General features: G+C 42.5%; 59 protein-coding genes and 2 pseudogenes (1 of these 61 only partly in view). 57 read left to right on the forward strand and 4 right to left on the reverse strand.

What is annotated here, in order from left to right:
* The first annotated feature begins 7 nt into the window (after positions 1-7).
* From BM126_RS09760 to BM126_RS09770, 3 genes are all read left to right on the forward strand, one after another.
* Positions 8-586, forward strand: coding sequence for an adaptor protein MecA (locus BM126_RS09760; protein ID WP_090989313.1), 579 nt, complete (start codon positions 8-10; stop codon positions 584-586).
* 650 nt (positions 587-1,236) lie between these two features.
* Positions 1,237-2,514: a Glu/Leu/Phe/Val family dehydrogenase gene (locus tag BM126_RS09765; protein WP_090989314.1), complete on the forward strand. Its 1,278-nt coding sequence runs from the start codon at positions 1,237-1,239 to the stop codon at positions 2,512-2,514.
* Between the two features lie 170 nt (positions 2,515-2,684).
* The gene (locus BM126_RS09770; protein ID WP_090989315.1) at positions 2,685-3,659 is read left to right on the forward strand and encodes a YpdA family putative bacillithiol disulfide reductase; all 975 of its coding nucleotides are present in this window, start codon (positions 2,685-2,687) and stop codon (positions 3,657-3,659) included.
* A 51-nt stretch (positions 3,660-3,710) separates the two neighbouring features.
* On the opposite strand, the gene BM126_RS09775 is transcribed toward BM126_RS09770, so the two are convergent.
* Positions 3,711-4,685, reverse strand: a complete 975-nt coding sequence (locus BM126_RS09775; protein ID WP_090989316.1) for an asparaginase — start codon at positions 4,683-4,685, stop codon at positions 3,711-3,713.
* Between the two features lie 109 nt (positions 4,686-4,794).
* On the opposite strand from BM126_RS09775, the gene prsW reads away from it, so the two are divergent.
* The 8 genes from prsW (at position 4,795) to rpsA (ending at position 11,974) form a co-directional block, all read left to right on the forward strand.
* Positions 4,795-5,460 carry a glutamic-type intramembrane protease PrsW gene (gene prsW, locus BM126_RS09780; protein WP_090989317.1) on the forward strand — a complete coding sequence of 222 codons (666 nt, stop codon included), beginning with the start codon at positions 4,795-4,797 and terminating at the stop codon, positions 5,458-5,460.
* A gap of 350 nt (positions 5,461-5,810) precedes the next feature.
* Positions 5,811-6,596, forward strand: a complete 786-nt coding sequence (gene sleB / locus BM126_RS09785) for a spore cortex-lytic enzyme (RefSeq protein ID WP_256213042.1) — start codon at positions 5,811-5,813, stop codon at positions 6,594-6,596.
* 53 nt (positions 6,597-6,649) lie between these two features.
* Entirely contained in the window at positions 6,650-8,002 is a 1,353-nt protein-coding gene (ypeB, locus tag BM126_RS09790) for a germination protein YpeB (protein WP_090989319.1), read from the forward strand.
* A gap of 185 nt (positions 8,003-8,187) precedes the next feature.
* A complete protein-coding gene (locus BM126_RS09795; protein ID WP_090989320.1) occupies positions 8,188-8,847 on the forward strand; it encodes a flagellar brake protein in 660 nt (219 codons plus the stop codon).
* An 88-nt stretch (positions 8,848-8,935) separates the two neighbouring features.
* On the forward strand, positions 8,936-9,118 hold the full coding sequence (locus BM126_RS21900) for a DUF5359 family protein (RefSeq protein WP_141770053.1): 183 nt from the start codon (positions 8,936-8,938) through the stop codon (positions 9,116-9,118).
* A gap of 260 nt (positions 9,119-9,378) precedes the next feature.
* Positions 9,379-10,053: a (d)CMP kinase gene (cmk, locus tag BM126_RS09810; RefSeq protein ID WP_090989323.1), complete on the forward strand. Its 675-nt coding sequence runs from the start codon at positions 9,379-9,381 to the stop codon at positions 10,051-10,053.
* Positions 10,054-10,055: 2 nt separating this feature from the next.
* Positions 10,056-10,637: a lysophospholipid acyltransferase family protein gene (locus tag BM126_RS09815; RefSeq protein WP_090989324.1), complete on the forward strand. Its 582-nt coding sequence runs from the start codon at positions 10,056-10,058 to the stop codon at positions 10,635-10,637.
* A 200-nt stretch (positions 10,638-10,837) separates the two neighbouring features.
* On the forward strand, positions 10,838-11,974 hold the full coding sequence (gene rpsA / locus BM126_RS09820; RefSeq protein ID WP_090989325.1) for a 30S ribosomal protein S1: 1,137 nt from the start codon (positions 10,838-10,840) through the stop codon (positions 11,972-11,974).
* Positions 11,975-12,131: 157 nt separating this feature from the next.
* Here rpsA and BM126_RS09825 read toward each other — a convergent pair whose 3' ends face one another.
* Positions 12,132-12,266 (reverse strand): YpzI family protein, encoded by a 135-nt coding sequence (locus tag BM126_RS09825; protein WP_090989326.1) that lies wholly within the window; start codon positions 12,264-12,266, stop codon positions 12,132-12,134.
* Between the two features lie 131 nt (positions 12,267-12,397).
* On the opposite strand from BM126_RS09825, the gene BM126_RS09830 reads away from it, so the two are divergent.
* The 28 genes and pseudogenes from BM126_RS09830 to BM126_RS09965 form a co-directional block, all read left to right on the forward strand.
* The gene (locus tag BM126_RS09830; protein ID WP_090989327.1) at positions 12,398-13,000 is read left to right on the forward strand and encodes a YphA family membrane protein; all 603 of its coding nucleotides are present in this window, start codon (positions 12,398-12,400) and stop codon (positions 12,998-13,000) included.
* Between the two features lie 413 nt (positions 13,001-13,413).
* Positions 13,414-14,724: a ribosome biogenesis GTPase Der gene (der, locus tag BM126_RS09835; RefSeq protein ID WP_071351170.1), complete on the forward strand. Its 1,311-nt coding sequence runs from the start codon at positions 13,414-13,416 to the stop codon at positions 14,722-14,724.
* Positions 14,725-14,741: 17 nt separating this feature from the next.
* Positions 14,742-15,794 carry an NAD(P)H-dependent glycerol-3-phosphate dehydrogenase gene (locus BM126_RS09840; protein WP_090989328.1) on the forward strand — a complete coding sequence of 351 codons (1,053 nt, stop codon included), beginning with the start codon at positions 14,742-14,744 and terminating at the stop codon, positions 15,792-15,794.
* A 303-nt stretch (positions 15,795-16,097) separates the two neighbouring features.
* The gene (locus tag BM126_RS09845; RefSeq protein ID WP_071351172.1) at positions 16,098-16,295 is read left to right on the forward strand and encodes a DUF2768 domain-containing protein; all 198 of its coding nucleotides are present in this window, start codon (positions 16,098-16,100) and stop codon (positions 16,293-16,295) included.
* 13 nt (positions 16,296-16,308) lie between these two features.
* Positions 16,309-17,031 (forward strand): hypothetical protein, encoded by a 723-nt coding sequence (locus tag BM126_RS09850; protein WP_090989329.1) that lies wholly within the window; start codon positions 16,309-16,311, stop codon positions 17,029-17,031.
* Between the two features lie 371 nt (positions 17,032-17,402).
* Positions 17,403-18,881, forward strand: coding sequence for a stage IV sporulation protein A (gene spoIVA, locus BM126_RS09855; protein WP_090989330.1), 1,479 nt, complete (start codon positions 17,403-17,405; stop codon positions 18,879-18,881).
* A 601-nt stretch (positions 18,882-19,482) separates the two neighbouring features.
* Positions 19,483-19,755, forward strand: a complete 273-nt coding sequence (locus BM126_RS09860; RefSeq protein WP_071351175.1) for an HU family DNA-binding protein — start codon at positions 19,483-19,485, stop codon at positions 19,753-19,755.
* 236 nt (positions 19,756-19,991) lie between these two features.
* Entirely contained in the window at positions 19,992-20,558 is a 567-nt protein-coding gene (gene folE, locus BM126_RS09865) for a GTP cyclohydrolase I FolE (protein WP_071351176.1), read from the forward strand.
* A 47-nt stretch (positions 20,559-20,605) separates the two neighbouring features.
* The gene (gene mtrB, locus BM126_RS09870; protein WP_083392109.1) at positions 20,606-20,836 is read left to right on the forward strand and encodes a trp RNA-binding attenuation protein MtrB; all 231 of its coding nucleotides are present in this window, start codon (positions 20,606-20,608) and stop codon (positions 20,834-20,836) included.
* A gap of 228 nt (positions 20,837-21,064) precedes the next feature.
* Positions 21,065-21,889, forward strand: coding sequence for a heptaprenyl diphosphate synthase component 1 (locus BM126_RS09875; protein WP_090989332.1), 825 nt, complete (start codon positions 21,065-21,067; stop codon positions 21,887-21,889).
* 5 nt (positions 21,890-21,894) lie between these two features.
* Entirely contained in the window at positions 21,895-22,602 is a 708-nt protein-coding gene (locus tag BM126_RS09880) for a demethylmenaquinone methyltransferase (RefSeq protein WP_090989333.1), read from the forward strand.
* Between the two features lie 33 nt (positions 22,603-22,635).
* Entirely contained in the window at positions 22,636-23,598 is a 963-nt protein-coding gene (gene hepT / locus BM126_RS09885) for a heptaprenyl diphosphate synthase component II (protein ID WP_090989334.1), read from the forward strand.
* A 94-nt stretch (positions 23,599-23,692) separates the two neighbouring features.
* The gene (ndk, locus tag BM126_RS09890) at positions 23,693-24,139 is read left to right on the forward strand and encodes a nucleoside-diphosphate kinase (RefSeq protein ID WP_090989335.1); all 447 of its coding nucleotides are present in this window, start codon (positions 23,693-23,695) and stop codon (positions 24,137-24,139) included.
* A gap of 343 nt (positions 24,140-24,482) precedes the next feature.
* Entirely contained in the window at positions 24,483-25,256 is a 774-nt protein-coding gene (locus BM126_RS09895; RefSeq protein ID WP_090989336.1) for a CheR family methyltransferase, read from the forward strand.
* 442 nt (positions 25,257-25,698) lie between these two features.
* The gene (gene aroC, locus BM126_RS09900; RefSeq protein WP_090989337.1) at positions 25,699-26,871 is read left to right on the forward strand and encodes a chorismate synthase; all 1,173 of its coding nucleotides are present in this window, start codon (positions 25,699-25,701) and stop codon (positions 26,869-26,871) included.
* A gap of 3 nt (positions 26,872-26,874) precedes the next feature.
* Positions 26,875-27,963, forward strand: coding sequence for a 3-dehydroquinate synthase (gene aroB, locus BM126_RS09905; RefSeq protein ID WP_090989338.1), 1,089 nt, complete (start codon positions 26,875-26,877; stop codon positions 27,961-27,963).
* Between the two features lie 17 nt (positions 27,964-27,980).
* On the forward strand, positions 27,981-28,346 hold the full coding sequence (gene aroH / locus BM126_RS09910; protein ID WP_090989339.1) for a chorismate mutase: 366 nt from the start codon (positions 27,981-27,983) through the stop codon (positions 28,344-28,346).
* 177 nt (positions 28,347-28,523) lie between these two features.
* The gene (gene hisC / locus BM126_RS09915; protein ID WP_090989340.1) at positions 28,524-29,642 is read left to right on the forward strand and encodes a histidinol-phosphate transaminase; all 1,119 of its coding nucleotides are present in this window, start codon (positions 28,524-28,526) and stop codon (positions 29,640-29,642) included.
* A gap of 141 nt (positions 29,643-29,783) precedes the next feature.
* Positions 29,784-30,887, forward strand: coding sequence for a prephenate dehydrogenase (locus tag BM126_RS09920; protein WP_090989423.1), 1,104 nt, complete (start codon positions 29,784-29,786; stop codon positions 30,885-30,887).
* 21 nt (positions 30,888-30,908) lie between these two features.
* Positions 30,909-32,198 carry a 3-phosphoshikimate 1-carboxyvinyltransferase gene (aroA, locus tag BM126_RS09925; RefSeq protein ID WP_256213043.1) on the forward strand — a complete coding sequence of 430 codons (1,290 nt, stop codon included), beginning with the start codon at positions 30,909-30,911 and terminating at the stop codon, positions 32,196-32,198.
* Positions 32,199-32,216: 18 nt separating this feature from the next.
* Entirely contained in the window at positions 32,217-32,432 is a 216-nt protein-coding gene (locus BM126_RS22310; protein WP_090989342.1) for a hypothetical protein, read from the forward strand.
* 198 nt (positions 32,433-32,630) lie between these two features.
* Entirely contained in the window at positions 32,631-33,902 is a 1,272-nt protein-coding gene (locus BM126_RS09935) for a tetratricopeptide repeat protein (protein WP_090989343.1), read from the forward strand.
* Between the two features lie 44 nt (positions 33,903-33,946).
* On the forward strand, positions 33,947-34,492 hold the full coding sequence (locus BM126_RS09940) for a ReoY family proteolytic degradation factor (RefSeq protein WP_090989424.1): 546 nt from the start codon (positions 33,947-33,949) through the stop codon (positions 34,490-34,492).
* 379 nt (positions 34,493-34,871) lie between these two features.
* Complete coding sequence (locus BM126_RS09945) at positions 34,872-35,363, forward strand: YpiF family protein (RefSeq protein WP_177201382.1); 492 nt, start codon at positions 34,872-34,874, stop codon at positions 35,361-35,363.
* 159 nt (positions 35,364-35,522) lie between these two features.
* Positions 35,523-36,020, forward strand: a complete 498-nt coding sequence (locus tag BM126_RS09950) for a ubiquinol-cytochrome c reductase iron-sulfur subunit (protein WP_071351191.1) — start codon at positions 35,523-35,525, stop codon at positions 36,018-36,020.
* Between the two features lie 14 nt (positions 36,021-36,034).
* Entirely contained in the window at positions 36,035-36,709 is a 675-nt protein-coding gene (gene qcrB, locus BM126_RS09955) for a menaquinol-cytochrome c reductase cytochrome b subunit (RefSeq protein ID WP_071351192.1), read from the forward strand.
* A gap of 54 nt (positions 36,710-36,763) precedes the next feature.
* Positions 36,764-37,528 (forward strand): menaquinol-cytochrome c reductase cytochrome b/c subunit, encoded by a 765-nt coding sequence (locus BM126_RS09960; RefSeq protein WP_090989345.1) that lies wholly within the window; start codon positions 36,764-36,766, stop codon positions 37,526-37,528.
* A 127-nt stretch (positions 37,529-37,655) separates the two neighbouring features.
* Positions 37,656-38,383 (forward strand): annotated as a pseudogene (locus BM126_RS09965) (IS1595 family transposase); the annotation flags it as partial.
* Here the strand turns inward: BM126_RS09965 and BM126_RS09970 are convergent.
* Positions 38,380-38,959 (reverse strand): annotated as a pseudogene (locus BM126_RS09970) (DUF6434 domain-containing protein). The pseudogenes BM126_RS09965 and BM126_RS09970 overlap by 4 nt on opposite strands.
* A 482-nt stretch (positions 38,960-39,441) precedes the next feature.
* Here BM126_RS09970 and BM126_RS09975 point away from each other — a divergent pair.
* From BM126_RS09975 to BM126_RS09985, 3 genes are all read left to right on the forward strand, one after another.
* Positions 39,442-40,035: a lipoprotein heptaprenylglyceryl N-acetyltransferase LhaT gene (locus BM126_RS09975; protein ID WP_090989346.1), complete on the forward strand. Its 594-nt coding sequence runs from the start codon at positions 39,442-39,444 to the stop codon at positions 40,033-40,035.
* 74 nt (positions 40,036-40,109) lie between these two features.
* The gene (gene ypjB, locus BM126_RS09980; RefSeq protein ID WP_090989347.1) at positions 40,110-40,895 is read left to right on the forward strand and encodes a sporulation protein YpjB; all 786 of its coding nucleotides are present in this window, start codon (positions 40,110-40,112) and stop codon (positions 40,893-40,895) included.
* Positions 40,896-40,952: 57 nt separating this feature from the next.
* A complete protein-coding gene (locus tag BM126_RS09985) occupies positions 40,953-41,630 on the forward strand; it encodes a zinc metallopeptidase (protein WP_071351196.1) in 678 nt (225 codons plus the stop codon).
* A gap of 55 nt (positions 41,631-41,685) precedes the next feature.
* Here the strand turns inward: BM126_RS09985 and BM126_RS09990 are convergent, their stop codons facing one another.
* Positions 41,686-42,558: a YitT family protein gene (locus BM126_RS09990; protein WP_090989348.1), complete on the reverse strand. Its 873-nt coding sequence runs from the start codon at positions 42,556-42,558 to the stop codon at positions 41,686-41,688.
* 176 nt (positions 42,559-42,734) lie between these two features.
* Here BM126_RS09990 and BM126_RS09995 point away from each other — a divergent pair, with 176 nt between their 5' ends.
* The 15 genes from BM126_RS09995 to asnS form a co-directional block, all read left to right on the forward strand.
* Positions 42,735-43,145, forward strand: coding sequence for a nucleotide pyrophosphohydrolase (locus tag BM126_RS09995; RefSeq protein ID WP_090989349.1), 411 nt, complete (start codon positions 42,735-42,737; stop codon positions 43,143-43,145).
* On the forward strand, positions 43,132-43,932 hold the full coding sequence (dapB, locus tag BM126_RS10000) for a 4-hydroxy-tetrahydrodipicolinate reductase (RefSeq protein WP_090989350.1): 801 nt from the start codon (positions 43,132-43,134) through the stop codon (positions 43,930-43,932). Before BM126_RS09995 ends, dapB begins: the two co-directional genes overlap by 14 nt.
* A 12-nt stretch (positions 43,933-43,944) precedes the next feature.
* Positions 43,945-44,343: a methylglyoxal synthase gene (locus BM126_RS10005; protein ID WP_090989351.1), complete on the forward strand. Its 399-nt coding sequence runs from the start codon at positions 43,945-43,947 to the stop codon at positions 44,341-44,343.
* A complete protein-coding gene (bshB1, locus tag BM126_RS10010; RefSeq protein WP_090989352.1) occupies positions 44,336-45,034 on the forward strand; it encodes a bacillithiol biosynthesis deacetylase BshB1 in 699 nt (232 codons plus the stop codon). Before BM126_RS10005 ends, bshB1 begins: the two co-directional genes overlap by 8 nt.
* Positions 45,035-45,169: 135 nt before the next feature.
* On the forward strand, positions 45,170-46,330 hold the full coding sequence (gene bshA, locus BM126_RS10015) for an N-acetyl-alpha-D-glucosaminyl L-malate synthase BshA (RefSeq protein WP_090989353.1): 1,161 nt from the start codon (positions 45,170-45,172) through the stop codon (positions 46,328-46,330).
* Positions 46,323-47,513: a CCA tRNA nucleotidyltransferase gene (locus BM126_RS10020; RefSeq protein WP_090989354.1), complete on the forward strand. Its 1,191-nt coding sequence runs from the start codon at positions 46,323-46,325 to the stop codon at positions 47,511-47,513. The genes bshA and BM126_RS10020 overlap by 8 nt, the downstream gene beginning before the upstream one ends.
* The gene (locus tag BM126_RS10025; RefSeq protein ID WP_071351204.1) at positions 47,498-48,478 is read left to right on the forward strand and encodes a biotin--[acetyl-CoA-carboxylase] ligase; all 981 of its coding nucleotides are present in this window, start codon (positions 47,498-47,500) and stop codon (positions 48,476-48,478) included. Before BM126_RS10020 ends, BM126_RS10025 begins: the two co-directional genes overlap by 16 nt.
* Positions 48,479-48,846: 368 nt before the next feature.
* Positions 48,847-49,683: a 3-methyl-2-oxobutanoate hydroxymethyltransferase gene (panB, locus tag BM126_RS10030; RefSeq protein WP_090989355.1), complete on the forward strand. Its 837-nt coding sequence runs from the start codon at positions 48,847-48,849 to the stop codon at positions 49,681-49,683.
* Between the two features lie 2 nt (positions 49,684-49,685).
* Positions 49,686-50,531, forward strand: coding sequence for a pantoate--beta-alanine ligase (gene panC, locus BM126_RS10035; RefSeq protein WP_090989356.1), 846 nt, complete (start codon positions 49,686-49,688; stop codon positions 50,529-50,531).
* A gap of 27 nt (positions 50,532-50,558) precedes the next feature.
* Complete coding sequence (gene panD / locus BM126_RS10040) at positions 50,559-50,945, forward strand: aspartate 1-decarboxylase (RefSeq protein WP_090989357.1); 387 nt, start codon at positions 50,559-50,561, stop codon at positions 50,943-50,945.
* A 719-nt stretch (positions 50,946-51,664) separates the two neighbouring features.
* Positions 51,665-54,442, forward strand: coding sequence for an ATP-dependent DNA helicase DinG (gene dinG / locus BM126_RS10045; RefSeq protein ID WP_090989358.1), 2,778 nt, complete (start codon positions 51,665-51,667; stop codon positions 54,440-54,442).
* 137 nt (positions 54,443-54,579) lie between these two features.
* Entirely contained in the window at positions 54,580-54,750 is a 171-nt protein-coding gene (locus BM126_RS10050) for a YpmA family protein (RefSeq protein WP_071351210.1), read from the forward strand.
* Positions 54,751-54,765: 15 nt separating this feature from the next.
* Positions 54,766-55,242 carry a cell wall elongation regulator TseB-like domain-containing protein gene (locus tag BM126_RS10055; protein ID WP_090989359.1) on the forward strand — a complete coding sequence of 159 codons (477 nt, stop codon included), beginning with the start codon at positions 54,766-54,768 and terminating at the stop codon, positions 55,240-55,242.
* A 17-nt stretch (positions 55,243-55,259) separates the two neighbouring features.
* A complete protein-coding gene (locus BM126_RS10060; RefSeq protein WP_090989360.1) occupies positions 55,260-56,450 on the forward strand; it encodes a pyridoxal phosphate-dependent aminotransferase in 1,191 nt (396 codons plus the stop codon).
* Between the two features lie 176 nt (positions 56,451-56,626).
* Positions 56,627-57,671, forward strand: partial view of an asparagine--tRNA ligase gene (asnS, locus tag BM126_RS10065; protein WP_090989361.1) — the 5' portion only. Its footprint extends 248 nt past the window's final position; the window shows 1,045 of its 1,293 coding nt (coding positions 1-1,045); it begins with the start codon at positions 56,627-56,629; the stop codon falls past the right edge of the window.

The following is a 57,671-nucleotide window of genomic DNA, read 5'->3' on the forward strand; positions in this document are numbered from 1 at the left end:
TTTTTTTATGAAGCTTGAGCGATTGACCAACAATAAAATAAAAATATTTTTAACCTTAGATGATCTTATCGACAGAGGCATAACGAAAGAAGATATAAAAGGGAATTCGCTGAAGGTCCACAAGCTTTTTCAGGATATGGTAGAAGAAGCATGTGATGAATTAAGTTTTAAAATGACAGGATCCATTGCGATTGAGATCTTCACCCTCCAGGCTCAGGGGCTGGTTATTATCGTCACGAAGGACGAAGAAGAGCTTTTGTCAGATGAAGATGAGTTTTTGGACCTTCAGGTTAAGGTAGGGGAGCATCCGCACATTTTATACAGGTTCGAAGATTTTGAGGATGTCATACAATTGTCGCATTCGCTTAAGTTCAATGGGATAGTCAAAAGCTCGCTGTTTAGCCTTGAAGGCCATTACTATATGTGGATAGAAGATGTCGGCGAAGATTTATTCAATTTGGCCATTTCCCTTGCAGCTGAATATGGCTCAGTTTCTACTCTGACACTTTATAGGCTCCAGGAGTATGGGACTTGCATTATTTCAGGTAATGCTATTTCCGTTATGACGGAGCATTTTAAAATGTGACTCTTAGAGTACCGCTGCTTTTTGTCCAAATGCAGAGTTGCTGTTAAGCATTTGTCTTCCTCTGCCCGGAAAAATTCGTGCGTTAATCTTCAAGAACGGGCAAGGGATACTAGTGCAGTATTCAGAGCTGTGTGCAAGCCCTATAGGGTAAATAAAGCCTTATTCAAAAGGAAACTCCATATATTCTGGAGTTCCCTTTATTTATTTTAGGGTATTTTCCTATTTTTACGATCAGGTTGTTTGGAGCGTAAGTGCTGGACTTCAACAGGTAAGGGGGGACAAGTGAGACCTGCAGGCGGAGAGGGGAAAATCACCGCTCAGGACGAGGAAATCAGCTGCCTTGTTTCATGGCAGTAAAGTGTTCAAATACAGCTATTGGCACTGTTAGGTGGGCGTGTAGCAGGCTGATCATGCGAAATCGAACGATTAAATTATATTACTATAATTTTAAAGCTGGATTTGTACTCTTTTTCTTTTTAAATATGATCGAAAACACCATGAGTTGGCAGCGTTTACAAAATCATGTGAAAAAATTGGACAATTGCTTTTTTTATCCTTTGCAGAAGGTTGGTTAAGGTGTATACTATGTCATGGAAGGTGAGCCAAAGCCTGAAAATAGCCTATTAAACGAGACTTTAGGAGGTAAGCAGATGGTAGCCGAAAAAGGTACTGACCATACTAACGAAGAAGAAAAACATGATGTGCTGAAGTCTACTCAGACTGTAATACATAAAGCATTGGAGAAGCTCGGATATCCCGAGGAAGTGTATGAGCTTTTGAAAGAACCTTTACGTTTGCTCACTGTTAAAATTCCGGTAAGAATGGATGATGGATCTGTAAAGATCTTTACAGGTTACCGTGCACAGCATAATGATGCAGTGGGTCCTACAAAGGGAGGAATCCGTTTCCATCCGGATGTAACGGAACGTGAAGTAAAAGCGCTTTCTATCTGGATGAGCTTGAAATGCGGCATTGCTGATCTTCCTTATGGCGGCGGAAAAGGCGGCATCGTCTGCGATCCGCGCAATATGTCCTTCCGTGAGCTTGAAAAGCTGAGCCGCGGCTATGTGCGGGCAATCAGCCAAATCGTCGGGCCGACTAAAGATATTCCAGCCCCGGATGTTTTTACTAACTCCCAGATCATGGCATGGATGATGGATGAATACAGCAGGATTGATGAATTTAACTCACCTGGCTTCATTACCGGTAAGCCTCTTGTGCTTGGCGGTTCACATGGCCGTGAGTCCGCTACAGCCAAAGGGGTGACAATTGTCATTAATGAGGCTGCGAAAAAGCGCGGCATAGATATTAAGGGCGCCCGTGTAGTTGTACAGGGATTCGGCAATGCAGGAAGCTTCCTTGCCAAATTCATGCACGACGCAGGCGCGAAGGTAGTCGGCATTTCTGATGCTTACGGCGCCTTATACGATCCTAATGGCCTTGATATTGATTATCTATTAGATCGCCGGGACAGCTTTGGTACGGTTACGAAGCTATTTAAAAATACCATTTCCAACAAGGAATTGCTGGAATTGGATTGTGAGATCCTGGTGCCTGCGGCCATTGAAAATCAGATCACTGAAGAAAATGCCCACAATATACAGGCTAAAATCGTTGTCGAGGCTGCAAACGGCCCTACAACAATAGAAGCCACACAAATCCTGACTGAGCGGGGAGTGCTGCTTGTGCCGGATGTGCTTGCTTCTTCAGGCGGTGTAATTGTTTCTTACTTTGAGTGGGTCCAGAATAATCAAGGCTACTACTGGTCAGAAGAAGAAGTTGAAGAAAGACTGGAAAAAATACTTCTAAAATCGTTTAATAATATTTATGAAACAGCTCAGACCCGGCGTGTGGATATGAGGCTTGCAGCTTACATGGTCGGCGCAAGAAAAATGGCAGAAGCATCCCGTTTCCGCGGGTGGATTTGATAAAATAAGCCTTCTGCATTGAAACTGATTGAAAAATCTCCTATCATTATCTTGATGGGGGATTTTTTTTTACGCTAAAAAAGATCTCTGGATGAGCAGGAAGAGAAATTGAAATATAGTTTTTCTGCAATAAAAACCGGCTATAAAATCCGGCTGGAGGAGTATAGAACATGAACATAGAAGATGTAATTATAATTGGCGGCGGGCCCTGCGGACTTGCAGCGGCAATCGCTCTTGAAGATGCCGGGATAAAGGCACTTGTCATAGAGAAAGGCAATATTGTCAATGCCATATATAACTATCCGACACATCAGACTTTTTTTAGCTCAAGCGAAAAACTTGAAATTGGAGATATCGCTTTCATTACAGAAAACCGCAAGCCGGTAAGAAACCAGGCCCTCGCTTATTATAGGGAGGTTGTAAAAAGAAAAAATCTCCGCATCCATTCTTTTGAACATGCTGAAAGCATTAAAAAACAAAACAACGGTACTTTCCTTGTGCAAACCTCGAAGCAGCAGTACCAGGCAAATAAAATTGTTGTGGCAACAGGCTACTACGATAACCCTAATTATATGTGCATTCCCGGTGAGGATTTACCGAAGGTCCATCATTACTTCAAAGAAGGGCACCCGTTTTTTAATCAAGATGTATTGGTGATTGGCGGAAAAAATTCAAGTATCGATGCTGCCTTGGAATTGGTTAAAGCAGGTGCACGGGTAACGGTTATATACAGGGGACTGGAATATTCCCCAAGCATCAAGCCGTGGATACTGCCGGAATTCGAAGCGCTCGTCCGAAACGGAACAATTAACATGGAATTTGGGTCGGTAGTAGATGAAATCACGGAAAACACAGTGAGTTATCATACTGGCGATGTTAAAAAAACACTAAAGAATGACACCGTTTTTGCAATGACAGGCTATCATCCTGATCATTCTTTCTTAATGAGCATGGGAATCGGCATTGATAAAGAAACAGGCAAGCCAGTCCATAACCCTGAAACGATGGAAACGGATGCGGAAGGCATATATATTGCAGGAGTTATAGCTGCAGGAAATAATGCCAATGAAATTTTCATCGAAAACGGACGCTTTCATGGAGGGCTCATTGCGAAAGATATTTCAATGAAAACTGAAGGACTATAATGAAAAAGGCTCATCCTGCATATGCATAGGATGAGCCTTTTTTTCTGTCAGCTATAAGGAAAAAATGTCACTGATGGCATCCTGGGAGCTTTCAGAATGGAGGGCAATCAGCAGTTTTATCCGCGCTTTTTGCCCGTTAAGTCCATTAGAGAAGATTACACCCATTTCTTTCAGGTGTTTTCCGCCGCCCTGGTAGCCGTAGATATCCTGTGCAATGCCATTAAAACATCGGGAAACAGCGACAATAGGGATATCTGATTCGATAAGGGACTTTATGCCTTCAATTGTTCCGGGCGGCATATTGCCCTGTCCAAGGGCTTCTATCACAAGACCGTCTATCTTCATTTCTTTCAGTGCATAAAAGAGGAGTGAATCCATGCCGGAATGGGCCTTGACCAATGCAACCCGCTTATGGATTGAATCAATGGGATAATGCTCCTTGCCTGTAGGCTGATGGTGGAAAGAAACACCCCGCTTTGTAACGATTCCGATTGGGCCGAATTGCGGGCTTTGAAACGTTGAAATATTGCTTGTGTGAGTTTTTGTCACGTTTTTCGCGGAATGAATTTCATCATTCAATACCACAAGCACACCCTTGCTTGCAGCCTCTTCACAGGTAGCTACTTTTATGGATGAAATAAAATTATACAATCCATCAGACCCTATTTCGTTGCTTGAGCGCATAGCGCCAGTCACAACAACGGGGATGCTGGCATTTAAAGTCAGATCAAGAAAATAAGCGGTCTCTTCAAGTGTGTCCGTGCCATGTGTAATGACAATGCCATCTATGTGCTGCGCGCTTAAAGCATGATCGATTCTCATTTTTATGTTCAGCATTTCTTTTGCCGTGATATGTGGTGATGGCAGATTAAAAGGTTCATCAATAATTAAATGGGCCATTTCCGATAAAGCCCCGGAATGCAATTTCATCGGGTTTTCTTCAGAGGGATTTACCGCTCCTGTTCTAGCATCCTCCGTCATGGAAATGGTTCCGCCTGTATGTATCACTAAAATATTTTTTTTCAACGCAGTTACCTCCGTGTTTTGATGGATCTCTGAAGGGATGAACCCTTTCGTTTTCTTTTTCCTTAATACATGATACGATTAAATAAAAAGAATGAAAAGAGGTCAGCCTATGCTGGTCATATTATCAGCGGGCATTGCACCTGGTTTGGCTCTGCTCAGCTACTTTTACTTAAAGGACCATTATGATACCGAACCATTATCTGTTGTGATAAAGGCTTTTATATTTGGCGCTTGTTTAGTGTTCCCGATTATGTTTCTTCAATATGTCCTGCAGGCGGAGAATATTGCAGGCACTGATTTTGGACATGCCTTTTTGTCTGCTTCTCTTTTGGAAGAAACCTTTAAATGGCTCATACTCATTTATATGATTTACCCGCATGTTGCTTTTGACGAACCGTATGACGGTATTGTTTACGGTGCATCTGTCTCCTTGGGTTTTGCTACGATGGAAAACATTCTGTATTTAGTAGGAAACGGTGTGGAACACGCATTTACAAGGGCCATATTGCCAGTTTCCAGCCATGCTCTTTTTGGCGTGATCATGGGCTATTATATCGGCAAAGGGAAATTTGCCAAATCGAAAAAGAGGGCATATGTACTGCTTGCACTGGCTATTCCGTTTTTATTGCACGGCATCTACGATTATATACTTTTGGCCCAAAAATCCTGGGGATATTGGATTCTTCCATTTATGGCATTCCTATGGTGGCTCGGCCTGAAAAAAGTCAAGACGGCAAGACTTCTTTCAGATTTCCATGCAAGCGGATCACTATAAAAAAGACAAACTTACAGAGGTTTGTCTTTTTTTTTTGCTCTTTTCTTTAGGCTCTTTTCTTAAAGATTATGTTAATGAGTTCTAGGGTGTAATTCCACTGTTAACTAGGGATTAGAGCGAAAGGTGCAAACCTCTTGAAGAATCAGCGGAAAGCGAGCATCCTGGAGAGGAAATCAGCTCCCTGTTCCATATCAGCAAGGTTTACGAAAACAGCCTTGTTATACAGAGAATAAAATCTTTCATTAAGAGGAAAATAGGTTTACATCCATATATGAAAAGAGGGAGTGTATTTGATGAAAGGGGTTTCGTCAATATGGAGGGTCTTGTTCCTGTCCTGCTGTATAGTTTGCATGCTTTCAGCACATCAAACAAAGACAAGTGCCTTTTCCGGCCAGGTCATTCAAAAAGGTGCGGTTGGTGATGATGTTATAGAGCTCCAGGCGCGTCTTCAGAATATCGGTTATTTTAAAGGGAAGATTGATGGTGTATACGGGTGGGGCACATATTGGGCGCTCAGGAATTTCCAGAAGGATTTCGGTTTGCCGATTGACGGGCTTGCTGGTACAACCACAAAAAATAAGCTGGCAAAGGCATCGAATTTTGATCGTGCGTTTGTCCATGGGCAGATAGCAAAAGGAAATGATTTTACTTACTATGCCGGAGTGGATATCGATAAACAAATTAAGCCTAAAAAAGGCGCTGCCAAGCCTGCGAACCCACCAGCGAAAAATAGTCCGGCAAAAACAAGTACAGCTTCGGCTGCAAATTTGCCTGCGGGATATTCGCAAAATGATATAAAGCTTCTAGCCAATGCAGTATACGGTGAATCCAGGGGTGAACCGTACATCGGGCAGGTTGCAGTAGCAGCAGTTATTTTAAACAGAGTGGAAAGCACGTCGTTCCCTAACTCCATTTCAGGGGTCATATTTGAACCTGGGGCCTTTACAGCCGTCTCGGACGGGCAAATTTGGCTTACACCAAATGACCGAGCAAGGGAAGCTGTAATAGATGCCATAAACGGCTGGGACCCTACAGGGAATGCACAATACTATTTTAATCCTGAAACAGCGACGAGCAAATGGATATGGTCCAGGCCCCAAATTAAAAAAATCGGAAAGCATATTTTCTGCAAATAAAAAAGCTTTCCCGGCAAGTATCTTAATTACAGCTAAGCAATGAGGTGAAAGTGATGATCAAAAATATAGGGATTGCGGTCCTCGCTGCAGCATTGATCGGGGTGTCTGTGTGGGGATATAAGGAACATAAAGAAAAAAACGCTGTATTAATACATGCAGAAAATACATACCAGCGGGCATTCCATGATTTGGCCTATCAGGTAGATACCCTGCATGATAAAATCGGCAACACACTTGCAATGAATTCAAGAAAGTCTTTAAGCCCGGCGCTTACCGATGTATGGAGGCTCACTTCCGAGGCGCAAAATGATGTTGGGCAGCTTCCCCTTTCTTTGATGGCATTTAATAAAACTGAAGAATTCCTTTCGAAAATAGGAGATTTCAGCTATCAGACCTCTGTGAGAGACCTTGAAAAAGAGCCTCTTAATGACAAAGAATATGCAAATCTTAAAACACTATATACACAGGCTGGAGAAATACAGGATGAACTGAGAAAAACACAATACCTGGTGCTGAAAAACCATCTGAAATGGATGGATGTTGAAACTGCGCTGGCTTCAGGAGAAGCAAAGTCCGATAATACCATTCTTGACGGCTTAAAAATTGTCGAAAAAAAAGTATCAGTCTACAGCGAGTCTGACACACAAAATCCTACCAATGTCAGCATGGAAAAGCAAAACGAAAATTACAGCAACTTAAAGGGGAAGGAAATAACAAAAAAAGAGGCTGTTCTGGAGGCCAGGAAATATGCGAATTTCAGCAGGTCTGCAAAAGTTTCAGCAGAAAGTAACGGAAAGGGCGCAAACTACGGGTTTTACAGCATCACCCTGACGGATCCCTCAACAAAAGATGAAGCCAATATGGATATTGCCAAAAAAGGCGGTTATCCTATCTGGATGATTAATACCCGAAAGGTAAATGATGAAAAATTGGGTCTAAATCAGGCGGAGATGAAAGCTAAACAATTTTTAAAGAGTCACCAATTTAATTCGCTAGATTTATATGAAAGCTCACAATACGATCATATAGGTTTATTTAACTTTGTCGGATCGGTTGGCGGGGTAAGGATTTACCCTGATTCCGTTAAGGTGAAAATAGCACTTGATGACGGAAGTGTCATCGGTTTCTCGGCAGAAGAATTTCTGAAATCCAATAAAATGAGAAAAATTGGAACTGCAAAGCTTTCCCTTGAGCAGGCCAGGACGAAAATCAATCCAAAGGTGAAGGTTATGGAAGAGCGGAAAGCATTGATCATTAACGATGTTGACCAAGAAGTGCTCTGCTATGAATTTCTTGGAACAATTGGTGAAGATACATACAGGATTTTCATCAATGGCAATACAGGGCAGGAAGAAAAAGTGGAAAAATTAAAGAATGCAGAACGCATGTATGACAAATTTTTATAGCTGGCAAAGCTGATTGTCCCGAAATATACTGAATCATTAAATTTCATGGAAAGGAAAGGTACAAATGTACTTTTCCTTTTTTTCATTTCATGCAATAATTGACAAGTGAATGATATTTTGGATAATTATATCAATTTAACGTGACATAAGTAATGGGAAATTACATCTAGGAAGTGTGTGGAAAGATGATTAATATTGGCGATATTTTAATTTTGGAACCTAAATTTTCACCTCAGCGCGAGAAATATAAATGCATGATAGTAGAAATGAATGAAGACAGTTTATACATTGATTATCCGGTCAATACACAGACAGGAAAGGTCGTGTTTCTGACAGACGGATCTCAAATGAAAATGACCTTTACATCCCCTGATGGAACTGCATATCTTTTTGACTCGGAAGTGCTTGGCAGGGTGAAGGGAAATATACCGGCTATTCAAATGTCCCGTCCGGATGAAAGCACATTTATTAAAATTCAGCGCAGGCAGTTTGTAAGGGTCGAAACACCCATAGATGCAGCTATTCATCCCTTAAATAAGGAATTTCAGCCTTTTCGCGCCATTACAGAGGATATCAGCGCAGGAGGAGCTGCATTAAGGTTTGCGGGATGGCAGCATATTGAGCCTTCTTCCACGATTCTCCTGTGGCTCGTGCTGCCTCTGAAGTCTGGAGAAATTCAGTATCTGCACATGAATAGCAAGGTCATCAGGATGAGTGAAAGCGACAGCGGTTTTCAGCTTTTGTCAGTACAGTTTGCCGATCCCTCCGAAGCTGACACGCAAACCCTTCTGCGCTTCATTTTCGAAAAGCAGCTTGAGTTTAAGAAAAAAGGAATCATGGGTTAAGATAGCTGTAAATATTTTTGCTGAACCGTATAAAATCATCCTTTTTCTCCATACTGGGGATATAGTGACGCAAAGGGCTGATAATAATATGAAAACAGTAGAAAGACTTATGGTGAAACTAATATTGATCCAGCTTATTTTCCTGATTATCACACAGATCTGGTTTAATCAGGCCGCACCCAGGGAACTAAACAAACTGGTCCGTTATGAGGGTGTAAACAGCAATAATTATTCGAAAGTCATAGAAACTTTTCATGGTTTGGACGATTAAAGCGGGAATGCCGCTTTTTTTTTGCCATAAAATGAATTGCTGTTCAGATTATCTCTGAAAGGTTTTTGGGTAAGGGCAGAAAATGGGCCTTTTTCCTTGTATTCCTTCTATGTAACGGGATTGGCATTGCAATCAGATTGCATTCTTCCAGAAAAAGTGAAGCCTGCAAAAGAACACTTTTTTCATAGAAAACAGGTGTTTTGTGATAAAATAAAAGAGAAATAAAATGATCAGCAAGATTGGGTATTACAGGAGGAATTATGGAAAAGAAGATATCGATAGCAATCGACGGGCCTGCTGCTGCAGGAAAAAGCACGGTGGCTAAAATTGTTGCAGAAAAATACAGCTACATATACGTGGATACAGGAGCTATGTATCGCGCCTTGACATATAAATCCCTGCAGGAAGGGATTAATCTGTCGGATGAAAATGGCCTATCATCCCTTTTGATGAAAACACAAATTGAGCTAAAGCCAAGTGAATTAGGGCAGCTTGTTTACCTGGATGGGCAAAACGTTACATCCGAAATCAGGAATCCTGAGGTGACAGCTTCTGTTTCAGAAGCTTCAAAGCACCGTTCTGTCCGTGAAGAAATGGTAAAAAGACAGCAGAAAATAGGCGAGCGCGGCGGAGTTGTCATGGATGGAAGAGATATTGGAACATTCGTGCTTCCAAATGCAGAAGTTAAGATATTTTTGATAGCGTCCGTTGAAGAACGTGCAGAAAGAAGGCATTTGGAGAATCAGCAAAAAGGATTTTCTTCTGATATTGAGAAATTAAAGGAAGAAATCGCATTAAGGGACAAGCTGGATTCAGAAAGGGAAGTTTCTCCTTTGCGTAAAGCAGAAGATGCAATCGAAATAGATACAACATCATTGTCCATACAGCAGGTGGCTGAGAAAATAATGTCATTGATCGAAGAAAGGACAAGATAGGTTTGAATCTTTATAAATTCGGTAAAAACGTTGTTAAAGCATCTTTAACACCCATCTACAGAGTCAGGATCATCGGCAAAGAAAATATACCAAAAGAAGGAGGGGTCTTAATCTGTTCGAACCATATCGACAACCTGGATCCCCCTGTAGTCGGAATGACGGCAACCAGAGATATTCACTTTATGGCTAAAGAGGAGCTGTTCCGTCTTCCGCTGTTAAAGGAAATTTTGCCGAGGGTCAATGCTTTTCCTGTCAAAAGAGGGATGAGCGACAGGGAGGCCCTTCGAAAGGGACTGTCGCTTCTTAAGGAAGGAAGGGTCCTTGGGCTGTTTCCAGAAGGAACCAGAAGCAAAAACGGCGAGCTTGGTGAAGGGCTTGCCGGTGCCGGTTTCTTTGCATTACGTTCAAAGGCAGCAATCGTTCCATGCGCCATCATTGGCCCCTACAAGCTTTTTGGCCGGCTGAAGGTGGTATATGGAAAACCAATTGATTTCAATAAATATCGCGAACAAAAAACGTCTGCGGATGAAGCCACGGGCATTATTATGGAAGAAATCCGAAAGCTGATTGCCGAGCATAAATAAGTCTTCTTGCTTGACAATTTGGCGATTTTATTGGAATTTATTAATTAGGGGAATTATTCCGAATTATGAATTTATATGAAGCTTTATGTATTTCACTCTTATAAAGGCTGGCTTTTCCCTGCTGAAGCTTTCAGTCCAGAGCATATAGCCTAATCAAGAGAAATTCTGCAGAGCAGTCATGGGTTAAGGAGGAGTTCGTAATGACAGAAGACATGAACCAAGTGGAAGTAAACAGCTATGAGGTTGGGGATAAGGTAAAAGCAAGGGTATCTAAAGTTGAAGAAAAGCAAGTGATTGTTGATGTCGAAAACAGCAAGACAGACGGCATCATTCCGATCAGCGAGCTTTCAAGCCTTCATATCGAGAAAGCAAGTGATGCAGTTTCTGAAGGCGATGAGCTTGAGCTTGAAGTAATAAAAGTCGAAGAAGAAGCTATTATTCTATCAAAACGCAAAATTGAGGCGATTAAAGCCTGGGATGAGCTTGAAAGAAAGTTCGAAACTCAGGAGGTATTCGAAGCTGAAGTCAAGGACGTCGTTAAAGGCGGGCTTGTGGTCGATCTTGGAGTGAGAGGTTTCGTTCCTGCTTCATTGGTTGAAGATTATTTCGTAGAAGATTTCTCTGATTACAAAGATAAGACCCTCGCCTTTAAAATTGTCGAGCTGGAAAAAGACAAAAACAGGCTGATCCTGTCTCACCGTGCGGTCGTTCAGGATGAAAAGGAAAAGAAAAAATCCAGGGTCCTCGACTCCATCCAGTCTGGGGATGTTCTGGAAGGGACTGTACAAAGGCTTACGGACTTCGGCGCATTCATTGATATCGGCGGAGTGGACGGTCTCGTTCACATCTCCCAGCTTTCCCATAAACATGTGGATAAAGCCTCTGATGTCGTAACTGAAGGCGAAAAGGTCCAGGTCAAGGTGCTTTCCGTAGACAGAGATAATGAGAGAATCTCGCTGTCCATTAAGGATACTCTGCCGGGGCCTTGGCAGGGAATTTCTGAAAAAGCCCCAAGAGGAGCTGTTCTGGAAGGAACGGTTAAACGATTGGTCACTTTCGGTGCTTTTGTTGAAATTCTGCCGGGAGTAGAGGGACTTGTTCATATCTCGCAAATTTCCCATAAGCATATCGGCACTCCTCAGGAGGTGCTGAGAGAGGGACAAGGCGTGAAGGTTAAAGTACTGGATGTCAATGAAGATGAGCAGCGTTTGTCACTTAGCATCAAGGATCTTGAAGAACAGCCATCCTCGTATAATGCTGACTATGAACTTCCTGAAGAATCAAAAGGTTTCCAGCTGGGTGAAATGATCGGCGACCAGCTGAAGAAGCTAAAATAAAATCAATTTTCCCCCGCGTGCTGGCAGATAAACGTCATATGCTGACTGCCAGACAAATAGGGGGACCTTATAAAAGCCGCCTGGGCTAAAAGCGCTGTTTTGCGCTTCTGCCCACAGGCGGCTTTTTTTTCGGCTCTACACGTAATCCAGAAAGAGATTAGTGTTCATTTCTTTTTCTTGCTTCTTCCGGGCTTTCCATTTTCGTTGCTCCTGGAAGGCCCAGTGATTGATCACGGTCGGATTCTACACGTTTGCTCTCCCTTAACTTTTTCTCCTGGCGGTCTTTTCCCATATTTGAACACCCCCTTCTACTGTAAGATGACTAAAAAATGGCTGTATTATGTATCGGGTCCATGACAGGAAGAATGAAAGGTTTAATCCTGAATTAAAGCAGATATAATGTTTCCTATAGGAGGCGTGTGTATGGAGGGTTTGCTTTTTTATTGGATGGCATGGATGTCTTGGGTAGTTGTCATGTTTTTTATACCAAAAACGATAAAATTCCGTTTTGTTTTGCTGTTTCACATACTGTCTGTAATATCCTTGGCAGGTTATCAGCTAGACGTGCAGAGATACAGCATAAATACCGCAGCCATTTATCTTTTCGCGGTTATTTGCGCATCCATTCGCAATAAAACGCTTAGCAATCAGATTAATTTTATATGTACATGTGTCATTCTGGCACTTGCTTATTCAAGTTTAGAGATGTTTGCCCTATTAGACCCGGTTTGGGTTATATTCAGTAAAACAGCCATACTGGCCATTTTAATTAATTATGCGGCTATCCTTTTAATTAAAGATTGGAAAATGAGGATTTTGTCCATTATTCTGGGCCTTGTGCTTGGAGACTGTTTATATGCAGCGGTCCTCTATTACATTGGCATGCCATATCCTGCAGCTTCTTTCGAGTGGCTGGATAAAGCAGCGGTTATTATGGGAGCGGGCTTATGCTGGGTATTGATGGAGACTGTCATCGGGCTTCTTCAAAGCTATATGAAATATGGCCAAAGGGAGAAACAGGGCTAAATGAATAGGCTCTTTTAAGTTTGTGACCTGATCATTGAGGGCATGCTGTTTTCATACAATCATTGTTGATTAGCTGAAAATTTGATACTATATGATAGTTAGCGGAACAGAAGAATGAAAAACCATGCGGATACAAAGCCATGGGGCATGACGGCCAAGGCTGATGGAATCTTTTCCAGGCAGGCCATTTTTGCAGGTTCGCATGTCAGAATGCAAAATTTTGCGATCTTCTAACATCTTTTGCGGGATAAGACTGAAGTCAAGAAGCTCTCTTACGCAGACTGCTTGTGGCATATACGTCGTACACCCGCAATGAAAAGATGGAAATCAACAATGCAGACTTTAAACCATAATAATGAATGCATTCATGAATTTCATGATAACAGATACAGCTTATGAAAGGGTGAGAAGCAATGCCAAAACCGGTAGTTGCAATCGTCGGACGTCCTAACGTTGGGAAATCGACCATTTTTAATAGAATAGTGGGCGAGAGGGTTTCCATTGTTGAAGATGTGCCAGGCGTGACAAGAGACAGGATTTACAGTTCAGGAGAATGGCTGAACCATGATTTTAACATTATTGATACAGGCGGAATTGATATCGGGGATGAACCGTTTCTTGAGCAGATACGCCAGCAGGCGGAAATTGCCATTGATGAAGCGGATGTTATCATTTTTATGACTAATGGCCGCGAAGGTGTGACAGGCGCCGATGAAGAAGTTGCAAAAATTCTTTATAAATCGAAGAAGCCTGTAGTGCTTGCTGTCAATAAAGTGGACAATCCTGAAATGAGAGAACAGATTTATGATTTCTATTCACTTGGTTTCGGCGAACCATTCCCGATTTCGGGATCTCATGGATTGGGTCTTGGAGATTTGCTTGATGAAGCTTCAAAGCACTTTCCGCAATTTAATGGCCAGGATTATGATGAAGATGTTATAAAGTTCAGTTTGATCGGAAGGCCTAATGTCGGGAAATCCTCACTCGTTAATGCGCTTCTTGGTGAAGACCGCGTTATTGTTAGTGAAATCGAAGGAACGACAAGAGATGCGATTGATTCTCCTTATACATATAATGGCAGGGAATATGTCATTATCGACACGGCTGGAATGAGGAAAAAAGGAAAGGTTTACGAAAGTACAGAGAAATATAGTGTACTGAGGGCCTTGCGGGCAATTGAACGCTCTGACGTTGTGCTTGTTGTCCTGAATGCAGAAGAAGGCATCAGGGAACAGGACAAAAAGATTGCAGGCTATGCGCACGAAGCAGGCCGAGGCGTAATCATTGTCGTAAATAAATGGGATGCCATAGAAAAAGATGAAAAAACGATGAAGGAATTTGAAGAAAACATTCGCGCGCATTTTCTGTTTTTGGATTATGCTCCAATCGTTTATTTATCTGCTAAAACAAGGAAACGGACACATACATTGCTTCCGATCATAGATAAAGTCAGCGAAAGCCATGCCCTGCGTGTGCAGACGAACGTTCTGAATGAAGTCGTGATGGATGCTGTTGCCATGAACCCGACTCCGACACATAATGGAAGCCGTTTGAAGATTTACTACACCACACAGGTAGCGATAAAGCCACCAACCTTTATCGTATTTGTAAATGATCCTGAGCTTCTGCATTTTTCATATGAAAGATTTCTTGAGAACCGGATTCGTGATGCCTTTGAATTCGAAGGTACACCAATCAGGATCTTTGGCCGGCAAAGAAAATAAAAAGGACGGTGCTAATAATGGCAGAAACAAAACAAACAGTGGCCGTCATCGGTGCTGGAAGCTGGGGAACTGCACTTGCCATGGTGCTTGCCGACAACCAGCATGAAGTAAGGCTGTGGGCCCATAATGAAAACCAGATTTCAGAAATCAATGAACATCATACAAACCATAAATACTTGCCTGATATCACTTTGCCTGAAGGAATTACAGGTTATCATTCCCTCACGCAGGCTTTGGATGGGGTAACTGTTGCGGTTTTGGCTGTTCCGACAAAAGCGGTACGTGAAGTGCTTGCAAAAGCGTCAGCAGAAGCATCACAGCCTCTTATCATCGTTCATGTCAGCAAGGGAATCGAGCCGGATACACTTCTGCGCATTTCAGAAATGATCGAAGAATCCGTTCCAGGGGAATTGCTGGAAGAAGTTGTGGTATTATCCGGTCCAAGCCATGCGGAGGAAGTAAGCCTCCGCCATCCTACAACAGTAACCGTATCTGCACGTAATATGAAAACGGCTGAAAAGATACAGGATCTGTTCATCAACCAGAATTTCCGGGTTTATACGAATCCTGATATCATTGGTGTAGAGATAGGCGGCGCCCTGAAGAATATCATTGCACTTGCTGCTGGAATCACAGATGGACTGGGATATGGCGACAATGCCAAGGCAGCACTGATCACCCGCGGCCTGGCGGAAATTTCCCGTCTGGGAACAGCAATGGGGGCAAATCCCCTTACCTTCTCCGGCTTGACAGGAATCGGGGATCTGATTGTGACCTGTACAAGTGTGCATTCCCGGAACTGGAGAGCGGGAAATATGCTTGGCAAAGGTAAAAACCTTGATGAAGTGCTTGATAGTATGGGTATGGTTGTCGAGGGTGTAAGAACCACAAAGGCTGCATATCAGCTGGCAGAAAAATATCAGGTGGACATGCCGATTACAAACGCACTATACAATGTGCTGTTTAATGGCCAGGATGTTAAGGATTCTGTTGATGCCTTGATGACTCGCATGAAGACAGGCGAAATGGAAGACTTGTTTAATATATTGGATGAAAGAAAGAATGATTGACCATTAAGGCTTTTTCAGGGAAAGGAAAGGAAATTTGCATGAATTGGGCATTTCGTGATGCAAATTTCCTTTTTCTTGCATACAATGCAACGAAAGTAAGCTGGTATTGCAGCCTGGCAAGGGTAATTTAGTCGATGACAGAAGATGTTATTCATGATATCTTCTGTTTTTTTTTGCTCCTCACCAGATCGGCTATTTTGGGTTTCGGTCATCATGGCCAAATAAGTAACTTCATCTTGTTATTTTATTCTATATTAGGAAATGAATATGTTATAATATGACCTGGATAGAGGAGTGATATTTATGACACCAGCGCTTCAGAAAATGTGGATTTCATTTGCAGCCATGTTTTTTATGGGAATATCAATTATAGCCATATACATAAGCCGTAATAAATTAAGGGGATTCCTTAAGCTGATTACTGCTGTTTTTGCATACATACTTATGATCTTAGCCGGCCTGATAATATTTATCATCGTTTTCAGCGGGCCGACCGATTAGACGGGGCGAAACTATGAAAAACTTAAAAATGATTTCTATTTCACTATGTATTTTACTGTTGCTTGCCGGATGTGCGTATCCTCATGAAAAGATGTCAAAGAATCTCGTGCCATATCGTGAACAAATTCAGTCCGTTCAAACGGCTGTCAACCAGTTTCAAAAGGATGAAGACGGGATCCTCCCGATAAAAACAAAGCCGGGAGATACACCGATTTATCAAAAATATATTATCGATTTTACAAGGATTTCACCTAAATACATAGCCGAGCCTCCTGGCAACTCTTTTGAATCAGGCGGGGTATTTCAATATGTACTGGTTGATCCCGAACATCATCCGACAGTGAAATTATTCGATGTCCGGCTGGCCGATGCCATCCAGAGCCTTTCAATGCGGCTAAACAGCTACAGGCAGGACCATGGGTACCCTCCATTTAAAGAAAGGCTTTCTGCTGATGTTTTTACCCTGGATTATAAAAAGCTTGGATTAAAGGAAGCCCCAGCTGTTATGAGCCCTTACTCTAAAAAAGAGCTGCCGCTGGTCATCAACTCCGATGGTGATATTTTTGTGGACTATACACCCGATTTGTACGATTTTCTTCAAAAATACAAAAAAACCTTTAAAAATGGAGAGGATATCAGAAGGATCCTTGTGGAACATTCTGATTTCGTACCAGCCTATTCATTGCCTTATACAATTGACCCAAAAACAAATAAGCCGATATTCCTTACAAAATAGTCATAACCCTTCTTCTGCAAAATATATTGTAGTAGAAGGGTTATTTTTTATCTTCTTCTAAAATTTCCATAACGGCCAGCAGCACTGGAGGGAATTCGTTATGGAGACAATTTATTGATTTAGTTAAATAATAGCGGCCCTTATATAAAAACATTCGCGCAAAAACAGCCAGATAGGGCGCCTGTTTCTGCAGTACCTGCTACCCTGGCTTATTTCAGAAGCAATTATGGCAATTAAATTTTGTATGGAGGAATGCACATAACTCTATAAACAGAAGAATAAATTTTTAGGACAACATCATATGATTGTAATGTCCGAATGAAATAAGCAGATTGATTGATCCCAAGACTTTAAATGCGGGAGGGGTTCCCTTGGAAAAGGTAGATATTTTTAAAGATATAGCGGAGCGTACAGGCGGTGATATTTATTTAGGTGTAGTCGGTGCTGTAAGGACCGGTAAATCTACATTCATTAAAAAGTTCATGGAGCTGGTTGTCATCCCTAACATTGGCACAGAAGCTGACAGGGCACGCGCCCAGGATGAGCTGCCGCAAAGTGCTGCAGGCAAGACGATCATGACAACCGAACCTAAGTTTGTTCCTAACCAGGCAGCCTCTATCCATGTTTCTGAGGGACTTGATGTTAACATCAGGCTGGTGGACTGTGTTGGATATACAGTGCCTGGTGCGAAGGGGTATGAAGATGAAAATGGGCCAAGGATGATTCATACGCCATGGTATGAAGAGCCAATTCCCTTTCATGAAGCAGCTGAAATAGGCACAAGAAAAGTTATTCAAGATCATTCCACACTAGGTGTCCTGATTACAACAGACGGAACGATTGGTGAAATACCGCGCAAGGATTATCTTGAGGCAGAAGAACGGGTTGTCGAAGAATTGAAGGAGGTTGGGAAGCCTTTTATCATGATCGTAAACTCTGTTCAGCCGCATCATCCTGAAACTGTTGCACTGAAGGAAAATCTTCAGGATAAATACGATATTCCAGTCCTTGCCATGAGCGTGGAGGGAATGAGGGAAACGGATGTATACAGTGTGCTGCGGGAAGCACTGTATGAATTCCCTGTACTTGAGGTGAATGTTAACCTTCCAAGCTGGGTAATGGTGCTGAGGGAGAATCACTGGCTTCGTGAAAGCTACCAGGAAGCTGTTAAAGAAACAGTGAAAGATATTAAACGGTTAAGGGATGTGGACCGTGTTGTGGGCCACTTCAACGATTTTGAATTTATTGATCATGCAAGCCTTGCGGGAATTGAAATGGGGCAGGGTGTCGCGGAAATTGATTTATACGCGCCTGACGAATTGTATGATGATATTTTAAAAGAAATAGTCGGAGTTGAAATAAGAGGAAAAGATCATCTTTTATCACTTATGCAGGATTTTGCTTATGCTAAAGCAGAATACGATCAGGTGGCAGATGCTCTGAAAATGGTAAAACAGACAGGGTACGGGGTTGCAGCTCCTTCATTGAATGATATGAGCCTCGATGAACCGGAAATTATCCGGCAGGGCTCCCGTTTTGGAGTCAGGCTGAAGGCTGTCGCGCCGTCCATTCATATGATTAAGGTAGATGTTGAATCAGAGTTTGCACCGATTATCGGTACAGAAAAACAAAGTGAAGAGCTTGTCAGATACTTAATGCAGGACTTTGAAGATAACCCATTGTCCATCTGGAATTCAGATATTTTCGGCAGGAGCCTGAGCTCTATCGTGAGAGAAGGAATCCAGGCAAAGCTTTCTCTAATGCCTGAAAATGCACGTTATAAATTGAAGGAAACACTTGAAAGAATCATCAATGAAGGTTCAGGCGGCTTGATAGCCATCATTTTATAGAACAGGCATGTGATCAATTCCATTGTGGATTGATCTTTTTTTTGCTCTTTTCTTTAATACGTTCTGTGAAGCGATCCATTTGTTAAACCGGGCTGATTGGAGTATAAGGCGCGAGACTCCCGCTAAGCCCGCAGAAAGCGGGCATACTGGAGCGGAAATCAGCCATACTGTCCCAAATCAGAAAAGTTTTTACGTAAACTGCTCTTTAAAAACACAAATGAAGTGATAAAACCCTTGTTATATCTGTGTTTTAAACAATTAATTTTGTTTATGCCGCCTTATTTAGGGAAAGAATCAGGTATGCAGAAGGAAAAATTTTTAATATATGCAAATTCTTATGAAAAGATTCCCATTATTTTTTGAATTTCCTTGCTAAGAGAATGACATTTATGATAATCTACATACAGAAAACGCGTAAAGACGCCATTTTAACCTGACTAATTCATGTTCCCGGTCCTTTTCCGGGTATGCCAATGCTAAACTGCCAACGTTTTTTTGTTAATGGACAGGGCTAGTGTTGCAGCTAAAAGTAACAAATCACTATTATACAGTGTTTGTAATATTGATTTTTTATAAAGTTCTTTGGGAGGAGGTGAATGGCATGAACAAAACAGAATTAATTAACGCAGTTGCAGAAGCAGGAGAGCTTTCTAAGAAAGACGCTACGAAAGCTGTTGATGCTGTTTTTGATACAATCTTAGACGCTTTGAAAAGTGGAGATAAAGTTCAATTAATTGGTTTTGGCAACTTTGAAGTCCGTGAGCGTGCGGCTCGTAAAGGGCGCAACCCTCAAACTGGCGATGAAATCGAAATCGCTGCAAGCAAAGTGCCGGCATTTAAACCAGGTAAAGCACTTAAAGACGCTGTTAAGTAATTACATACTGACTGTTAGCGTTAAAGGAGGACCACGTGAAACAAAGCGTGGTCCTTTTTGCTTCTTATTTTTAAAGTGTGATAAGATACATTACAGCTGGGATATTTGCTAAAATAGAGCATATGCCAAATTTTGCGGTAAATCGGAAATCCTATTTCTGCCCCGAGAGTCAGAAGGGCAATCATGGATACGATTGTGATATACATAATGAATGATTGATTTTAGGAGGATGAACCATGGCAAATGTAAACCATGAAAAAATAGAAGAAGCAATTCGGATGATACTGGAAGCTGTCGGAGAAGACCCTGAGCGCGAAGGATTGCTTGATACACCGAAGCGGGTTGCAAGGATGTACGAAGAAATTTTTTCAGGCCTGAACCAGGATCCAAAGGAGTACTTTCAAACAATATTCGGCGAGGACCATGAAGAGCTGGTGCTCGTGAAAGATATCCCGTTTTATTCTGTATGTGAACATCATCTTGTGCCTTTTTACGGTAATGCCCATGTGGCTTATATCCCTAAAAACGGCCGTGTTACTGGGTTAAGCAAGCTGGCGAGAGCAGTAGAGGCTGTGTCGAAAAGACCGCAGCTGCAGGAAAGGATTACTTCTACAGTAGCAGACTCCATCATGGAACAGCTGGAGCCGCATGGTGTAATGGTGGTTGTGGAAGCGGAGCACATGTGCATGACAATGCGCGGAGTCAAGAAACCTGGTGCAAAAACCGTTACTTCTGCAGTAAGGGGAGTATTTGCTGAAGATCACCGCACCAGATCTGAAGTGCTGTCATTCATCAAAAATTAACCGGTAATCCAAGTGAAAGGCGGCGGGGAATAGTGGAAGATAAAATCATGAATGATTTTGTAGTAATAAAAGCGATAGAAGACAGCGTCAACGTCATTGGGCTTACACGGGGCACGGATACAAAATTTCATCACTCTGAAAAGCTCGACTCCGGGGAAGTGATGATAGCCCAATTCACTGAGCATACGTCTGCGATTAAAATAAGAGGACATGCTAAAATTTATACTCCATATGGAGAAATTGAAAGCGAGTCAAAAAAGAGTTCTTCTGACAAATAAGGATGACCGGATATTATTCTCTTTTTGAAAAATATCCTGTCGCCTATCACATGGGAACTTGCTATAATGCCGTAATGCATACCGTTCAGTTGCTTTATTGCAAAAATAATGTGTTCAAAGTACCAACCTAATATTTTTATGTTATAATGATGTGGGTTTTTTAAACGGCAAGAACACTAAACTGAACAATAATTAAAATTATCTTACGGGGATGCAAGGTGATCTCAATTGTTAAATATAAATAATCTTTTAACAAAATTAAAAGGAATGATTGAATCAAAGGCAAATCATCCATATCTGGCCGAGTTCCTGGATAAGCCCTTGATCGATGAAGATAAACTGCTGCTCTTATGGGGCCTATTCAATGAATTGGATATGCCTGAAGAAGACAAAAACAGCAGCATCTTATCTGCCATGCTTATGCAGGTCGCTCTTGATACGCATGAGAACGTCACGAATTCTGTGGGAAGCGGCGAAAGCGGTAAAGTGCTCAGAACTCGGCAGCTGACTGTCCTGGCTGGTGACTTTTATAGCGGTTTATATTATCAGATCCTGGCAGATGAAGAAAACCTGCCGTTAATCCGCATATTGGCCAGCGCAACAAAGGATATGAACGAGCATAAAATCGCCTTATATCAAAAGACGATAGATGAAACGTCCGGCCTGCTGCATAGCCTGGGCGTAATCGAATCCTCTTTAATATATAAAACAGCCGATCTATATAAATTGCCTTTGTGGATGGAATTATCACGAAGCCTGCTATTATTGAACCGGCTTCAATCGGAAAAAGACAGGTTTTTAACTGGCGGGAAGTCACTTGCTATGGAAATTCTTGCGAAGATTTCCTTTTCCAATAAAGATAAATACAGCGAATTGTCAAAAGAACAAAGAAAATTCCTGCTGAATAAAATGGACCACTGCATCATATATGCACAAAAGTCAGCCAAACAAGCAGCGGACAAGCTTTCTCCTGCTAGCCAGCTTAAAAAGAGAGTAAGTGCAATCCTTGAACAGACAGCCGTAGCAGCAAGTTCATTCGTGGAAGAGGGGTAAGCGATTTGGAATCAAAAGAAGAAAGAGTCCATCATGTATTTGAAAAAATATATGGAAATTATGATGCGATGAATTCTGTCATCAGCTTTAAACAGCATATAAAATGGCGGAAAGCCACGATGCAGGTAATGGATGTCAAGCCTGGATCAAAAGCTCTGGATGTCTGCTGCGGAACAGCTGATTGGACCATTGCGCTTGCTGAAAAAACAGGTCCGAAAGGCAGGGTCACTGGTCTTGACTTCAGCAAAAACATGCTGAAAATCGGTGAACAAAAGGTGAAGGACCTTAAATCGGACAACATTACTCTTATACATGGCAACGCAATGGAACTGCCGTTTGAGGATAATAGTTTTGATTATGTGACAATTGGCTTCGGGCTTAGAAACGTTCCCGATTACATGACCGTGCTGAAGGAAATGTACCGTGTCCTTAAACCCGGCGGAATGGCTGTATGCCTTGAAACGTCCCAGCCGACAATGGCTGGTTTCAAACAAATGTATTATTTCTATTTCCGTTTCATTATGCCGCTTTTCGGAAAATTATTTGCTAAAAGTTTCAGCGAATATTCATGGCTTCAGGAGTCTGCCCGTGATTTTCCCGGCATGAAAGAATTGGAAGCAATGTTTAAAAAAGCAGGCTTTGCCAATGTAAGTTATAAAGCCCATACCGGAGGAGTAGCTGCCTCGCATTTTGGATATAAAACTGATAAATAGTAGCAAAAGCATTTGCAAAGCTGGGTGGAGTTTATGAAATTTAAAATGTTGTATTCTTTCTTGAATACGGATCTGCAATTAATTGAAAAAGAACTAGAGGCTGCCATACAGGCTGAATCTCCTGTTTTAACAGAAGCGTCTTTGCATTTGCTGCAATCAGGCGGGAAAAGGATTCGCCCAGTTTTTGTATTGCTGGCTGCACAGTTTGGGAACTATGATATTCATGTTGTAAAACATGTTGCTGTATCACTTGAACTCATTCATACTGCATCACTTGTGCATGATGATGTTGTGGATGATTCCGATTTGCGCAGAGGAGCTGCTACCATTAAATCGAAATGGGATAACCGAGTCGCTATGTATACAGGCGACTACATATTTGCCCGCTCGCTTGAAATGATGACGCAGATATCTAACCCGCTCGCTCATCAAATCCTTTCACATACCATGGTGGAGCTGTGTGTCGGAGAAATCGAGCAAATACAGCATAAATTTTACTTTGAACAAAACCTGCGGACTTATCTGAGAAGAATCCGCCGCAAGACGGCTCTTCTGATTGCTTCCAGCTGCCAGCTTGGGGCCTTGGCTGCGGGGGCAGATGAAGAAATACATAAAAAATTATTCCGTTTCGGGTATTATGTCGGCATGTCCTATCAAATCACGGATGATATTCTTGACTTTACATCATCAGAGAAAGATCTCGGAAAGCCTGCAGGAAGTGACCTGATCCAGGGGAACATCACTCTTCCTGTTTTGATAGCCATGAAATCCCATGGTTTAAAGCCCTTGATAGAAACAGTCCATGAAGGAATGGACGCTGATAAAATGCCTGAAATCATCGATGCCATTAAGAAATCGGGTGCCATTGATGAAGCTTCAAAAATAAGCAGTTCCTATCTGGATAAAGCTTTTAGGGAGTTAGACGGACTACCCTCAATCAGGGCAAAAAGAGCACTATCCGAAATTGCCAAAAACATTGGCAAAAGAAAGTTTTAAGGGTATATATTGCGTATTCCGATAAACCATGATAATATTTCAACGACTGCCTGAAAAAGGCAAATCACTTAATACATAGTGGGAGTGGACAATTATGGAAAAGACGTTTTTAATGGTCAAGCCTGATGGCGTACAACGTAACTTAATCGGTGAAATCGTATCAAGATTTGAGAAAAAAGGTTTCCACCTTGCAGGAGCAAAGCTTATGAGCATTTCTCAGGAGCTTGCAGAAAAGCATTATGGTGAACATAAAGAACGTCCATTCTTCGGTGAACTAGTTAATTTCATCACTTCCGGCCCTGTATTTGCGATGGTATGGGAAGGCGAAAATGTCATTGGCACTGCACGTCAAATGATGGGTGCTACAAATCCTAAGGATTCAGCTCCTGCCACAATCCGCGGCGATTTCGCAGTAACTGTAGGCAAGAATATTATTCACGGATCTGATTCTCCTGAAAGCGCTGTTCGTGAAATTGGCCTGTTCTTTAAAGAAGAAGAACTAGTAGAATATTCAAAGCTGATTAACGAGTGGGTATACTGAAAATAGGTTTATCAAGGCCAGAACTTTAAAAAAGTTCTGGCCTTATTTTTTTAAAGACTCTTTTCTTAAATATTGCTGTTTTTTAATATGTTCTGTGAAGTGTAAGGTGCGAGAGTGTGGGATTAGCCGGAAGGTGAGACTCCGCAGCATTGCTTGTGAGGCTCACCGCCCGCCCCGCGGGAAGCGAGCATCCTGGAGCGGAAATCAACCCCTTGTTCCATAGCAGCAAAGTTTACGAAAACAGCCTTTTAAAATGAACAAAAATCAGCAGAAACATAAATTATGCGCCATTTGATCCGATATACCTATTTAGATGGAAAAATTAACAGGGAGTCGTTGGAGTATGCCACAGGATTATGAACAATTTATCATCAGCATTAAAAATCTGACCGGCATTGATTTGTCTCTTTATAAAGAAGCACAAATGAAACGCCGGTTAACATCATTATATGAAAAAAAAGGCTTCAAATCCTTTGGGGAATATTTTCGCGATATTCAAGGAAATCCTGCCCTTCTTCACGAATTCCTGGACAGGATTACAATTAACGTTTCTGAGTTCTACCGCAATGCAAAACGCTGGGAAGTGCTCGAGAAAAAAATCTTGCCCCGTTTGATCGGATCTTCCAAAAAACTGAAAATCTGGAGCGCTGCTTGTTCCACAGGGGAAGAGCCTTACACGATTGCCATGGTGCTTTCCCACTGGCTCCCGCTTTCGCAGATAGAGATATTTGCCACAGATCTTGATGAGAATGTATTGGCCAGGGCCAAAACAGGTGTTTATCCTGAGCGGTCATTAAATGAAGTGCCACCTGAAATGAAGAACAAACATTTTTCAAAAGAAGGGGAATATTATCTGGTATCAGATGAGATAAAAAAAACTGTCACTTTCCAGAAACAGAATCTGCTTGCAGACAGGTTTCAATCTCAGTATGATTTGATTGTATGCAGGAATGTCCTGATTTATTTTACGGAAGAAGCCAAAAACTCTTTATACAAAAAATTCAGTGAATCATTAAAAAGCGGAGGAGTTTTCTTTGTAGGAAGCACGGAGCAGATTTTCAACCCCTCACAATTTGAATTTGAAACTGAAGATACTTTTTTCTATAAAAAGATTTAGATTGCTGTCTTTCAGAGATGGAAAAGTTTTTTTCGGCATTTTAATGATTTATAATGAGGTTGTGTATCCTATTTGTGGATACTCAGCCTTTTTTTTATAGGGCTCTTTTCTTAAAGATTGTTGTTTTTTAATTGTTCTGTGAAGTGAACCTGTTGTTAAACCAGGTAGATTGGAGTGTAAGGTGCGACAGTGTGGGATTAGCGGGAAGGTGAGACCCCGCAAGCATTGCTTGTGAGGCTCACCGCCCGCCCCACGGAAATCACCCCTTGTTCAGGTAGCAGCAATGTTTACGAAAACAGCCGCCCAATATTAGATTAGAGCATGAATAAGGATTAATTTTTAGATAACCGGAAGAATTTTTTAATGTATGGCAGGCCGTTTCATGATAAAATGTGTTATATTAGTACATACACGCTTTACAGCACAAAAGGAGTGAAGGGAATTGAGATATTTAACAGCTGGAGAATCACATGGTCCGCAGCTTACTGCGATAATCGAAGGTTTGCCTGCAGGCATGCCGATTACAGAAGGAGATATTACAGAAGAACTGGCCAGGAGGCAAAAAGGACATGGCCGCGGACGCAGGATGCAAATTGAAAAAGACCAGGCCTTCATTGCTTCAGGCATACGGCATGGTTATACACTGGGCTCGCCGGTTGCCTTGGTTGTAGAGAATAAAGATTGGAAACACTGGACCAAAATTATGGGCAGTGAACCTATCAGTGAAGAAGAAGCAGAAGAAGTTAAACGAAAAATAACCAGGCCCCGTCCAGGGCATGCGGATTTAAACGGCGGAATTAAATACGGACACAGAGATTTGCGCAATGTACTTGAACGATCCTCAGCACGTGAAACAACGGTAAGGGTTGCCGCAGGAGCAGTGGCGAAAAAGATGTTATCTTTGCTTGGTATTGAAATAGCTTCACAGGTTCTTGAGATTGGCGGCATAAAGGCGGAATCACTTCCATACAGCTCGCTGAAAGAACTGAAGGAAGCAACGGAAGCATCACCTGTCCGCTGCTTTGATAAAAGTGCAGAACAGAATATGATGGATGCGATTGATGATGCCAAGAAAAATGGCGATTCCATTGGAGGAATTGTGGAAGTGATTGTGGAGGGAATGCCAGCTGGAGTCGGCAGTTATGTGCATTATGACCGCAAGCTCGATGCCAGGCTTGCAGCAGCAATCATGAGTATTAATGCTTTCAAAGGCGCTGAGATAGGCATCGGGTTTGAAGCTGCCCATCGCTTTGGCAGTGAGGTGCATGATGAAATTGCGTGGGATCCAGAAAGAGGCTATTACAGGACTAGCAATCGCCTGGGTGGTTTTGAAGGCGGGATGACAACAGGCATGCCAGTTGTCGTGCGCGGTGTAATGAAGCCGATCCCCACTTTATATAAGCCTTTAAAAAGCGTGGATATTGATTCCAAGGAAACATTCCAGGCAAGTGTTGAGAGAAGTGACAGCTGTGCTGTTCCTGCAGCAGCTGTTGTGGCTGAAGCAGTGGTGGCCTGGGAGCTTGCTGCTGCCATTGCCGAACAATTCCCTTCTGATCAATTCGGACAGCTTGCAAGCTATCTGAAGGCATACAGAGAAGAAATTAAGGAGTTTTAATACATGGACAGGATTGATATCAAAACTTCGTCAAAAAATTATCCTGTTTTTATCGGTGAAGGTGTTATTGCAAACCTGCCGGCATTTATTGAAGAACATGCGGCTTGGGCTAATAAGATTCTAATCATCACTGACGAAAAAGTGGCCGGACTTCATTTGGATAAGGTAAAAAGCACCCTATCCAATACAGGGAAAGACGTGCTGTCAATACTTGTACCGGAAGGGGAGTTTGCCAAAACATTTGAAGTCTTTCTTGAGTGCCATACATTCGCGCTGGCAAATAACCTGAACAGAAAATCCCTCATCCTGGCTTTAGGCGGAGGTGCTGTTGGAGATTTGGCAGGGTTTGTGGCTTCAACCTATATGAGGGGTATTCCATTCATACAGCTTCCCACGACATTGCTTGCACATGATAGTGCAGTGGGAGGGAAGACTGCCATCAACCATCCAGAGGGGAAAAATATGATAGGGACTTTTTATCAGCCTGAAGCTGTATTTTATGACCTTGATTTTTTAACCACACTCCCTCTAGGTGAGGTTAGGTCAGGTTTTGCAGAAGTGATCAAGCATGCATTGATAGCGGATGGCAGTTTTTATCACTGGCTGAAAGAGAATATCACGGATTTACGGTGCATGAGCAGCGAGCAATATCAGACAGTAATAAAAAAAGGAATAAATATCAAAGCGTCGATTGTTGGCCTTGATGAAAAGGAAACAGGAGTCCGGGCATATTTGAACTTTGGGCATACACTTGGCCATGGGGTTGAAAAGCTGATGGGTTATGGAAACTTCACACACGGTGAATCAGTTTTGATTGGTATGGTTTTTGCCCTGTACCTCAGCAAAAAATATAAAAACCTGCAATTTGATGAATTGGAATTCCTGCGCTGGGTGAAGAAGCTTGGCTATCAGACTGAAGTACCGAAGCAGCTCGATAAAAAGCCTCTTGTGGAGTTAATGAAAAAAGATAAAAAAACCGTTACGGAAAATCTGACATTTGTGCTTTTAAACGAAATAGGTTCGCCGCTGCTCGCTGATATGCCGGCTTCAGTTATTTTGGCTGATTTAGATTCCATGTACACCAGCAAGTAAACAAGGGAGGGTGAGAAATGATTAGAGGAGTCAGAGGGGCAACAACAGTAAATAAAGACACAGAAAAAGACGTTATCGAAGCATCAGAGAAATTACTGTCTGAAATGATTTCAGCGAATGGAATTGAACCAGACTTGGTAGCTTCTGTTTTCATTTCTGTCACAGAAGACATTTCATCCGCTTTTCCGGCAAAGGCTCTCCGGCAGGTGAAAGGATGGAAATACGTTCCTGTCATGTGCATGACAGAGATTCCTGTGACAGGATCCCTGCCTGCCTGCATAAGGATGATGGTGCACTGGAATACAGAAAAAAGTCAGCAGGATATTCAGCATATTTATCAGGAGAAAGCTGTGGCATTGCGTCCGGACTTAAAGGAAGCATAATGTAATACTGCTCTAAACGTCTGACTGCAAAAAAATGAAATTTCCCGCTTGCTGCGGGAGGTAAAAGGGTGGCCTGACAAGAACTGTTTTTATAGGTACAAGCTAAACAGGCAGCATACTGTGATATAATTTAATTATCTTTATCGCTTTAATGTGATGAAAAAAGGAGTGGTCATGATGAAATGGAAAGAAGCCGTTCTTGCCTTAAAGCCTTATCAGCCTGGTAAATCAATTGAGGAAGTTAAGAGGCAATATAGCCTTGACAAGATTACAAAGCTTGCATCAAATGAGAACCCTTTTGGAAGTTCCGCCAAAGTAAAGCAATATCTAGCTGAATTCAATGAATCTCTTGCGCTTTATCCGGATGGCTATGCCACACTGTTAAGAACAGCTGTTGCCCGGCATGCAGGAGTGAAGGAAACAGAATTGATTTTCGGGAATGGATCAGATGAGATCATTCAGATGATTTCACGCAGCCTGCTTGCACCTGGTCTGAACACAGTCATGGCTGCGCCGACATTTCCCCAGTACCGCCATAATGCCGTTCTTGAGGGAGCCGAAATCAGGGAAATTCCGCTGATCGGCGGGGCGCATGATTTAGAAAAAATGCTGTTATCCATTGATGAAAATACAGCAGTTCTATGGCTATGTTCACCAAACAATCCTACTGGGATTTATATAAACGAGACAGATCTGCGGAATGTTCTGGATGCTGTTCCAAGCGATGTGCTCGTTGTTTTGGATGAAGCATATTTTGAGTATGCAGTTGCTGAGGACCTTCCTGATCCGTCAAATTGGATTAATGAATATCAAAATATCATCGTGCTGCGGACGTTCTCCAAGATTTATGGCTTGGCAAGCCTTAGAGTAGGATACGGAATGGCGAACGAAGATATCATTAAAAAACTGGAGCCTGCAAGAGAACCTTTCAACGTCAATACCCTTGGCCAAAGGGCTGCTATGATTGCAGTGGAAGATCAGGAATTCGTTGAAACATGCAAGCGGGTGAACCGTGAAGGACTCGGACAGTACTATGCTTTCTGCGAAGAACAAAATCTTTTCTATTACCCTTCACAAGGGAATTTCATATTAATAGATTTTAATAGAGATGCTGATGAAGTATTCCAGTTTTTGCTCGAGCGCGGATTTATCACGCGTTCCGGAAAAAATCTTGGCTTCCCTACAAGTCTCCGGATTACAATCGGATCGCATGAACAAAATGAAGAAATCATCCAAGTGATGAGAGAGTATGTAAAAGCTGCAAGCGAAAAAAATGCCGCTGACACAGTGTTATGAGTTATTGCCCAGCAGGTTAATTGTTAAGATCAAATAACCGGACTTAAACAATTGGCCTGCATTTAATAAATGGCAGTTTTCCTGCATTTTTTGCTTATGCTGACACTGACCGGCAACATTAAAAAAAAGCGGGGGGAAAACATGGCCAAAAAAGTATTTGTCATCGGATTGGGTTTAATAGGCGGATCACTGGCAAAAAACATTAAAATGGGACATCCCGATGCTGAAATCACGGGATATGATATCAGTGAAAAGAATATCAAACTTTCAAAGCTGCTTGGAATTATAGATGAATCAGCCGATTCCCTGCAAGAAGGATCCCTTGAGGCAGATCTGATCATCATTGCCGTTCCCGTAACAGCGGCAGAAAAAGTCCTGGATGCACTGTCCAGTCTTCCTCTAAAGCCGGGGGTGCTGGTTACAGACGCAGCAAGCACCAAAAGCACCATTGTGAAAAGAGCTGAAAAACTTTCCGCAAACGGAATTACCTTCATAGGCGGCCATCCTATGGCAGGTTCGCATAAAAGCGGTGCAGGTGCTGCGAAAGATAACCTCTTTGAAAATGCCTTCTATCTTCTTACTCCCGGAATGGGGATTGAGGATGAGGATGTAGAAAAATTAAAGGGGTGGCTCATTGGCACTCGGGCCAATTTTCTTGTTGTTTCCCCTGAGACCCATGATTTGCTGACAGGCGTCATCAGCCATTTTCCTCATATTGTAGCAGCTGGCCTTGTTCAACAGGCGGAAGGCTATAGCAAAGAAAATAATCTGGTTGCAAGGCTCGCTGCAGGAGGGTTCAGGGATATAACAAGGGTTGCTTCAAGCAGTCCTGACATGTGGCGCGATATCCTCTTGCATAACAAAGATGTCCTGCTTGCACTTATGGAAGATTGGCTTGACATGATGAACGAAGTTAAAGGATTTATGGAAGCAGAAGACGGCACGGAAATACACCGTTTTTTTAAAAATGCAAAATCATTTCGCGATGAATTGCCTCAAAGCGCAAAGGGAGCCATCCCTGCATTTTACGATTTATATATAAATATCCCGGACTTTGCAGGTGTCATTTCAGAAATAACCGGCTATTTAGCAAATGAAGAAATCAGCATAACAAACATCAGGATACTCGAGACTAGAGAAGAAATCTACGGAGTGCTGGTCATCAGCTTCCAGACAGATGAAGACAGAGAGAAAGCAGCAGCTTGCATAGGCAGGTTAACTGACTATGAAACAATCCTGGCTTAATATACAAATAGGGGGATGTCAGTGAATACGAGAAAGCTTCAAACTAAAATCTCCTCATTGCGGGGATCTATTAAAGTACCAGGTGATAAATCTATATCACATCGGTCAATCATGTTTGGGTCAATTGCTGAAGGCAAGACCACTGTTGAAAATTTCTTGCCGGGTGCAGATTGCCTGAGCACGATTTCATGCTTTAAGGCACTTGGCGTCCAAATTTCCGCTGATGGGGATTCTGTTTCTATTATCGGGAAAGGGCTTGAAGGGTTAATAGAGCCAACTGAGCAGCTTGATGTGGGCAATTCAGGAACAACCATCCGTCTCATGATGGGAATTTTAGCTGGAATTGACTTTCATGTCTCTATACAAGGTGACTCTTCTATTGCAAAAAGGCCGATGAACCGCGTCGTTCAGCCATTGCGCCAAATGGGTGCCAAAATTGACGGCAGGAAAGATGGGAACTTCACTCCATTATCACTTAGGGGGGGACAGCTCCGCGGAATCCGTTATGAACTGCCTGTTGCAAGTGCACAGGTTAAATCATCCATCCTTCTCGCTGGACTGCAGGCCGAAGGGGAAACAGTGATTATTGAACCGGAGAAAACACGTGATCATACGGAAAGAATGATTACTCTTTTCGGAGGGGAAATTGAAAAAGACGGCCATAAAATTACGATTAAAGGCGGCCAGAAATTAAAGGGTACACATATTTCTGTTCCAGGTGACATATCATCTGCTGCTTTTTTTATGGCCGCAGCAGCCATCACGGAGAATAGTGAAGTGATCCTGGAAAATGTAGGCCTGAATCCTACCAGAACCGGCATCATTGACGTTTTGAAGGAAATGGGAGCTGATATTACTATTGATCATGCAGAAGAATCAGGTGAGCCATACGGCACAATAACCGTCAGATCTTCTCAATTGAGGGGGATAACCATTGGCGGCAGCCTGATTCCAAGATTGATTGATGAAATACCGATCATTGCCCTCCTTGCTGCACACGCAAGCGGAACAACGATCATTAAAGATGCCGCAGAATTAAAGGTAAAAGAAACGAACCGGATTGACACAGTTGCAGGAGAGTTATCCAAATTGGGTGCTGACATTCTGGCTGCTGATGACGGATTAATTATCCAAGGCGGAAAACCCCTTGCCGGAAATACTGTTTCGAGCCATGGAGACCACCGCATCGGCATGATGCTGGCAATAGCAGGGCTCATTACAGAAGGAGAAATGAATCTTACCGGCTCTGAGGCAATAGAAGTTTCATATCCGCAGTTTTTCGATCATTTAAATACACTCATTCCATCGTAGCACCAGGTTTTTACCCTGGTGTTTTTTATCATTTATTCAGATTTCTCCATAAAAACAGCTTTTTCTGGAATCAGTCTTTTCTTCTCAGGGACTCAAGAATATCAGCGCCCATCTTCCGTGAAAAAGGAAGGAAGCTTTGCTGGATTTTTGGCCATAGAATTAAAGGAAAATCGTATTGTGCTGGAGAAGCCATGGATAAGGAATTACGAAAATCCAGGCAGGCAAGGAGTGTGAATGGAAATGCCGAACGTAATTATGATAAACTGATAAGCGCAGCATTAATAATGCGATAAGTCAGGCGGCGGAAATTATGCAGGCTGAAGTAAAAAGTGCTAAGCACTGAGTGATGCCAGTCACGGCTTTTCCTGCTGCGATTTTTTAATTCACCGTAGACTGCAGGTGCAGACTGACTATCACAGGAAGGAAAATTTCATGAATATAGTGGATAAAGCCATTCAACATTTGAAAAAAGGCGAATTAAAAGACGCTTTTGTTCATATAAATCGAATTAAAACCTCTGAATCAGCTGAGGATATGCTGGTTTTGTCAGATGAAATGCTTCAGCTGGGTTTTATTGAGGAAGCAAAAGATATATTTGAGCATTTGCTCAAGCTGTACCCTAATGAAGGGGAGCTTATTGTCTCCCTTGCTGAAATTCTTATTGATTTGGACCAGGAAGATGAAGCCATGCTGCTGCTTGAGAAAGTTAGTCCTGATGATGACCTTTATCCAAGTGCATTGCTGCTGGAAGCTGATTTATTCCAGCTTCAGGGAATGGACGAAGTCAGCGAAAGAAAACTGCTGAAAGCAAAGGAACTGCTGCCGGACGAAGTCCTCATTGATTTTGCATTGGGAGAGCTTTATTACCAGCAGGGAAGAGACCAGGATGCCGTGTCAAGCTACATAAAGGTGCTGGAGCAGCAGGAAGAGATAGGCGGCACTAATGTGAATCAAAGAGTTGCAGAGGCACTAAGCACCTCCGGAAAGTTTGAAGAAGCTCTTCCGTACTTTGAAAAGGCCCTGAAGGACAAACTGGAAATCAACACTTTATTTGAATATGCCTTTACAGCATACCAGGCGGGCATGTATCAAACGGCGGCAACAAAATTCACTGAATTGAAGGAACTGGATAAAGAGTATCATTCACTTTATCTGCACCTTGCAAAAACATACGAACATCTTGAAGACTTGGATTCTGCACTTGAAACTGTAAAGGAAGGAATCCGGGAAGATGAATTCAATAAGGAGCTTTATTTTTTCGGCGGAAAAATCGCCCTGAAAAAAGGAGTTTCAGAAGACGCAGAGAAATTATTCAGAGAGGCGATTGCCATCGATCCAGGTTACCTTGAAGCGGTGCTGACTCTTATCAAATTGCTGATGCACGAAGAAAGATATGATGAAGTGCTGGAATGCATCGAGAGTGTAAGGGAATATGGTGAGGACGATCCCCAGTTTGAATGGATGGCTGCAGTAAGCTATCAGAAAAATGAGCAATATCAAGAGGCATTAAAGAGCTATCATAAAGCATATAATTCATTTAACAGCAATGAAGATTTTCTAGAAGATTACGGATTCTTTTTAATTGAAGAAGGAGACCGCCATACCTCCAGAGAAATATTTACTAAGCTTACGAAAATGAATCCTGCAAACGATGATTATGCAATGATGCTAGAACGGCTTGCAGAAGAACCTGATTCAATGTAGGTTAGCCAGGGTGGGAAAATCTAATACAGAGGAGGGAACTCATGGTGGCTGCCCCTGTATCTGTGAACGAAAAGAAAGATTTTATTCGGTGGTTTTTAAATCATTATCAGCTTAAAAGAAGGGAATGCGTCTGGATATTAAATTACCTGATGAGCCATGACCAGCTGATGAAAAAAGTTCATTTTGTGGAGCATGCACAGTATTGCCCGCGGGGCCTGATCATGTCAACCCACTGTGTGGATGAAGCTCCTTTCAGATTTTATAAGTCCAATATCATGACAACGGATGCTGAAAAGTCATTTCATGACATCCGCCTTAACCGGGAAGAAGATATATTTATCCAGCTGAATTTTAAATCTGCTTATTCTTCCTATCAATATGCTTCAGTGCTTGAGAATAATCCATTTATGCCGAGAAGCACGGCAGGCAATGATAAGGATAAGATTCTTGCAGAGCAATTCCTGGAAAATACCATTTTGTCTTTCCAGAAAGACCGGATATTAAAGGAAATTGATGATGCGCTTGACAACAACGACGAAAAAATGTTTAAAACACTGACTGAAAAGCTTCTCAAGCTGCAAAAAGTCTGACAAGCACCCGGCATGGAAATAGCTTTACCGGTTTAAAGTCCCTGCCTGACAGGATATCACTGAAAAAGTCTTAATACCTTTATAATAGGAATAGGCTGATTGGAACGAAAGGTGCGAGACTCCTGAGGAATCAGCGGGACAGGTGAGACCCCGCAGGCGCTTGCGCTGAGGAGGCTCATCGCCCGCCCCGCGGAAAGCGGAGCATCCTGCAGTGGAAATCAGCCGGCCATTTTAAGAAAGACTACCCTTGCCAGATCCCTTGTTTTTATAAGGGATCTGGTTTTTTTGTCCTATAATAGAGATCACTATTCGAAATGAAGGCGAAGAAGACGGGAGAAAGCAGGTATGCCAAATTAATGAAATAATGATAAAATATTGTATGACACCTAAAAAGAATGGAGAAGTGAATGAAATGAAATGGATACCTGCAGATATTGAAATGTATAACGGGGCCAAGGATTTTGTGGATACGGTCCTGATTCCGCTGGCTCCCATTTCACTTGACAGCCAAATGAAGCAATCTTCTTCCATGTATGAATTCCTTGCCATATTATCCGCTGAAATTGAAAGGCAATTTAAAGGCAGGATTCTTCTCATGCCTTCGTTGACCTATTTAATGGAGGAGGAAAGAAATTATAGCTATGCTAACTCATGGGCTGCAAAATTACGCGAGAATAATTTCAAGCACGTCTTTTTTCTATCGTGTGACAGTGAATGGAAAAGATGTGAAAGCGAGCTTAAAGGGGGCCTCATCTGGATTCCATCCCTTCCACTTGAGCATCTTGAACTTGCGCAGGCGCGTTCTCTTGTCAGTGAACAAGTACGCCAGGTAATGGAAATATTCACTTTAAACTGGGAAAAAGCCATTTAGTTCGAATTTTGTGAAATTTGGATCTGTAAGCGCTTAAATTATTCTGAGAAATATTGACCTTGCCGAATTATTGATATATCATTGTAATGTCCTAGTTTAATAGTGTTCTTATTTCATTGGTCCTTTGGACTCAGTTAAGTGATAAAGGGGGGAAAAAGCATGAGTAAACATAATGTTTCACGACGTCAATTCCTTAATTACACACTCACTGGCGTTGGCGGGTTTATGGCAGCGAGCGCGTTGATGCCAATGGTGCGGTTTGCTGTAGATCCTGTTCTTAAAACAAGCGCTGGCGGCAATTTTGTCGCTACCAAAGAAAAGGTCAGCGATTTAACCGATGAACCTAAACGTGTTGACTTCTCTTTCAAGGAAGTTGACGGCTGGTATGAATCTGAGGTTACAAACACTGCGTGGGTATATAAGGGAAAAGACGGTAAAATCGTGGCCTTATCACCTATTTGCAAGCATTTGGGCTGCACGGTCGGATGGAACACAGACAAAGGTAACCCAAATCAGTTTTTCTGCCCTTGCCACTATGGCAGGTACACAAAAGCAGGAGTGAACGTACCGGGTACTCCGCCGGCAAAACCGCTTGATATGTATGAAACCAAAGAAAAAGACGGAATTCTTTATTTAGGTCCAAAGAAGCCGCAATAAAGGGGGCGTAAACATTGTTAAACAAGATTTATGACTGGGTAGACGAACGTTTAGACATTACGCCATTATGGCGGGATATTGCTGACCACGAGGTTCCTGAGCATGTAAACCCTGCACATCATTTTTCTGCATTTGTTTATTGTTTTGGCGGGCTGACGTTTTTCATCACAGCCATACAAATTCTTTCCGGCATGTTTTTAACCATGTATTATGTTCCGGATATTAAAAATGCATGGCAGTCTGTTTACTACCTGCAAAATGAAGTCGCTTTCGGGCAAATTGTCCGCGGCATGCACCACTGGGGAGCAAGTTTGGTTATTGTTATGATGTTTTTACATACTCTCCGCGTATTTTTCCAGGGCGCATACAAAAAACCGCGCGAGCTGAACTGGATGGTCGGTGTACTGATTTTCTTCGTTATGCTGGCTTTGGGCCTGACAGGCTATTTGCTTCCTTGGGATATGAAAGCGCTATTTGCTACAAAGGTTAGTCTGACAATTGCTGAATCAGTTCCGCTTATCGGACCAGCCATTAAAACATTAATAGCCGGTGACCCGACAATTGTCGGTGCCCAGACGCTGACACGCTTTTTTGCCATCCATGTATTCTTCCTTCCTGCGGCGCTGCTGGCATTAATGGCTGGCCACTTCCTGATGATCCGTAAACAAGGGATTTCCGGACCATTGTAAAATTTCTGGTTTTTTAGTATTAATAACCTTTTCATAAAGGAGGGGGATTGTTCAATGCATAGAGGAAAAGGTATGAAATTTGTAGGCGATTCGCGTGTTCCTGCAGGTCGTAAACCGAATATTCCAAAAGATTATTCGGAATACCCTGGCAAGACGGAAGCATTTTGGCCGAATTTCCTTCTAAAGGAATGGATGGTCGGGGCTGTTTTCCTTGTAGGCTATTTATGCGTAACCATTGCTGAGGAATCTCCGCTGGAACGGATTGCCGATCCGACAGATACTGGATATGTGCCGCTTCCTGACTGGTATTTCCTGTTTCTGTATCAGCTATTAAAATATTCTTATGCTTCAGGGCCTTATAATCTGATCGGGCTGATTATTCCGGGAATTGCATTTGGGGCATTGCTTTTGGCTCCATTCCTTGACCGGGGACCTGAAAGGCGTCCTGCACGCAGGCCGCTGGCAACTGGTTTCATGCTTTTGGCTGTTGCTTCAATTGCGTTTTTAACCTGGCAGTCTGCAGCACATCATGACTGGGAAGCTGCTAAAAAGCAAGGTGCGATTGTAAAAGCCAGCGCAATCGATAAAAACAGTGAAGGATATAAACTGTTTCAATCGAACGGATGCATCAGCTGCCATGGAGCTGAGCTGACAGGCGGAGGCGCAGCACCAGCACTGATGGACAATGGCCTTAAACCGGAAGAGATCGCCAAAATAGCGAAAAACGGCCGGGGATCCATGCCAAAGGGAATGTTTAAAGGAACAGATGCACAGCTAAAAGTACTTGCTGACTTTGTTTCTAAAGCAAAAAGCAAGTAAAATTGACAGGTCAGGCACCGGGACTTCTGTAAATAGCAGATTTTTCGGGTTCCTGGTGACCTGCAGACAAAAAATCCGTACTTATTCCATATTTTTGGAAGAAGTACGGATTTTTTATGTTCACAGTTCTCGATACCCAGAAAAATGGTTGAAGTATATTGTACTAATGGTTGAAGGTTATACCCTACCAAAAATCGCTGAACGCTTAAAAATTCATATTTCCACTGCATTTTATTGGAGACATAAAATTTTGAACGCATTAGGAAGTCTTTGTTTTAATCAACTTAAAGGTATCGTCGAAAGTGACGAAACCTTTTTTCGTGAGTCTATGAAAGGTCGTGAAATTACCCATAGAAAAGCCAAGAAACGTGGGAGAAAGAACAAAAAGAGAGGAATTTCAAACATTAAAATTGCTGTTATAGTAGCACAAGATAGAGATGGTAATATGATTGCTCGTAAAGCAGGAACAGGTCGTGTAAAAGCTGAAGAAATTGACTCTGTGAAGGTGAGTTTATTCAGCCGTCTGCTTTACTATGCACAGATACAGCAACGAACTATAAAAAGTTTGCCAAACTTAAAGGTTTACAACACGAAACCGTTAATAAACGCCAAAAACAGCGTGAAAAAAAGGGAATTTATCATATTCAGCACGTCAATAACTCTCATAACCGTTTAAAAAGTTGGATGGAACGTTTCCAAGGGGTAGCAACCAAATACTTAGATAATTACCTCAACTGGTTTCGTTGGCTTGAATTGGGCAAACAAATATCATTTGATGAACGAGTCAAACAAATGCTTGTTTCTGCTTGCCGAACATCAAATAATTTCACAGTGGAAATGATAAGGTGTTCTTAAAGGTTAATGTTATTAGATTCATATTTGTTGCTTCCAGGAAGCTTCTTGATTTCATTCCAGGCTTCAATCGCTTCTTCACGACTTTTCCCTTTATTTTTTGAGTCAGCAAAAAAGTCACGAATGAAATGATTGTATTCAAATTGGGGTGCAATGTTTTTCTTGTACGAGGGGTCTTTCTTTCGTTCTTCTTCCTCATACCATGCGTCTACAACATCACGATACGTTTTTCCAACATTGTTTTTAAAGTAGTTTTGGATATAGGTGGAAAAATGAAAATTCGGGATAATTGACTTAAAAAAAGCTCTTACATCTTGACTGCAACGATGGTTTTCCGAAATGATTGTATCAAGACTTAAATCTACTTTAGGTTCCGTTTTCTTATTCACTCTTGATTTTCTAATTAGGTTTTTTTATCTCTCCTGTTCGAAGAAATGTTTCAATCCTATCGGAAATTTCTATCTTTGAGCCTGAAGCACTTATCCCGTTTTCCCTGCAAAACGTTTGAAGTTCTTCTTTCAACCAATAGAATTCTTTAAAACTTTGAATATTAATATCTTTTGTTAGATTAGGTCTCATCCAAAACACCTCCTTATATGCTATATTTATCCATTATAGAACAATTGTTCTCTTTTATCAAAATAAACATATCTAAAAACAACAAACTTTACGAAAACAGCCTTTCTTTATGATGGTTGTTTTTTAATGTGTGCCATTGTTAAGTCATGCTGATTGGAGTGTAAGGTGAGACTCCTGCTTAGATTAGCGGAACAGGTGAGACCCAGCAGGCGCAGCCTGGGAGACTCACCACCACCCGCCCCACGGAAAGCGAGCATCCGGGAGCGGAAATCAGCCGCCAATTTAACAAAGGCATCCTTTAAAGTCTTATTCATTGTCTTCGGTCAGTACCGCCGGTTTTTTGTTATTTTACAAGAAAGAGCATGAAGCTACATAAAAAACATACTTTTAATCTTCAAAAAGCGGAGGGAGCTATGAAATCATCTGCAAAAAGGATAAAATAATATATTGATAGTAATGACTTAGCAGGAAGAGGTAGGAAAATGAATATGCTATATGGATTTTTTGCCAACAAATACACAATAAGACTGCTTCTGGCCGTAAATGTTCTCGGCACAATATATGGATACTACTGGTATGGCTATCAGCTGAAGGAGACACCGGCAATTTTCCTCCCATTTGTACCGGACAGCCCTTCGGCAACCCTTTTCTTTGTCTTTGTCCTTGTAGGATTTATATTGAAAAGAAATTGGGGACTCATGGAAGCGCTGGCCCTTCTCACTTTATTTAAATATGGGATATGGGCAGTGGTCATGAATCTGCTCACGCTAGCCACTACAGGCGATCTTCCATGGGAAGGGTATATGCTGATTTGTTCACATGGGGCGATGGCGATTCAGGGCATTTTATACTCCCCGTTTTACAGAATTAAAGCCTGGCATCTTGCAGCTGCAGCTGTATGGACTGTTCATAACGATATCATTGATTATGTATTCGATATGATGCCAAGGTACAGTGATTTATGGATGTATATGAACGAAATCGGATATTTTACATTCTGGCTTAGTATACTCTCTATTTTTGCAGGATATTATTTTGGTTATAGAGAAAAACGTTTTACACTGAAGATCCAATAATTTTGGATTCAAAGGGTCATACTCCCTTTCCTGTTCTCATATTGTGTAAAGAGAAATGAGGAGGGACAAGGGGTATGATAAAAAAAATTCTGTTGCTGGCTGCCGCATTCCTTACAATAACCATTTCCAGTGTTCACGCCAATTCCTCTTCTGTTTTAGGACAATTGGATGATATATCGGATGATTCCCTGCAGCTGGCGAAGGTTGGAAAATACAGCGATTCTGAAAAAATGCTTCTTTTTTTCTCTGATAGGTTCATAAAAGGCAAAAAGCAGATATTCAACATGGACGAGTTAAGAGTCATAACAGCGGCCCATGATGAAGCGCTTACTGCAATCAGGGATAAACATGCAAGCGCCAGTAAAAAGGTGGATGCAGTCACTAAATTCCGTCTTGTGATGGACGCTGTAAAATCCAACAGGCAGCCTCTGTGGACTTCTATGGAGGACCCGATGATGACAGCCTTCAGCCAGACAAAGGAAGCTGTTAAAGAAAAGGATTCTAAACAGGTTCATAATCAAATTAGCATCCTGCTGAATCAATATAGCGTCATACATCCGAGTTTAAAGGTAGATCTTTCAAAGGACACCCTAGAGAAGCTGGATGCAAGGGTGAATTTTATAAAGCAGTATGAGCCTGGCCTTTTGTCAGATGAATCCGGCCAAAAGGAATTGGATGGGCTGCAGCAGGATTTAAAATCCATTTTTGATGATATGTCCAAGGATGAAGCGGATCCTTCATTATGGTGGGTAATCATTACGACAGGAAGCATCATCATTTTGACTTTATCTTATGTAGGATGGAGAAAATACAAAGGGGGAGAGGGAACCGAAAGACCGAGGAAAGAACGCAATGATTGACAGGGAAGTAATCCCCTCCTAAAATAAGACTTATTACAGCGAGAACAGGAGGCTAACATGTATTTTATTTATCTTGCGATCATTATTTTGATCCCTCTTTTTGCGCAATCAAGAGTAAAAAGCGCGTATAGAAAATATTCACAGGTTCCTTCCTCGTCAAGAATGACAGGCGCCCAAACTGCCCGGACTATACTGGACCAGAACGGTCTTTATCATGTTACTGTTGAAGAAACGGCCGGGGTGCTGAGCGATCACTATGACCCCGGTGCAAAGGCAGTGCGGCTGTCTTCAGATAATTACCATGGTTACTCGCTTGCGGGTTCTGCCATTGCGGCCCATGAATGCGGCCATGCCATCCAGGACCAGAAGAGGTATGCATTCCTTAGGTTCCGGCATGCTTTAGTACCGGTGGCCAATCTGGGTTCGAATGTATCCTGGATCCTGATTCTTATAGGGATATTTGCCCACCTATCAGGGCTCCTGCTGCTTGGAATCGTATTTATGGCAGCGGCCGTGCTGTTTCAGATCATTACACTTCCTGTTGAATTTAATGCCTCGTCCCGCGCCATGGATCAAGTCGTCTCACTTGGCATTATCAGGAATGATGAAGAGCGGGAAACGAAAAAGGTACTGAATGCTGCGGCTCTCACTTATGTTGCAGCAGCTACGGTCGCAGTTGCTGAATTAGCAAGATTAATCCTTGTTTATACAGGGATTTCAAGAAATGACGATTAAATCAAAAAAATCCGCCTGATTTATTCAGGTGGATTTTTTTTGAAATGTACCAGAGCTACCTTTGTATCGGGTTTTTATTTTCATCAAGCGTGAATCCTTCTCCTAAAACATCATGCACTTCGCTGACCGAAACAAAGGCATGGGGATCAACAGAAGTAATGGCATTCTTCAGCCTCATTAATTCGTTTTTTCCGACCACGCAATACAGTACATCACGGTCTGTTTTAGAAAAAGATCCATGCCCGCGCAGAACTGTAACTCCCCGGTCCATTTCTTTCATGATCTTATCAGCGATTTCTGTGTTTTTATCGCTGATAATCATAGCGCCCCTTGCTGAATATGCGCCTTCCTGCATGAAATCCACGACTCTGGCGCCAATGAAAACAGCGACAAGGGTATACATTGCCTGACGATAATCCAAGTAGATGATGATGGAAAGGGTGATGACAACTGCGTCAAACATGAACATGGTCCTGCCCATGCTGCGCCCCCAGAATTTATGGGCCAGCGTAGCGATTATATCGACGCCTCCCGTAGTACCGCCGAACCTGAAGATAATTCCCAGTCCAATACCTACAAAAACACCAGCAAATAAGGCAGCCAGCATTAAATCATGTCCAAGGGCAATTTTTAGCTGATATTTCTCAAAAACCCAAAGCCATATCGATAAACCTACGGTACCTACAATTGTATAAAGAAAGGAGGTCTTCCCAAGATATTTCCATCCGATGAAAAAGAGGGGAACATTCAGGATTAAGTTAGAATAAGAAGGATTTAAACCAAATACCTGATAGATGATTAAGGTAATCCCGGTAAACCCGCCTTCTGCAAGATGATTTTGCATATTAAAGTGTACGAGCCCAAATCCGAAAATGGCTGAACCAAAGAGGATAAACAAAATATTTTTAATGCGCAATCCGAAAATCATGCGGAAAATACCTCCAATGTAAATAAATGAAAATGCCAAAAATCTCAATGTTCATTATTATATAGGAATAATCAAGTAACAGCAATATTCAGCTTGACAGCGAAAATCTTGTCATTATCGCAACTTTTAGCTAACATGAAGAAAGAATAGAAGAATCAGCAATTCTTTGCGGATAAATGGCAAGTGCATTGACTACATATGAGCAGGTGAATGAATTGGAAGAAAAGAAAACACTTCAAATGATGCAAAAAGAAGTTGACAGGTACATCAGCCAATTTAAAGAAGGGTACTTCAGCCCTCTGGCCATGCTTGCAAGGATGTCTGAAGAATTGGGGGAACTTGCAAGGGAAGTGAATCACTATTACGGGGAAAAGCCGAAAAAGGCGTCAGAGGCGGCAAATACAGTAGAAGAAGAACTGGGTGATATGCTGTTCGTGCTGATCTGTTTTGCAAACTCCCTTAATATTGACCTGCAGACTGCACATGATGCTGTTATGCATAAATTTTCGACGCGCGACAGTAATAGATGGACTAAAATTGAAGGCAGCGGGATAGAGGAAGGGGAAAAAGAAAATGGAGACAATTAAAGTAATAGTGGCGGGGCCTAGGGGAAGAATGGGAAGGGAAGCAGTAAAGCTGATCCATGAAACCGCCCATTTTGAATTAGCAGCCGTGTTAGACAGAAAGCAAGATTACAGCAACATAAAACATATGGAGGGTTTCCAAGACATGGATGCTCCGGTATACACGGATGCAGAAGAATGTTTTTCTTCTGTTAAAGCAGATGTCCTTGTTGACCTGACAACACCTGAAACAGGCATGTTCCATACGGAAGCAGCTCTAAGGCATGGAATCCGCCCGGTAGTGGGCACAACCGGTTTTTCCGGAGATGATCTGGAAAAACTGGATGGATTAACTAAAGATACAGGTCTTGGCTGCATCATCGCACCTAACTTTGCAACAGGAGCGGTTTTGATGATGAAATTTTCACAAATGGCTGCCAAGTATTTTCCTGATATTGAAATCATTGAAATGCATCATGACCAAAAGCTTGATGCCCCGTCTGGGACAGCTGTTAAAACAGCAGACTTAATTTCTAAAGTAAGGGAAGCTAAAACCCAGGGCCACCCAAATGAAAAAGAAACCATACAAGGTGCCCGCGGAGCAGATATAGATGGGATGCATATCCACAGTGTCAGATTGCCGGGGCTGGTTGCGCACCAGCAGGTCATGTTTGGAGCTGATGGACAAATGCTGACAATCCGCCACGATTCCTTCAACCGGGCATCCTTCATGTCAGGTGTCAGACTTGCAGTTGAAACAATTATGAAGCTTGATGTTTTGGTATACGGCCTGGAAAACATCATGGAGTAGGAGGGGAAAAGGATGAATATTGCATTAATTGCCCACGATGAGAAGAAGGAAGATTTAATGAGGTTTGTTACTGCCTATAAAGCAGTGTTTGCAAAGCATCATCTATATGCCACAGGAACTACCGGCCAGAAAATAATTGATGAGGTCTCTCTCCCAGTTACAAGGTTTAACTCAGGCCCTTTGGGCGGGGACCAGGAAATCGGGGCAATGGTTGCCAGAAATGAAATGGATTTAATTATTTTTTTCCGTGATCCGCTGACTGCCCAGCCCCATGAGCCTGATGTAACGGCTCTTATGCGCCTGTCTGATGTTTACAATGTGCCGCTTGCAACCAATATGGGAACTGCCGAAGTGCTTATTCAAGGTTTGAGAAGCGGTTATATGGAATGGAGAAAAAAAGATAATGGATAATGTGGATATAATTGCATTTGGCGCTCATGCCGATGATGCAGAAATTGGCATGGGCGGCACTTTGGCAAAATACGCAAAACAAGGCAAAAAAATAGTAATTTGTGATTTGACAAAAGCAGAAATGTCCTCCAACGGAACAGTCGATCTTCGTGCGGAAGAATCGGAAAAAGCTGCCCGGATTCTTGGTGTATCAAGAATGGCACTGGATCTTCCCGACAGGGGGCTGTATATGAAAGAAGAATACATAAAGAAAATCACTGCGGTTATCGGAAAGTATAAACCCCAAATTATCTTTGCCCCTTATTTCGAAGACCGCCACCCGGATCATGGAAACTGCGCGAAGCTGGTGGAGGAAGCCGCTTTTTCTGCTGGCGTCAGACGGTATATGGAAGAAACGGGATTGCCTGCCCATAAGATAAATGCCATGTACCTTTATATGATTAATGGATTTCATAAGCCGCATTTTGTTGTGGATGTGACAAATGAAATGGATGCAAAGCTTGAGAGCCTGCGTGCCTATCAAAGCCAATTCCAAAAAAGCGGGGATGGCGTGGACACACCTCTTGTGAATGGCTATATAGAAACTGTTGAAGCCAGAGAGCGGCTGTTTGGAAAAGAAGCAGGAGTTAAGTTTGCAGAGGGCTTTATTGCGAAGAAACCTTTGCTGCTTTCAGCCGATTTATTTAATTAAGGATGAAGCAGACGCAGACTCATCCGGTTAATAGAACTACAGAAGTATCAGAGGGGAAAACATGCCCCAAAAACATTTGATCAACTAACAAGCAGATGTAAGGGTCACTTTATATTTAAGCAATAGGAGAATATTATGAAACTAAAAATAGGAATTACTTGCTATCCCACAGTGGGAGGCTCAGGAGTCGTGGCAACTGAGCTAGGCAAACTTTTGGCCGAAAAAGGGCATGAAATTCACTTTATTTCCTCAAGCCTGCCTTTTAGGCTAAATAAAATGTATCACAATGTGTATTATCACCAGGTGGAAGTGAATTCATATTCTGTTTTCCAATACCCGCCGTACGATTTGGCGCTGGCCAGTAAAATGGCTGAAGTCATCAATAGGGAAAAACTCGATATCCTCCATGTTCATTATGCAATCCCTCATGCTGTATGTGCCATATTGGCCAAGCAGATGGCAGGACATCCGGTAAAAATCGTTACAACGCTTCATGGAACAGATATCACGGTGCTTGGGTATGATCCGTCTTTGACTGAACTGATCAAATTTGGCATTGAAAAATCGGATGCTGTTACTGCTGTTTCCGATGCGCTTGTCACCCAAACATCAGAAGTGATTGCTCCTGATAAGGATATCAGGACGGTTTACAATTTTATTGATGAACGAGTATATCAAAAAAAGGAATCTCAATCTCTTAAGCAGGAATACGGAATAGACAGCAGCGAAAAAGTCATCATCCATGTGTCCAATTTCAGGGCTGTAAAAAGGGTGCAGGATGTTGTCAGAGCCTTTTACTCTATTAGCGAAAAGGTCCCTTCAAAATTGCTTCTGGTAGGAGACGGTCCGGAAATTACAGTCGTGTGCAATCTTGTCAAGGAGCTTGGCATAGAAGACAAAGTCCTTCTTCTCGGAAAGCAGGATAATCTGGAAGAATTGTATTCCATGAGTGATTTGATTCTGCTTCTTTCGCAAAAAGAAAGCTTCGGTTTGGTCCTTATCGAAGCGATGGCCTGCGGTGTCCCTGGAATCGGAACGGATATCGGCGGGATACCTGAAGTAATTGAGGACGGGAAAACTGGCTTTATCTGCAAGCTGGGAGACGTTGAAGATGTCGCGTCAAAGGCAATTACCCTGCTTTCTGATGAAGACATGCATCAGCGTTTTTCCGAAGCATCCATTAAGCTGGTTAAGACAAAATTCCGCTCTGATATCATTACAGCCCAGTATGAATCCATATACCGCGAGCTGCTGCCTGAGGCTATACAAAAACAGGAGAACGGGAGATATGAATGAAATATTTTTATCTGCCGTGCCGATTCTTGAAAAAATAGAAAAAGCCGGTTTTCAAGCTTATTTTGTTGGAGGATCGGTCCGCGATGAAATAGCAGGCAGGGAAATCAACGATGTGGATATTGCCACCTCTGCGACCCCTAATGAAATAAAGTCCATTTTCCCTGTCACAGCAGATATTGGAATTGAACATGGGACACTCTTGGTCATCCATGATCATGCACAATATGAAGTGACTACATTTCGGACGGAAAGCGGATATACAGACTTCAGAAGACCCGATAAAGTCGACTTTGTCAGATCGCTGCTGGAAGATCTGAAAAGGCGTGACTTTACGATGAATGCCATTGCCATGGATAAAATGGGCGTTTTGCATGATCCTTTTGAGGGCAGAAAAGCCATCGAAGACAAAATAATCGTTACAGTGGGCGATCCTAAGGAACGATTCCATGAAGATGCATTAAGGATGCTGCGGGCAATCCGGTTTGCCGGCACCTTAGGCTTTAAGCTTGAGGAGCATACTTTTCAATCGCTGAAAAAACATGCACCTCTTCTTAGGAACATTGCCACAGAGAGGATTTTTTCAGAATTCGAAAAGCTGCTAAAAGGCAGCTTCAGCAAAAATGCAATTGAACTCTTGGTGAAAAGTGAAATGTTTCAATATCTTCCTGGCCTTGAGCCGTTCAAAACAGGTTTAAAGAAATACTGCCAATTCGAGCTGCCATGCCTGCCATCCTTGGCAGAAAAATGGTCACTGCTGCTTTTTACAAGCGGGATAACAGCAGCAGAGCCATTTTTGCGGAATTGGAAGATGCCCGTGAAACAAATTCGTGAAATACAAAAAATTCTTTCCCTGATAAATCAGGAAGATGAAATCAGCACTTTTCAATTATTTCAGGCGGGTCTGGATATTAGCATAAAAGCGGGCAGAGTAAGAGCGGTTATGAAAAGTCAGGATGTACAAATTTCTGAGACGATGACTATAAAGAAATTCTCAAGTCTTCCGGTCAAAAAATCATCTGATTTAGCCATTACAGGTAACGATCTTCTCGAGTGGAGAAATCAAAGACCAGGTCCATGGATGAAAGAATATCTGGATTCCATCATATTGGCCGTGCTGGAAAAACAGACGGAAAATGACCGGGAAGCAATTAAGGAGTGGCTTTCTTCATGCAATCTGATTTAAGAGGAAAATTAATTGAAGCATTTACCAAAGCAGATGGCGAATTCATCTCCGGCCAGGAAATCGCAGAACATATGGGCTGCTCGCGCACAGCCGTCTGGAAGCACATTGAAAGCTTGAGAGGCGAGGGTTACGTGCTTGAGGCTGTCAGAAAAAAGGGCTATAAAATTGTCAGCACCCCTGAAAAGGTAACCGCTGATGAAATCCAGCTGGGCATGAAGACAAGCCGCTTTGGCAAGGTTATCCACTATGAAGAAACAGTGGATTCCACACAGAAGATTGCTCACCGCCTTTCAAATGAGGGAGCGGCAGAAGGAACTTTGATTGTTGCAGAAGAGCAAACAGGAGGAAAGGGAAGGCTTCTTAGAAGCTGGCATTCCCCTAAATATTCGGGTGTATGGATGAGCCTGATTCTGCGTCCAAACATTCCTTTCCATGAAGCTCCCCAGCTGACGCTTCTGGCAGCGGTTGCCGTTGTCCAGGCGATTGAGGAAATGACTGAACTTAAACCGGAAATTAAATGGCCAAATGATGTACTAATAAACAAAAAGAAAGTGACTGGGATCCTTACTGAGCTACAGGCTGAGGCCGACCGCATTCACTCGGTCATAATCGGGATTGGCATCAATGTCAATCAGAAGCTTGAAGACTTCCCGGAGGAGCTGCATGCGAAAGCTTCATCTCTCTCTATGGAAGAGGGGAAAAATATTTCCAGGGCCGGATTGATACAGCAGGTTTTGCTTAAATTGGAAAAGCTTTATGATTTATATTTAACAAAAGGCTTTGCTCCTGTGAAAATTATGTGGGAAAGCTATGCCATTAGCCTTGGCAAGGAAATCACTGCAACCACCTTGAATGAAACCATCAAGGGAAAGGCGCTTGGCATCACAGATGAGGGTGTGCTCCTTGTCAGGAGCCAAGACGGAGAAATCCGCCGCATTTATTCGGCAGATGTGGAAATCACTTGATTTTTTATTACTATATTTTCAGGTAAAATATTTTAAGATGGTTAAGACAATGATAATAATAGAAATTTTTGTTTGATATTGTTATAATGCATGTGGGCAGTATCAAATTAGAGCTGCACCCAAAAATGCCAGGCCAAACAAAAAAAAATTTCTGCCTTGATCCAATGAAATGGACGGGGACGGAGGGATGAAAAGACTAATAGCAATAAAGAGGTTTACTGAACAAATGAACTGCCGCACCCTGCAGGAAAGCGATGCTTTTTTTATAGGGTACAGCAGCAGAGCAGTATGCCTCTTTTTTTGGTTTAAAACACAGAACAGATTGTTGCTGATGTTTTCATCTCCTCTATGAAAAAGGAGGATAAAGGATGAAGCTTTCTGGAGACTTTTTGAAAATGAAGAACAATGGCGAAAAAATTGCAATGATTACAGCCTATGATTTTCCTGCTGCCAAGCTTGCCGAAAAAGCGGAAGTGGACATGATCCTAGTCGGAGACTCACTTGGTATGGTGGTGCTTGGCTATGATTCAACGATTCCAGTCACAGTGGATGATATGATTCACCACACAAAGGCAGTCAAACGGGGAGCACCGGACACTTTTATTGTTACAGACATGCCTTTTATGAGCTACCATATATCGATGGAAGATACCCTCAAAAATGCTGCCAGAATCTTTCAGGAAGGGCAGGCTAATGCCTTAAAGCTTGAGGGAGCTGGAGATGTACTCCCTAAAATTAAAGCTTTGACAGATGCTGGCATTCCGGTAGTGGCCCATCTGGGCTTAACGCCGCAATCCGTTGGAGTCCTTGGAGGGTATAAGGTTCAGGGGAAAAATGCCGAAGCTGCGAAGAAGCTTATTGAAGATGCAAAGAAGTGTGAAGAGGCTGGAGCTATTGGGGTTGTGCTTGAGTGTGTGCCATATCAAGTTGCAGAGCTTGTGACAAATGAGCTCTCCATACCGACAATCGGAATAGGGGCAGGAAGCGGGACAGACGGACAGGTTCTCGTATTTCATGATGTTGTAAACTTTGGAGTAGACAGAGTTCCAAAGTTCGTGAAGAGATACGGAGATGCCAATCAGCTTGTTGCCAAAGCGATTGAAGATTATGTGGCAGAAGTAAAAACGAAGGAATTTCCATCTATCGACCATTCATTTACTATGAAGGAAGACGAAGTTTCATCCTTATACGGAGGGAAAGCATAAGCATGAAGATAATAACAACTGTGAAAGAAATGCAAAAGCACGTCCGTGAGGAAAAGTCTTCAGGGAAAACTGTTGGCTTTGTACCCACTATGGGTTTCTTGCATAATGGACATAAATCATTGATTGAAAATGCCAGAAGAGATAATGAAATTGTAGTGCTCAGCATTTTTGTCAATCCGCTGCAGTTCGGCCCGAATGAAGATCTTGAGACATATCCCCGTGATATCGACCGGGATGAAATAACGGCAAGGGAAGCAGGCGCTGATTATCTATTTTATCCTGCTGTAGAAGAGATGTATGGTTCAGACGTTTCGGTTACAGCAATTGTCAAGGAACGTACAGACGTGCTTTGCGGCAGACAAAGACCAGGCCATTTTGACGGTGTCGCCACCGTACTGACAAAGCTGTTCAATATCGTAAGCCCCGACAGAGCGTATTTTGGAATGAAAGACGCCCAGCAGGTTGCAGTAGTGAGCAGCCTGATACAGGACTTTAATTTTGATATTGAGCTGGTTCCTGTCCCAACTGTACGCGAGGAAGACGGACTTGCAAAAAGCTCCCGAAATGTGTTCCTCTCTGATGAAGAGCGGAGTCAGGCGAGCCAATTATATAAAAGCCTGCAGCTTGCACAAAAAGCAGCTGAAGCAGGCGAAAGGGATCCTGCTGTACTTTCTTCAATGATCAGAAAACATATTGAAAGCAATACCAGCGGAATCATTGATTATGCAGAGGTTTATTCCTATCCAGCTTTAAAACCGCTTGATAAACTGTCCGGCAAGGTTTTGATTGCCATTGCAGTCAAGTTTGAACGTGCAAGGCTAATTGATAACATTACAATTACCATTTAAATAAACCGCACCTGAGGAGGATTTAGCATGTATCGCACAATGATGAATGGAAAGATCCATCGTGCCCGGGTAACAGAGGCTAACTTGAATTATGTAGGAAGCATTACAATTGACCAGGATATTTTGGATGCTGTAGACATCCTGCCAAACGAAAAGGTAGCCATCGTTAATAACAACAATGGAGCCAGACTTGAAACGTACGTGATCGCAGGTGAAAGAGGGAGCGGCGTAATCTGTTTGAATGGAGCAGCTGCAAGGCTTGTCCAGCCAGATGATATCGTGATTATCATCTCATATGTACAGGTGGCTGAAGAAAAAATCAGCAGCCATTCACCTAAAATTGCTATTATGAATGATAAAAATGAAATCGCTGAAATGATTTCACATGAACCGGAAGCAACCATGATTTTTTAAAAACCTGGGTCTGTTTTCTTCCTGCCAAATCTGCACTGTCTTCGATACAGCTATGCAGCTTCGGCAGGGAAAAACAGGCTTTTTCTTTTTGGCTAAGCTTTAAGACCCTATGGCGCTTCCGCTTTTTATTAATCCAGCTGCAGCGCCTAGCCTCTCGAGGTCACAAGCCACATCAGAATTGAAGGCAAAGAGCGCCTTCCAAGGACAAAACCCTATTTGCTTGGGCCCCCAGGATGGGGGTCACAAAGACGTTGCCGCAGGACGCGGCGTTCTTAGTCTTTGTTCCTATGAACAGACGCTTCCGCTTTTTGTGTAATCCAGCTGCAGCGCCTAGCCTCTCGAGGTCATAAGCCACATCAGAATTGAAGGCAAAGAGCGCCCTCTATTCTGATGCGTCTTATGCTAGTCGAGGCTGAACAGGCGCTTCCGCTTTTTGTGTAATCCAGCTGCAGCGCCTAGCCCGCTGTGCAAAAGATGCTTTGACCTAAGAAGGAAAAACGCCTTCTGAGGTCAAAGCCCTATTTGCTTGGGCCCCCGGGATGGGGGTCACAAAGACGTTGCCGCAGGACGCGGCGTTCTTAGTCTTTGGTTCCTATGAACAGGCGCTTCCGCTTTTTAATTGAAATTCTTTCATTTTATTTATTTTGTCTGGTATGGTATAAAAAGTGAGAGAGTACGAACAATTTTGGTATGAAGTGAATTTTGAGGTGTACATAATAATGACGCAGCGATATGCAGTTATAGATTTAGAAACTACAGGCAATTCGCCCAAAAAGGGAGATCGGATTATTCAGTTTGCGGCTGTTATCATTGAGGATGACAATATCGTTGATGAATATTCCACATATATCCGCCCGGAACAGAGCATTTCCCTGTTCATTGAAGAGCTGACTGGAATCGACAACGATATGGTGGAGGATGCTCCGGTATTTGAAGAAGTTGCCGGGAAGATTTTCAGTATTCTTGAAGACTCTGTGTTTGTCGCCCATAATGTGTTATTTGATTTGTCTTTTCTTAAGGAAGAAATGGTGCGTTCGGGATATGAACCTTTTTACGGATCAGCCATTGACACCGTGGAGCTTGCGAAAATCCTGAAACCTACTTCAGATGGATATAAACTTAATCAGCTTGCAAGGGAAGAAAATCTTGAGCATGCAAGGCCGCATAGAGCTGACAGTGATGCTTATGTGACTGCTCTTTTGCTGCTGGAGTTCAAGAAAAAGCTGAAATCATTGCCAGTCATGACATTAAAACAGCTGTATAAACATTCATTTTCACTAAAAAGCGAGATTTCAGAAATGATAGATGAATGCCTGAACTTTAAGCTGGCACAGCCTGAAAAGCATAATCCCGATCTGGAGACCTTTAGGGGACTGGCATTTCGAAAAATAGATGGTGAAAGCCATGCTGAAAGTGAAATACCGGATTATCCAATGAATGAAGAAGAAAAAATGAAACTGATTGCCCAGGCTTTTCCGCTTTTTGAAAAAAGAAATGGGCAGCTGAATATGATGGATAATATTTATCAGTCTTTTCAATCCTCCCGGCATTGCATCATAGAAGCAGGAACAGGAATTGGAAAGTCCCTTGGCTATCTGCTTCCTGCGGCATATTTTGCCAAGAGCCGCCGCAAAAATATCATCGTCTCCACCTACACTCTTCAGCTGCAGGAGCAGCTTCTGCATAAGGAGCTGCCGCAGCTGAAGAAAATCCTGCCTTTCCCCATTCATGCGGTTTTATTGAAAGGTAGGGGAAATTACTTGTCTCTTGCTAAATTTGAGAGGTCATTGAGGCAAAAGGATGATAACTATGAAACAGCGCTGACCAAAATGCAGATTTTAGTGTGGCTTACAGAAACTGAAACCGGCGACCGTGACGAGCTTCATTTAACCAGCGGCGGCCAGCTTTTTTGGGAAAGGCTGCAAAGCGATGAATTTACCTATCAGGGACTTCAGCTTCCTTGGCAAAAAAGGGACTTTTACACAAGAGCAAGGGCGATTGCAGAGAAAGCAGATATTATTATTACCAATCATTCGTTTTTAATGGCAGACCTTATCTCCAAAAACAGCGGTGTTGCCGGCGACGGTTATCTGATCCTCGACGAAGCGCATCATTTTGAAAAAGCTGCTTCCCGGCACCTGGGCAGGAGACTGGACTACATTACGGTTAAAACAATGCTCAACAGGCTCGGAACGTATGAACAAAAACAGCTTTTTTATAAAATAGAAAAAATGGCCAGCAAACGGAGAAAAACTGACCTGCCGCTTATAAAAACCTTCAATGCGCACATCAGTGACTTTTTTTATGAATTTGAACAGCTCTTTTATTTTCTTGCCAGACAGGCAGAAAAACTGACGAAAAATGGAAGTCCTGACAGGCTGCCCATTGATTCCAATGAGAATTGGAAGCAGGCATCCTTTCTAACAGAACGCCTGATCCAAAATTTGAATTCCGTCATGCTTGAGCTGGAAAACCGTATTAATCTTGTGAAAAACAGCGAAAATCCTGCAGGCAAGAACAGCCTGTTTTATTTGAATGACGCCGAGGTCCTTTTAAAAGGAATCGAGGATATCAAACAAACGCTGCATGAATTTTTTATAAAAAGAAATGAAGACTCCATTTATTGGCTGGATTATACCAAAGCCGGTCCCCATCAGGGGATATCGCTTTCCTCGCAGCCTATCTCTGGGAGCAAGATCCTTTGGGATGACTATTTTTCCCGGCAGCAAAGCGTCATCATGACATCTGCCACATTATCAGTCAAACAGTCATTTGCATTCTTTAAGGCACAGCTCGGTATTGAGGATAAACAGATCCTTGCGGTGTCATATCCTTCCCCGTTCAATTATAAGGAAAAAGTCAAAATCCTTGTGCCGTCTGCGATGCCGGATGTAGCATCATGCTCTAAGGATGAATTTGCCGAAGCAGCGGCAAATTCAATTATTCATGCTGCTAAAGCGGCAAAAGGCAGGATGATGGTCTTATTTACTTCGCATGATATGCTAAGGAATGTTTATCAAAAGGTAAAAGACTCAGGAAGTCTCCAGGAATTCACTTTATTTGCCCAAGGTATCAGCGGCGGGAGCAAGATGAAGCTTATCAGGAACTTCCAAACCTTTGACAAAGCGCTCCTTTTTGGGACAACAAGCCTTTGGGAGGGTGTTGATATACCTGGGGAAAGCCTTTCCTGCCTGGCTATCGTCAGGCTGCCTTTTTCGCCTCCTGATGAGCCGGTTACAGCAGCAAGGTGTTCTCTATTGGAGAAAAGAGGAATCAATGCCTTTTCAGCCTATTCGCTTCCACAGGCCATTCTTAGGTTCCGGCAGGGCTTTGGCAGGCTGATCAGGACAAGCACAGACCGCGGAATTTTGCTTATACTTGATAAAAGGGTCATGACCTCCCGCTATGGAAGGGAATTTCAGCAGTCACTTCCGCCTGCACAATGGCTGGAAGTCACCCAGGAAGAAATGATTGGGACAATAGAAAATTGGATATAAAACCTATGATATAAAATCGGTTTTTTAAAGAAATTTATTATCGAAATACAGCCCGTACTGATATAATGTGTTAATAAGGAAGGCAGCATTGCCTGCCCCCACAGCAATCAGCAAGCGGAAAACTGGGAGGAATTAGTATGGAAAGCAAAATAGAAGTCTTGTCTACATTAACGATTCAAAATTCACCGGACTTGTATAAAATTGTCGATTCACTGAACCGGACGTTAAAGGAAAAGGATTTAATGTTCGGACTTGCACTCGATGCTGAAAATCAAGAAAAAGCGATATTTACGATTTATCGTACATAGAAAGAGTGGCTGAAATTGAAAAAAGCAATGATACTGGCGGTCATATTAATCCTTTGTATAGCGGGTTTTACAGCAGGGGCTTACATTAAGGCGATGGGCCCAAAAAAAGAAGCCAAAACAGAAGCCTTTAAAAAAGCCCAAAAAGAAGGCGGATTTGTAACGATGGATGACTACTATCTATATCATGGGAATGACTCATATTCAGTTGTAGTCGGCAAGACAAAAAACGGCAAAAAGAAAGTAATCTGGCTTCCGGACAATAAAAAGGAAAAGCCGGTGATAGAAGACAGCAAATCAGGGAAAACCCGGGGAGAAATACTAGCCATTGTCAAGAAGCAGCTGAATACTCAAAAAATCATTTCTGTTAAGCTTGGAATGGAAAATAATGTGCCTCTATGGGAGGTCACTTATTTAGATGGATCAAGCCGTTATAATTATGATTATTATGACTTCAAGACAGGTGAATGGCTGAAATATTACCGAAGCATATAAAATTGGGGGATAAAACCATGAAATTAGCGAATCGTGTAAAGGCACTGGCACCATCTACTACCTTGGCAATTACGGCTAAAGCCAAAGAGCTTAAATCTCAGGGGCTTGACATCATCGGGCTCGGTGCAGGTGAACCGGATTTTAATACTCCGGAACATATTATCAAAGCTGCAGCCCGATCCATGGAAGAGGGCCATACAAAATATACTCCTTCTGCAGGGCTTCCAAAACTTAAACAGGCCATCATCAGCAAACTGAAAAAAGACCAGGGGCTTGAATATACAAGTTCTGAAATCATTGTAGGTTCCGGGGCTAAGCATGTTCTTTATACATTATTTCAGGCTATCCTTGATGAAGGCGATGAGGTTATCGTTCCCATTCCTTACTGGGTAAGCTATCCAGAGCAGATTAAGCTTGCTGGCGGAACCCCTGTATATGTGGAGGGACATGAGGATAACTCCTTTAAAATCACAAAAAAACAGCTTGAAGCCGCCATAACCGAAAAAACAAAAGCTATCATTATTAATTCACCAAGCAATCCGACTGGCATGATTTATACAGAGGAAGAGCTTAGGGAACTAGGAGAAGTCTGCCTTTTGCATGATATCATGATCGTTTCGGACGAAATTTATGAAAAGCTTGTTTATGATGGCAATGGCCATGTTTCCATTGCACAAGTATCACCGGAACTGAAAAAGCAAACCATCATCATCAATGGGGTTTCCAAGTCCCATTCAATGACAGGCTGGAGGATAGGGTACGCGGCAGGTGATGAGGAACTAAACAAGGCTATGACAAACCTGGCAAGCCATAGTACCTCTAACCCTACTACAACTGCCCAGTATGGAGCCATCGCAGCGTATGAAGGCGCTCAGGATGCCGTCGAAGAGATGCGCAAGGCCTTTGAAAGCCGTCTTAATGCCATTTACGGCAAATTGACTTCCATTCCCGGATTTCATTGCTTAAAGCCGCAGGGAGCATTTTATCTATTTCCGAATGTGAAGGAAGCCGCAAAGCGCACCGGTTTTGAAAATGTGGATGACTTTGCCCGGGGGCTGCTCGAAGAAGCTCTTGTAGCTGTTATACCTGGCTCCGGATTTGGAGCGCCGGATTATATCAGGCTATCGTATGCGACCTCCCTTGATGCCCTTGAGAAAGCAGTTGAAAGGATTCATTCCTTTGTTGATTCTAAAATGATGAAAGCTTGAGTTAAACAACCGCTTGTGCAGGCCATACGCGTTTTGGGCGCAGCAGCCTGCACAGGCATTTTTATAGGATGCCCAGATGGGGTTATATTCAAATAATATTTGCCTGTACTATTTGTGAAATGTATAATGAAGTAGGTTAATTCCTTATCGGAAAGCAATTTGGAGGGAAATTGAACGTGAAAATTACTATAAAAGAAGCAAGTAAATATGTAGATCAGCAGGTAACAATTGGATGCTGGCTGGCCAATAAACGTTCGAGCGGGAAGATAGCATTTCTTCAGCTGCGTGACGGTTCTGGCTTCATTCAAGGAGTTGTAGTGAAAGAGGAAGTCGGGGAAGAAATTTTTGCAAAAGCAAAATCGCTGACCCAGGAAACGTCCCTTTATGTTACAGGAACCGTTCAAAAAGACGAGCGTTCACCATTCGGATTTGAACTGCAGGTAAATGATTTAGAAGTGATTCATGAGGCTGTTGATTATCCGATCACGCCTAAAGCCCATGGACCGGAATTTTTGCTGGATAACCGCCATTTATGGCTTCGTTCTAAACGCCAGCATGCTGTGATGAAGATTAGAAATGAAATTATCCGGGCTACATATGAGTTCTTCAATAACGAGGGATTCGTCAAGGTGGATCCGCCGATTCTTACAGGAAGCGCACCAGAAGGAACCACAGAGCTGTTTGCAACCAAATACTTTGAAGAAGATGCCTTCCTGTCGCAGAGCGGACAGCTTTATATGGAAGCCACTGCTATGGCCCTTGGTAAAGTATTCTCCTTCGGCCCGACTTTCAGAGCAGAAAAGTCCAAGACCCGCCGCCATTTAATCGAGTTTTGGATGATCGAACCAGAAATGGCATTTTATGAATTTGAAGACAATCTTAAGGTTCAGGAAGAATATGTAGCTTACATCATTCAGTCTGTTCTGCAAAATTGCCAGCTGGAACTGAATACGCTTGGACGCGATGTTTCTAAGCTTGAAAAAATCAAAGCGCCGTTTCCGCGCATTACCTATGATGATGCTTTAAAGTTCCTTCATGAAAAAGGATTTGAAGATATCCAGTGGGGAGACGATTTTGGTTCGCCGCATGAAACAGCTATCGCTGAAAGCTTTGACAGCCCTGTTTTCATTACCCATTATCCAACATCCCTCAAGCCGTTTTATATGCAGCCTGACCCTAACCGGCCTGAAGTTGTGCTGTGTGCAGATATGATAGCTCCAG

Source organism: Bacillus sp. OV322 (assembly GCF_900112495.1).
Lineage (GTDB): Bacteria > Bacillota > Bacilli > Bacillales > DSM-1321 > Peribacillus.

Excerpts from the sequence above, each read along its gene's own strand:
- BM126_RS09760 (WP_090989313.1), top strand. The coding sequence starts at position 8 with ATGAAGCTTGAGCGATTGACCAACAATAAAATAAAAATATTTTTAACC.
- BM126_RS09765 (WP_090989314.1), top strand. The coding sequence starts at position 1,237 with ATGGTAGCCGAAAAAGGTACTGACCATACTAACGAAGAAGAAAAACAT.
- BM126_RS09770 (WP_090989315.1), top strand. The coding sequence starts at position 2,685 with ATGAACATAGAAGATGTAATTATAATTGGCGGCGGGCCCTGCGGACTT.
- prsW (WP_090989317.1), top strand. The coding sequence starts at position 4,795 with ATGCTGGTCATATTATCAGCGGGCATTGCACCTGGTTTGGCTCTGCTC.
- sleB (WP_256213042.1), top strand. The coding sequence starts at position 5,811 with ATGCTTTCAGCACATCAAACAAAGACAAGTGCCTTTTCCGGCCAGGTC.
- ypeB (WP_090989319.1), top strand. The coding sequence starts at position 6,650 with ATGATCAAAAATATAGGGATTGCGGTCCTCGCTGCAGCATTGATCGGG.
- BM126_RS09795 (WP_090989320.1), top strand. The coding sequence starts at position 8,188 with ATGATTAATATTGGCGATATTTTAATTTTGGAACCTAAATTTTCACCT.
- BM126_RS21900 (WP_141770053.1), top strand. The coding sequence starts at position 8,936 with ATGAAAACAGTAGAAAGACTTATGGTGAAACTAATATTGATCCAGCTT.
- cmk (WP_090989323.1), top strand. The coding sequence starts at position 9,379 with ATGGAAAAGAAGATATCGATAGCAATCGACGGGCCTGCTGCTGCAGGA.
- rpsA (WP_090989325.1), top strand. The coding sequence starts at position 10,838 with ATGACAGAAGACATGAACCAAGTGGAAGTAAACAGCTATGAGGTTGGG.
- BM126_RS09825 (WP_090989326.1), bottom strand. The coding sequence starts at position 12,266 with ATGGGAAAAGACCGCCAGGAGAAAAAGTTAAGGGAGAGCAAACGTGTA.
- BM126_RS09830 (WP_090989327.1), top strand. The coding sequence starts at position 12,398 with ATGGAGGGTTTGCTTTTTTATTGGATGGCATGGATGTCTTGGGTAGTT.
- der (WP_071351170.1), top strand. The coding sequence starts at position 13,414 with ATGCCAAAACCGGTAGTTGCAATCGTCGGACGTCCTAACGTTGGGAAA.
- BM126_RS09840 (WP_090989328.1), top strand. The coding sequence starts at position 14,742 with ATGGCAGAAACAAAACAAACAGTGGCCGTCATCGGTGCTGGAAGCTGG.
- BM126_RS09845 (WP_071351172.1), top strand. The coding sequence starts at position 16,098 with ATGACACCAGCGCTTCAGAAAATGTGGATTTCATTTGCAGCCATGTTT.
- BM126_RS09850 (WP_090989329.1), top strand. The coding sequence starts at position 16,309 with ATGAAAAACTTAAAAATGATTTCTATTTCACTATGTATTTTACTGTTG.
- BM126_RS09860 (WP_071351175.1), top strand. The coding sequence starts at position 19,483 with ATGAACAAAACAGAATTAATTAACGCAGTTGCAGAAGCAGGAGAGCTT.
- folE (WP_071351176.1), top strand. The coding sequence starts at position 19,992 with ATGGCAAATGTAAACCATGAAAAAATAGAAGAAGCAATTCGGATGATA.
- mtrB (WP_083392109.1), top strand. The coding sequence starts at position 20,606 with ATGAATGATTTTGTAGTAATAAAAGCGATAGAAGACAGCGTCAACGTC.
- hepT (WP_090989334.1), top strand. The coding sequence starts at position 22,636 with ATGAAATTTAAAATGTTGTATTCTTTCTTGAATACGGATCTGCAATTA.
- ndk (WP_090989335.1), top strand. The coding sequence starts at position 23,693 with ATGGAAAAGACGTTTTTAATGGTCAAGCCTGATGGCGTACAACGTAAC.
- BM126_RS09895 (WP_090989336.1), top strand. The coding sequence starts at position 24,483 with ATGCCACAGGATTATGAACAATTTATCATCAGCATTAAAAATCTGACC.
- aroB (WP_090989338.1), top strand. The coding sequence starts at position 26,875 with ATGGACAGGATTGATATCAAAACTTCGTCAAAAAATTATCCTGTTTTT.
- aroH (WP_090989339.1), top strand. The coding sequence starts at position 27,981 with ATGATTAGAGGAGTCAGAGGGGCAACAACAGTAAATAAAGACACAGAA.
- hisC (WP_090989340.1), top strand. The coding sequence starts at position 28,524 with ATGAAATGGAAAGAAGCCGTTCTTGCCTTAAAGCCTTATCAGCCTGGT.
- BM126_RS09920 (WP_090989423.1), top strand. The coding sequence starts at position 29,784 with ATGGCCAAAAAAGTATTTGTCATCGGATTGGGTTTAATAGGCGGATCA.
- BM126_RS09935 (WP_090989343.1), top strand. The coding sequence starts at position 32,631 with ATGAATATAGTGGATAAAGCCATTCAACATTTGAAAAAAGGCGAATTA.
- BM126_RS09945 (WP_177201382.1), top strand. The coding sequence starts at position 34,872 with ATGACACCTAAAAAGAATGGAGAAGTGAATGAAATGAAATGGATACCT.
- BM126_RS09950 (WP_071351191.1), top strand. The coding sequence starts at position 35,523 with ATGAGTAAACATAATGTTTCACGACGTCAATTCCTTAATTACACACTC.
- BM126_RS09960 (WP_090989345.1), top strand. The coding sequence starts at position 36,764 with ATGCATAGAGGAAAAGGTATGAAATTTGTAGGCGATTCGCGTGTTCCT.
- BM126_RS09975 (WP_090989346.1), top strand. The coding sequence starts at position 39,442 with ATGAATATGCTATATGGATTTTTTGCCAACAAATACACAATAAGACTG.
- ypjB (WP_090989347.1), top strand. The coding sequence starts at position 40,110 with ATGATAAAAAAAATTCTGTTGCTGGCTGCCGCATTCCTTACAATAACC.
- BM126_RS09985 (WP_071351196.1), top strand. The coding sequence starts at position 40,953 with ATGTATTTTATTTATCTTGCGATCATTATTTTGATCCCTCTTTTTGCG.
- BM126_RS09990 (WP_090989348.1), bottom strand. The coding sequence starts at position 42,558 with ATGATTTTCGGATTGCGCATTAAAAATATTTTGTTTATCCTCTTTGGT.
- BM126_RS09995 (WP_090989349.1), top strand. The coding sequence starts at position 42,735 with ATGGCAAGTGCATTGACTACATATGAGCAGGTGAATGAATTGGAAGAA.
- dapB (WP_090989350.1), top strand. The coding sequence starts at position 43,132 with ATGGAGACAATTAAAGTAATAGTGGCGGGGCCTAGGGGAAGAATGGGA.
- BM126_RS10005 (WP_090989351.1), top strand. The coding sequence starts at position 43,945 with ATGAATATTGCATTAATTGCCCACGATGAGAAGAAGGAAGATTTAATG.
- bshB1 (WP_090989352.1), top strand. The coding sequence starts at position 44,336 with ATGGATAATGTGGATATAATTGCATTTGGCGCTCATGCCGATGATGCA.
- bshA (WP_090989353.1), top strand. The coding sequence starts at position 45,170 with ATGAAACTAAAAATAGGAATTACTTGCTATCCCACAGTGGGAGGCTCA.
- BM126_RS10020 (WP_090989354.1), top strand. The coding sequence starts at position 46,323 with ATGAATGAAATATTTTTATCTGCCGTGCCGATTCTTGAAAAAATAGAA.
- BM126_RS10025 (WP_071351204.1), top strand. The coding sequence starts at position 47,498 with ATGCAATCTGATTTAAGAGGAAAATTAATTGAAGCATTTACCAAAGCA.
- panB (WP_090989355.1), top strand. The coding sequence starts at position 48,847 with ATGAAGCTTTCTGGAGACTTTTTGAAAATGAAGAACAATGGCGAAAAA.
- panC (WP_090989356.1), top strand. The coding sequence starts at position 49,686 with ATGAAGATAATAACAACTGTGAAAGAAATGCAAAAGCACGTCCGTGAG.
- panD (WP_090989357.1), top strand. The coding sequence starts at position 50,559 with ATGTATCGCACAATGATGAATGGAAAGATCCATCGTGCCCGGGTAACA.
- dinG (WP_090989358.1), top strand. The coding sequence starts at position 51,665 with ATGACGCAGCGATATGCAGTTATAGATTTAGAAACTACAGGCAATTCG.
- BM126_RS10050 (WP_071351210.1), top strand. The coding sequence starts at position 54,580 with ATGGAAAGCAAAATAGAAGTCTTGTCTACATTAACGATTCAAAATTCA.
- BM126_RS10060 (WP_090989360.1), top strand. The coding sequence starts at position 55,260 with ATGAAATTAGCGAATCGTGTAAAGGCACTGGCACCATCTACTACCTTG.